Consider the following 57671-nt stretch of genomic DNA (forward strand, 5'->3'; position numbering starts at 1 on the left):
CCGATAGCTAACCTCCACCACCCCGCGGGCGTCGTACAGGCGGAAACTGACGTCCAGGCTCTGCGGGTCACGCTTGACGCTGCCGGGCTGAACGTAGCCGCCAATCCGCAGGCGCTGGCCGTGATGTGGCCGCTGATGGGTTTCCGTTTTGCCATACAGGATCTCCCCCGGGGTGTAGAAAAGATCGATATTGGCGCTGAGGGCATACAGCGTCAGGCCAATGGTCAGCCCGAGGCCGACCAGCACCGCCAGCGCGATCCCAAGCCGGGTTTTACGACGCGTTTGCATCGCTGCCCTCCGCTTCTGTACGGCGGCGAGCGGCGACGATACGCCGCTCCCGGGCCTGCTGACGGCTCAGCTCACGGAACAGCGCCCGTCGCTGCCAGCAGGTATGCAGCGTCAGAAAACCGAAAATCAGCAGCGTCGCCGCCACCGCCAGCCAGACATACAATGCGTAGCCGCCCATAGCCAGAAAGGCGGCGGCAGATGAAAAGGCGGGGGTCATTTCTCCGCTCCTTTTGGGGCAGTAACCAGCGCCTGGACCCAGGGTCGACGCCGCTCCTGTAACAGAATCAAGTTACGCAGGCGCATCAGCGTCAGCGTGGCCACCAGGCTAAGGAAGGCCAGAATGCAGATTCGCAATGGCAGACGCATACTGGGGTCAATCGACTGTTGCATGTTGGTCGACCCTTGATGCAGCGTGTTCCACCAGATGACCGAATAGTGAATGACAGGCAGATTGACCACCCCCACCAGCACCAGAATACCGACCGCCCTGCCCGCCAGACGGCGATCGTCGAAAGCGTGCCAGAGAGCGATAATCCCGGCATAGAGAAACAGCAAAACCAGCTCCGAGGTCAGGCGCGCGTCCCAGATCCACCACGTTCCCCACATCGGTTTCCCCCATGCCGCCCCGCTGACCAGGGCGATGGCCGTGCAGGCGGCGCCCACCGGCGCCAGCGCCGCCACCGTCAGATCGGCCATTTTCATCTGCCAGACCAGCCCCACAAAGGCGGCGACGGCCATTGCCAGATAGACGCCCATCGACCACATGGCCGCCGGGACATGAAGATACATAATCCGGTAGCTTTGCCCCTGCTGATAATCCGCCGGTGCGTAGACAAATCCCCACACCAGCCCCACCGCCAGCAGCAGCGCGCTCAAGGCCGTCAGCCAGGGAATACAGCGGCCGCACAGGCCGTACAGCCGTTCGGGTATCGCCAGTTGATGTAATGTTTTCCACATAACGTTTGCTCACACTACTGTTTTTATGGCTGCGGCAGCCTAGCCGCAGCGAATTATTGCACCGTCAGCCGTAATGCGGCGGCGGTGGCGAACGGACACAACGTGGCGCTGGCGGCTAAAAACGCCGCCAGAATCGCCAGATAACCATCCACCGGCAGCCCGGCGGCGCCAGCCTGAATGGCGCCGGTGGCAAAAATAAGCAGCGGAACCGACAGCGGCAGCACCAGCAGACTCAGCAGAACTCCGCCGCGCCGCAGCCCGACCGTCAGGCCAACCCCCACCGCACCGAAAAAACTTAGCGTCGGCGTCCCCAGCAGCAGGGTCAACGCCAGTATGCCGGCATCGTGGGGTGCCATCCCCAGCAGCAGCGCCGCCAGCGGGGATACCACCAGCAGCGGCAGGCCGGTCATGACCCAATGGGCGAGCACCTTGACCAGTACCACCACCACCAGCGGTGTCGGCAGCAGCAGCAGTTGCTCAAGCGAACCGTCCTGCCAGTCGTCGCGAAACAGGCGGTCCATCACCAGCAGCGCCGCCAGCAGCGCGGCTACCCAGATGATGCCGGGCGCGATTTGCGTCAGCAGCTGCGGGTCGGCGCCGACGCCAAACGGAAACAGGGTGATCACCACCAGGAAAAACCACAGCGGATTGAGAATCTCTGCCCCGTTGCGCCATGCCAGGCGCATTTCGCGGGCAAACAGCGTCCCTGTCATGCGTTTCCCTCCCTCCCGACGCCGAGCCTTAACGTACGCAGCGCGCAGGCCAGCGGACGCAGGGGCTGATGGGTGGTGAGAATCGCGCTGCCGCCCGCCAACACATGCTGCTCCAGTCGACGACTTAAGGTCTCAATCGCCGACGCGTCGAGCGCGGTAAACGGCTCGTCGAGGATCCACAGCGTCGCCGACGTCAACCACAGGCGGGTCAACGCCACCCGCCGCTGCTGTCCGGCCGACAGCTGGCTCAGCGGGACATCTTCATAACCCGCCAGCCCCATTTCGGCCAGCGCCGCTTCTCGCGTCTGCTGCCGGGAGTGCGGGAAGAAGAAATGCAAATTTTCGTCCGCGGTCAGCGCCGTTTTGACGCCGGGCTTATGCCCGAGCCACAGCAGCTGGCGATGAAACGCTTCGCGCACGCTCGCCAGCGGTTCGCCCTGCCAGCTCACCGTACCGCTTTCCGGACGTGCCAGGCCGCACAGCATCCGCAGCAGTGAGGTTTTCCCGGCGCCGTTATCGCCGGCCACCTGCAGGAGTTCACCTGGCCCGACCGTCAAGGTCAGCGCCTGGAACAGCACCCGGTCATCGAAGATGCCGCTCAGTCCTTGTGCATGCAGCATGAATGTACTCTCCTTGGTTCAGACCGCCGTTAGCGTCGACAATCCGTTCGGGATGCGCCACCCTGGCGGCGCATCCACGACGGTTACTGGCCGGAAACCGGCAGTTTCGAGATGTCGACGTTACCTGTCGCCTTCTCATCGCGCACGATCGACTTGTCCTTCCGCACTTTCGCCACATCGCTGGCGCTTACCGGCGGCGCGTTGTTCCCCCAGCTGGTGCGGATAAAGTTGACCACATCCGCCACCTGCTGGTCATCGAGACGCCAGCCGAACGAGGGCATGGTCAGATTAGAGACCGCATTTTTCACCGCCGGCGTGGTGCTGCCGGTGAGGATGATGTGGATGAGCGACGTCGCATCTTCGGTCTGCACAACCGGGTTGCCCTTCAGCGACGGGAAGGCGCGCTGGTAACCCACGCCATCGGTACGGTGGCAGGCCGCGCAGTTATCGACGTACAGCGCCGCGCCGGGCTTACTGTCATCGCCCTTCCACAGATCCTTCGCCACGCTGTCTTCTACCGGCGCGGGGGTCTGTTTTCCGCCACGCGGCGGCAGCGACTTCAGATAGCGGGCAATGGCGGTGATATCGTCATCAGAGAGATACTGCAGGCTGTGTTCCACAACATCGCTCATTCCCCCGAAGACCACGGACTTATCGTTACGCCCGGTTTTCAGGAACTCCGCCAGTTCGGCTTCGCTCCATGTGCCCAGGCCGTCGCGATTTTCGCCGCGCAGGCTGGAAGCGACCCAGCCGTCAATCGGCGCATTGCTGCCCGCCAGATAGTCGTCACCCTCGCTTTCGCTAAGCGCTTTTTCCTGCATCGTCAGGCTGCGCGGCGTGTGGCAGGCCCCACAGTGACCGAGCCCCTCGACCAGATAGCGCCCGCGTTCCAGCACCGGGTCGACCTGCGGATTAGCGACAAAATCAGCCGGCGTCGGAGCGAAGATCCCGCGCCAGAACGCCAGCGGCCAGCGCATTGACAGCGGCCACGGGATATCGCTATCGCGATTCGCCTCGGCCACCGGCGCCACCCCATGCATAAAGTAGGCGTACATCGCGCGCATATCCGCTTCGCTCACCCGAGCGAATGACGGGTACGGCATCGCCGGATAGAGGGTTGAGCCATCCTTGCGAACCCCTTTACGTACCGCATCGTCGAACTCCTCGAAGGTATAGCCGCCGATGCCGTGGACGCTGTCCGGGGTAATGTTAGTGGAGTAAATCGTGCCAATTGGCGTCTCCATCGCCAGGCCGCCGGCAAAAGGTTTCCCCTCTTTACCGTTGGTGTGACAGGCCACGCAGTCCCCGGCCCGCGCCAGATACTCGCCCTGCTGAATCAAATTGCTGTCCGCGGGAGCCTCTTCGGCAAACGCCGCACAGCTTAACGCACCGAGCACCAGTGCCGATAACCATTGCATTTTCATCATTTGCCTTCCTTTATGCCTGCACCAGTGGACCCGGGTTTTTCAGGTACCGTTCACGGATCGCTTTTGCTGACCAGTAGGCCAGCGCGGCCACCGTCCCGGTCGGGTTATAGCCCAGACCCTGCGGGAAGGCAGAGGCGCCGATAACGAAGACGTTGTGCACGTCCCAGCTTTGCAGGTAGCGGTTCACCGCGCTGGTTTTCGGGTCTTCGCCCATCACCGCGCCGCCGTTCATATGGGTGGTCTGGTAGCTGGTGGTGTCAAAGTGGCTGTTGGCATTTTTCGGGCTGCCGAGCAGATATTTCGGCTTCATCGCTTTGGCGATCGGCGCCATCTTATCGAACATGAACTGCGCCATCTTGATGTCGTTTTCCTGCCAGTCAAAGGTCATGCGCAGCAGCGGCTGGCCGAAGACGTTTTTGTAGTTCGGGTCGAGATCGAGATAGTTCTGGCGATAGGACTGGTGCGCGCCGTGGGCGTCCATCGACAGATGATGGGTGTAGGTATCGGCAACCGCCGATTTCCACTTGCTGCCCCATGCCGGCGTCCCCGGAGGAACCGGTAGTCCGGAGACAGGCTTGGTCCCGGCCTGGTTGACCCAGAACGGCGAGCCGCCGACAAAGCCGGCCTCGGCATGGTCGAAGTTATCGGCGTTAAAGTCATCCACCCCGACACCGTTACCACCGGCGCCGATAAACGGGTTGGTAAAGGTATCCTTATCAAAAATAGCCTTGATGGTGGTCATATTCTGGTAGGCGAAGTTGCGGCCCACCACCCCTTCACCGGTTTGCGGATCGTAGGGTTTACCGATGCCGGAGAGCAGCATCAGGTGAACATTGTGGAACTGGAAGGCGCCGACAATCACCAGATCTGCCGGCTGCTCCATTTCGCGCCCCTGGCCGTCGACGTAGGTCACGCCGGTGGCGCGCTGCTTATCGGCGGTCAGATTGACCTTCAGAACATTAGCGTTGGTGCGCAGCTCAAAGCGCTTTTCCTGGCGCAGCGCGGGCAGGATGTTGACGTTCGGCGAGGCTTTGGAATACATGTAGCAGGCGTAGCCGCTGCAGTAGCCGCAGAAGTTGCACGGTCCCATCTGCGCGCCGTAAGGGTTGGTGTAGGAGTCCGAGGTATTCGCCGACGGCAGATTGTAGGGGTGGTAACCCACTTCCCGCGCCGCTTTCTCAAACAGCTGCGCCGACCAGGTGTTTTTCTGTGCCGGCAGCGGGAAGTCGTCCGAACGATCCGGCGCAAAGGCGTTGCCGCCGCGCCCTTTGCCGACGACCTGCCCCTTCACCGACCAGGCGGTACCGGAGGTGCCAAAGACCTTTTCGGCCTTATCGAAGAAGGGCTCCAGCTCGTCGTAGGTGACGCCGAAATCCTGAATAATCATATCCTGCGGGATAAAACCTTTGCCGTAGCGCTCTTCATAGTGGCTGCGCATGCGCAGTTCTATCGGATCCACGCGGAAATGGACTCCGGACCAGTGCAGACCGGCGCCACCGACGCCGGTCCCCGGCAAAAAGGCCGCCAGCTGACGATACGGTACCGCCTGCTGGCTGGTGTTGTGACGAATAGTGACGGTGCTTTTCGACAGATCCTGGAACAACTTACGGCGAATATTGTAAGTCAGCTCGTCAACCACCTGCGGATAAGCACCGTCAGGCCAGGTATCGCGCATCGGGCCGCGCTCCAGCGCGACAACATTTAATCCGGCTTCGGTCAGCTCTTTGGCCATAATGGCGCCAACCCAGCCAAAGCCCACAATCGCGACGTCGGTTTTTTTCAGTACGGTGGCCATCGTTATGCCCTCTCCCCATTAATTGATACCGGCGGGAGGGGATAGCGTTCACCCCGTTCAACCCAATCCATAAAGTCGGCGCGTGCGCCGGGAAAATTAATCAGCGTCCAGCCAACCATGCCTTTGTTACCGCCATGAATCGGATCGCTGAAGAAACCTTCGCGGGTGTTTTGCAGCAGATACGAGAAGAACAGCGAAGACGGCAGCTGTTTAAAGGCGGCGCTACCGGCTTCAAACTGGCTTAAGGCGGCATCCTGTTGTTCCGGGGTCAACCCGGCGAACGGCTGGTGATACTGGCCCTGGCACCATTCATCGGCGTCGGCAATTCCGAGGTTGTAAATCTGTTTGGGGACCAGCGGCAGCTGATAACCCATCTCTTTTGGCACATCGGGGTTAAACGGCCCCTGCATATACCAGATGGAACCGGTGGCATACGGAGTATTCATCTGACGGTCGATAAACTCCGGTACGCCGGCTTCGCGTGCGCCCGGCCCCAGCTCATCGGCCGGAATGAGGCGCGCTACCGCGGCGTTGATAAATGCCCACTCGCGCTCGTTAAAAAACTGCGGTTTCCACTCGCCGGTGGTCGCGGAAGCGGATCCGACGGCAGGGGCACTCTCCGCCGCCTGCGCGGTAGCGGCGGCGGCAACCGCGCCGACGCTGCCGCTACCGATCACGACCGTTGGTATCAAAGCCATTGATTTTACTAAAAAATCACGCCTCGAATTATTGGTTTTTTCGCTCGACATTTTCACATTCCTGTCAATTAAGTTACTGATTTTGTTATTACAAGCCCAGCAAACGCCGCTTTGGAACCGATTCCAGAAAGGTACCGCTTTAGCGGACCTGCTGGCACGACGCCATTAAGTCGTACAAAAAATAAATCGCCACTGGCGATGATGTTTATAGAGTTATCGTTTGGATATTAGTCGATTCTCATACGCCGTCATGAAAAAAAGGAAAATATCCCTTTTCATTTGCTAATCAGAACGCGTATTCAATATCCAGAGTGCAGAAATTGGGGGTGGAATCAGTTCCGGCACGGATCTGACCATCGCCTCAAAAAGAGTGACATGTGTCACAAATGTTGCTTTTTTGTTTATGGTACATGGCTGTCTTGCAGCGTGCAAACGTAAGATTCCGTAAAAAGTAGACAATTTGAGCGGTTAAATTTATTAATAACGGATATTAACCATATTTCGCGCCACGCTTATTCGCTGAGGGACAAGCAGGAATGACGGCGGCGATGAATTATTCGCCGCGACGGTGAAAAGCGGCCGAATATAGAATTACCGCAGGGAAATGGTTTCTTAACGGAATATTTTCATGGCGCCAGTATCACGCTATTTATTGCGCGGACGGCGCTATCGCTATCGCCGTCCGCCACAGACGTTCCGGCTTACGCTCGCGGGAAAATCCACAGATCGTTGACCGGGAAGGTCAGGTGACAATGCTCCGTATTGCGCAGCGATGAACCATAGGCGCGAATGGCGAAATCATCTCCCCGGGTACGGAACAGGTACTCCCAGCGGTCGCCGAGATACATGCTGGTTAACAGCGGTAGCTCCAGCATATTATCCTGGGGCGTCGCCCCAAGGCACAGACGCTCTACGCGGATCACCGCCGTCGCATCCTGCCCGACGTTGACCCGTCCGTCCGCCATCCCCCAGAGCGCCCAGCTTGCCCCTTCAATCCGCGCCCGTCCGTCCACCACATCGGTAATCTTACCGTGCAGGCGGTTATTGCTGCCCATGAACTCGGCGGCAAACAGCGTCGCCGGATTGCCGTACATCTCCTGCGGCGTCCCCTGCTGTTCAATCACGCCATTGTTGAGCAGCAGGATACGCTCGGAAATCGCCATCGCTTCGTTCTGATCGTGCGTGACCATCAGCGCCGACAGCCCCAGTTTGATAATCAGCTCGCGTAGAAACACCCGCGCCTCTTCGCGTAATTTGGCGTCAAGGTTCGACAGAGGTTCATCAAGCAGGATAACCGGCGGGTTGTAGACCAGCGCCCGCCCAATCGCCACCCGCTGCTGCTGCCCTCCCGATAGCTGATGCGGATGGCGGTTGCCGAGGTGCCCCAGCCCCAGCTGATCGAGCACCGCCTGCACCCGCTGTTTCATTTCGCCAGAGGCGACTTTACGCAGCCTGAGCGGGTAGGCGACGTTCTCGAAAACCGTTTTGTGCGGCCACAGAGCATAGGACTGAAACACCAGACCAAGATTGCGCGCCTCGGCCGGAATTTCGCTGCGCGGATTGCCGTCATAGACCGTCTGCTTGCCGATAGCGATCCGCCCGCCGGTGGGCTTCTCCAGCCCGGCAACCGCGCGCAGCAAGGTGGTTTTCCCGCTGCCCGACGGCCCCAACAGCGACACCACTTCTCCCCGCTTCAGCGTCATCGACACCCCTTTCAGCACCGGATTGTCGCCATAGGTCAGATGCAAATTTTCTACTGATAATTCAATCATGTAATTTCACTCCAAAGCGCAGGGCGATACCCAACCCGACCACCACCAGCAGGATATTGATAAACGAGAGCGCGGCGACAATATCGATAGCTCCCGCAGCCCACAGCGAGACCAGCATCGAACCAATGGTCTCCGTTCCCGGCGAGAGCAGATAGACGCCGGTGGAATACTCACGCTCAAAGATCAGAAACATCAGCAGCCAGGAGCCAATCAGGCCGTAGCGCGACAGCGGCACCGTAACGTGGCGCGTGACCTGGCCCCGCGAGGCACCGTTGCTCCGGGCGGCTTCTTCCAGCTCCGGCGCCACCTGGAGCAGGGTTGAGGAGATTAACCGCAGCCCATAGGCCATCCACACGACGGTATAGGCCAGCCAGACGCTGAAAATGGTATTGCGCAACGCCCGCAGCTGCACAATCAAATGTTCGCGCAGCCAGTCGGCCACCGGCAGCGCGGAGAGCCAGCCATTTTTCAGCGACTGATCCAGCCACATCGGCAGGAACAAAAACACCCACAGGAACGCCAGTCCGGCCAGCAGGCCCGGCACCGCACGCGGAACCAGCACGCTGTAGTCGAGAAAACGCGTGACATTGTCCGCTTTGCGATGCATCGCAATCCCGACAAACAGATAGCAGATCACCGCCAGCGCGCCGCCGAAAATACCGATGGCCATGGAGTTGACGATGGCCCGCAGCAGGTTCGGCTGCTGCCAGATATTACGGAAGGTCGCCAGCGAGAGTTCATCCCAGAGAGAAACCCCCACTCCCCAGTTGGAGATAAACGCCCGCATGGCCACGCCAATCAGCGGCACGCCGATAGTCACGGTCAGCCAGAAAACCACCACCCCACCGGCAACCCAGCGCCACTTGCCGAGCGGTAGCGCTCGCGCCTGCGACGCTTTGCCTTTCATGGTCACAAACCGATTGGCCGTGCGCATCAGGCGACGCTGCAACATGACCAGTGGAATAGTGATACAGATAAGCACGACCGCCACCGCCGCCATCAGATGATAGGAGGGCGTACCGAGTTTATTGGTGAGTTTATACAGGTAGGTGGCCAGCACCATGTTGCCTTCCGGGTCTCCCAGCACCAGCATCAGACCAAACACCTCGAGGCCGAGGAAAAACAGCAGCACGCAGGCATAGAGAATGGACGGACGGACCATCGGCAGGCTGACCGAGGTCATCACCTGAAGCGGAGATGCCCCCACGGTCCGCGCCGCCTCTTCGACATCCGAACCGACGCTACGCAGCGCGGAGGAGATATAGAGATAGGCGTGCGGGACGTGGGTCAACCCGGCAATCACCACAATGCTGAACATGGAGTAGATATTCCACGGCACAAACCCCAGCAGTTGCTCTGCCCATTGCGAGAAAAACCCGACCGGTCCGGCCGCAACCACATAGCCAAAAGCCAGTACCATCGGAGAAACAAAAATCGGCACCAGAATCAGCGGTTCAATAAACCGACGCCCGGGCAAATCAGTACGCACCATTAAGAACGCGAGGATCCCGCCCAGCGGTATCGCAATCAGCACCAGCCCCACCGCCAGAATAAAACCGGACTTCAGCGCGAGATAAAAGTCAGGGTCGGTAAAAATAAACTCAAAGGCCCCGAGGCTGAATTCTTTGCTGCGGGCAAAAAACGGGGCGGAAAGAAAGCTCTGCACCACGATAAATAACAGCGGGATATAAATCACTAATGCCGTTATCACTACCACGATGCCGCGCGGTAGCCCCTGCCACTTTCTGCGTATTACATTCATAGCTTATCCCTTTGGTCAGGCGCGGAGTACAAACCAGACGGGTGTTGAAAACCGGGAATACCCGGCGCGAAAAGGAGGCGCATCCGATGATGCGCCTCCTGGCAGGTATTATTTTGCGGCGGCGGTACGCCATTGTTTGATAAATTCCAGACGTTTTTTCGGTTCCAGATATTCCAGTAACGTTTCATCAACCGGAATCGGCTTCAGCGCGTTACCCAACATTTTAGTCATTCCGTCGATATCATTTTTGCCTTCGATATCGTTACGAATAGAGGGAATATCCGCCTGATTAGCCAGAATACTCTGCCCTTTTTCCGACAGGACATAATCGAACCACAGTCTGGCGGCATTCGGGTGTGCGGATTCCTGGGTAATAAACGAGACCCGCGACAATACCAGCACGTAATCTTTTGGATATGAAATCCCCAATGACGGATCGGTTTTCGCCCGCGCCTCGGCGTAGGAGCCGAGAATGTTATAGCCCAGCAGGTTTTCACCCGAGGAGACCCTCTCCATCATGGTGCCGGTTGAGGACTGCACGGTCAGGCCGCCTTTCGCCATCCCGGCCAGATCGGCGAAATAGTTAGCGTCGGCTTTGCTGTCCTGTACCGCCAGCATGAAGCCCAGTCCCGATTTCTCAATATCGTAGGTGGTCACTTTGCCTTTGAATTTATCCGCCTGCGCGGTGACCAGTTTTGCCAGCGCGGTGTGTGAATCCGGGACATCCCCCTGCGGAATCAAGCGTTTGTTATAGATAAAGACCACCGGTTCATAGGTGGTTCCATAGGCTTTTTGCTGCCACACCGCCCATTTCGGCAGCTTGCTCAGTTCAGGAGAGGCGTACTTTTCGGCATAATCCGTCGCCAGTTTTAGCGCCGTATCCATCGATGAACTCCAGACGACATCGCCGCTCCCGCCGCCCGCCGCCTGCTCGCTGATATAGCGGTTATAGAGTTCGGTACTGTTCATATCGTTATATTCAACTTTGATCCCAGGGTACTGCGCCTCGAACCCTTTAATTAACGGGCCTGCGGCTTTGGTATCCGTCGTCGAATAGATGACGACCTTGCCCTCTTTCACCCCGGCATCAACCACTTTTTGATAATCAGCCGGGTAACCCTGGGGTAATTCTGCCAGAACGGAACAGGAGAAGACTGTCGTCAGTGAAACCACTAAACCACCAATTTTCCTATACATAAAACCAACCCTTAATTATCATTTATTAAACACAAATTTAACATATAGCGAGAGGTCAGGACCTTGCAATGACGGGGGGTGTTTTTTTCCGGCTTTTGTGACGCTGGCGTAATTTAAATAAACGGGCGCCAACGGCGGTCAAAAATTGAGGAATAAGGCGAAGAATATTTCCCCACGCCCGGAAACAAATATTAAGACAACCTTAAGAATCAGCTGAGATGTTGATAAAACGGGGGCAGTGCCTTCCCTGCAAGGAATGGCTGCAGGCCAGAATTGACCTGCAGAAGGGCAATTTTCCGCCACTAAATGGCGTTGCGGGAAATAATACGGGCGGTATGGCTAACAGCAGAAAAAGGGGGTCGGGAAAATTCAGGCCGGGAGGAGACGGCCCGGTGATGATTCAACATCACTCTCGCGGCCAGACCCGGGGAAACAGCGGAGAGACCAGCGCCTCGCCATCTTTCAGCGTCAGCTCCGGGAACGGCGGCGAGGTGACGCCGCCGCGATCGGCGAAGGTGGCGTCATCCCCGACCCAGCGAGCGGAAAAGACCCGTCGCGCGCGCGCGGTCGCATTGCCCCTCGCGCCGTGCAGCGTCCGGTAATGAAAGGCGACCGCATCTCCCGGCTCCAGCGCCCAGCTGACAATATCGTAATCATCCTGATGCGCATCAATATCCGGCAGCTCTTTAAAACGGCTGTGCGCGTAGAGCTTTGAGCCGTTAAAACGGGTTGGGCTGTACTCGTCGCCCCAGCGGTGGGAGCCGCGGATGCAGCGCAGCGAGATCGCTTCCGCCACCGGGTCCAGCGGGATCCAGAAGCTGACGTTTTGCTGCCCTTCGACGCAATAATAGGGCTGATCGTGATGCCAGGGCGTCACCGTGCTGCCGCCGGGCGGCTTCACCAGCGTATGTTCATGGAAAAACGTTGCCGTCTTCGATTGCATCAGCGCAGCGGCGATTTCCGCCGCCGGCGAATGCAGGACAAAGCGTTCAAAGTCAGGGATTCGCGACCAGTTACAATAATCCTGAAAAAACGGGGCGGAGCCATCTTTCGGCACCACCGTGCGGGCGTGGCCATACTCGCTGGGGTTGGCCATCAGCTCCGCGACGCCGGCGGCCAGGCTTTCAATCCACGGCCTGAACACCCCCTTCAGCAACACGACGCCATCCTGCTGATAGCTGTCGATGGTCTGCGAATCAATATGTGGGTCACGCTGATTTTGCATAGCTAACCTTCCTGTGTGGAGAGATGAGGTGGCAGGAGGTGACCCTGGCAGGGCCAGCTATTTAGCCACCGCGAATGGAACCCCTACAGGTTATTTAATCTGCCATCGCAGGTAAATTATTATAAAACGAGTCGCTGAATAGAAAATTACGAGCCTTAATGGCAGTGGAAAAATAAATAAGCCTGCGGTGATCGCAGGCTTATTTATTCAAAAATGTGCGGGGGTTAATTCAATACTGCGGCAATAGTCCATAAACAGTTGCGTCGGTCGGGTCGGTTCATTATTGGCAAGATGCGCCATAATTAATGTCGACGCGGGCATATCATCTTCAATATCTAATTGCACCAGTCTCTCGCCGTCATAGGTCATATCGCACAACGGCCGGGTGACTAATACCGAAAATCCCAGTCCCTGTCCCACCATACAGCGCACCATTTCGATGGAGGGTGAACTGTAGGCGACTTCAGGGTGATAGCCCTTCTCTTTAAATATGGTAATGAAATAATTCTTGCTGGGCACCGCATCGAGCAAAATCATCGGTTCATGGCTGAGCTCCTGCAAGGTGACGCTATTTTTCTGCGCTAATGGATGGCTGGCCGGCAGCAGCGCATAGGGTTTATGCGGCGCATTCAGCATCTCTTTATTAACCGAATGGCCTAATTCCAGATCGTAGACCAGCGCCAGGTCGAAGCGCCCGCGATGCAGACCGTGCATTAACTCATGCTGTTCGCCGTCATACAGCTGGAGGGTGATGTCGGGGTACATTTTTTTAAACCCGGCGACCAGCTTTGGCATGTACAGCGGCGCGACGGACTCAAAGCAGCCGACGGAAATCGTCCCGGAAACCAGCTCTTTATCGGCGCGGGAGTTTTGTTCAAACTCATAGGAGAGCCGCAGCAGCTCTTTTGCTTTCTCATAAAAGCGCCTTCCGCAGGAGGTCAGCGAGACGCCCTGGGCGTGATGACGAATAAACAGCTGCTGCTCAAAAGTGCTTTCAAGGTTTTTAATGGCAATCGAGATCGACGGCTGGGCAATATGGAGCTGCCGGGAGGCTTCAGCAATACTCTCGGTCTCTACAACGGTGACGAAGTATTTAAGTTGTTTGAGCGTGAATCGCGTCATAGCCTTACCCTTTACGAAATATTGTCACAAGCGGAAACGGGATAGTTTCCTGATATGCAATTTGCAAGCATCGTGCCATTTCGCTATAGATTCGTTTATTTCCTCGCTGAGCAAATGATTTATTTAGCGTCGCGGCGCAGTGAAAATCATGGCGACACCGCCGCATCCGTTTAATTGCACCAACCTGAATCACGCTGCACCAAATTAATTCTTCATGCGCCCCAATATGGTACAACTCGTGATTTAAAGGCCGGTTCCGTTATCCCCTCCGTGTAATTGTTTTTTTAATGTTTAGTTCTTGTTTCGCACTCATTGCTTTAAATTTATTGAAATTAATCCACCTGTATAGTTTTTTTAAACTTAAAGACCAAAAATTTACTAATTGCCTCGCAGCGAAAACTGCCAGCATAGTGTTATTGCAAGATAAACCCTGGCGATGCCCCATTTTTGATCATCGGTATCGCATTCATGTCCGTTAATTATGGCGAGTGAAATAGCCCATGACGTTTAACTGGAACTACATGTTAAGTCTGCTCAGCGATGCAGATTTTTGGCAGGCCACCTGGACCGTCATTAAATTAAGTCTGCTGACCTGGGGTTGCAGTATTGTGCTGGGATTTGTTCTCGCCCTGGCCAAGCAGTCGCCGCGCAAACTGTTTAATCTTCCGGCGCGGCTCTATATCTGGCTGTTTCGCAGCCTGCCGCTGCTGGTACTGCTGATATTCGTCTATAACCTGCCCCAGGCGGTGCCGTCGTCAGCGCCAGTGCTCAACGACCCGTTCTGGGCCGGTCTGCTGGCGATGGTGCTAAGTGAAGCCGCCTATGTCGCCGAAATCCACCGGGGTGGCCTGCTGTCGATACCTAAAGGCCAGAGCGAAGCCGCCCGGGCGCTGGGACTGCGCTATGCCGGTACCCAATGGCGGGTGATTATTCCCCAGGCGCTGCGCGTCGCCCTCCCCGCGCTGGCCAACGAATATATTGCCGTCGTGAAGCTCAGCTCGCTGGTGTCGGTTATCTCCCTGACCGAGATTTTAATGGTCGGCCAGCGCCTTTATTCACAAAACTTCCTGGTGATGGAAACCATGGCGGCGGTGGCGTTCTACTATGTGCTGATCGTGACCGTTTTCGACTTCCTGCTCAAACGCCTGGAGAGCTATCTCGACGTCACCCGGCGGAAAGTCACGCGCCCCATCGACAGCGAGATGCAGCGGCTGGCAACGCAAACACGCCCGGCAACCGTGCGCAGCGCGGTCGATAACTCGCAGCCGGCGCTGCAGGCGTCAAAACTGCACAAAGCCTATAACAACGTGGAAGTGCTCGGGGCCGTCAGCCTGCAAATTCAGCCGGGAGAGGTGGTCTCGGTGATTGGCCCCTCCGGCTCCGGAAAAACCACGCTGATCCGCCTGCTCAACGGACTTGAGCAGATCGACAACGGTGAAATTCGCATCAACGGCCAGCCGTTTATTCACCTCGATCGCCAGGGGGTGCAGAAACCGCGTTTTATGGAAAACGCGCAGTACCGCCTCAACATCGGCATGGTCTTCCAGAGTTTTAACCTGTTCCCCCATCTGACGGTTCTCGGCAATCTGCTGCTGGCGCCGCGCTACCATCGGCTGGCCCCGGAAGCCGAGCTGAAGCAGCAGGCCTGCGAATTACTGCATAAGGTCGGCATGCTGGAGCACGCGTGGAAATATCCGCACCAGCTTTCTGGCGGCCAGCAACAGCGCGTCGCCATTGCCCGGGCCCTGATGATGCGACCGCAAATCATGCTGTTCGATGAACCCACCTCGGCGCTTGACCCGGAAAAGGTCAATGAAGTGCTCCAGGTTATCGAATCGCTGGCCCATGAAGGCATCACCATGGTCATCGTGACCCACGAAATGAATTTTGCCTTCAAAGTCTCTGACCGGATTGTCTTTATGGAAAAAGGGCGCGTGGTATGCGACGACACGCCGCAGGCGATGCGCGACGGCAACCATCCGCGCGTTGACGCCTTCCTGAAAGATGTCTCCCTGGCTTAACTCTCCGCTTGTGAAAGGAAAAATTATGATCGCGCAGTGGCAAATCGAACAGTTTCATCAGCAGGGTTTTCTGGTGGTCGAAGGGGTGCTGTCCCCTGACGAAATCGCCGCCTTGCAGCAGGATTTTGACGGTTGGGTCGAAGAGAGCCGCCGCCATACCGAGGTGTGGGGCGAGACGCTGGACGGTCGCCCGCGTTTCGACCTTGAAGGGGATCACCGCGCCGATCACCCTTCTCTGCGCCGGGTCAGTTCGCCGACGGAGATTTCCGTCGCCTTCGAACATGCCGCCCTGCAATCGCGCATGGCGACCATCGCCGCCCAGCTGATCGGCGGCAGCGGCACCCGTTTTCATCACAGCAAAATCAACTCCAAGCTGCCGTTTACCGCGACGCAGGTGAAATGGCATCAGGATTTTCTGTTCACGCCGCACAGCAATGACGACATCATCACTGCCCTGCTGATGGTCAGCGACGTCACGCCGGAAAACGGCCCGCTGAACGTGGTGCCGGGGAGCCACAAGGGGCCGCTGTGGTCCCACTGGCAGGACGGGCGTTTTACCGGCTCGGTTGACGACGAGGTGGTATCCGAGCAGTGCCAGCAGCCCGAAGCCTGCTTTGGCCCGTCAGGCTCGGTGTGCTTTATGCATACCCGCCTGCTCCACGCCTCGAGCCCCAATGAAACCGAACAGCCGCGGACGCTGTTTATCAGCGTTTACGCCGCCGAGGACGCCCTGCCCTTTGGCGAAAACCCCTTGCCAAGCCTGCACGCGGGCCAGCTGGTGGCCGGCGTGGAGAGCGGCCTGGTACGCAGCGCCGCCAACCAGCTACGTTTGCCGCAGAAGCCGCGCGGCGCCTCATTCTTCGTTCAGCAAGCCGGCCACGATCTTGCCAGCATGTAATGTCATCCCTGGAGGTTTTTATGAAACGCTTTAATGTTCTGCTTCTTTGCACCGCTGGCGCCCTGACCTCGTTCAGCACTTTTGCGGCGTTCCTGCAGCCGGGGAAAATTACCGCCGGTTCGGATATGACCTTTTATCCTTATGAATATATGCAAAACAACCAACCGGCCGGTTTTGATATTGAGTTTCTCGCCGGTCTGGCTAAAACCATTGGCCGTGAGGCGGTGAATACCGATACCCGCTTTCCTAATCTGATCCCCGGTCTGCAGGGCGGGCGGTTCGACATTACCAACTCCTCGATGTATATCACCGCCGAACGCCTGAAGGTGATCGACATGGTGCCGTACCTGAAAAGCGGCGAATCGATCCTGGCGCTTAAAGGCGCCAGCTATCAGCCCAAAACTCCGGAAGCGTTCTGCGGCCATAAAATCGGCTCGATGGGAGCCACCTCCTGGCTGGCGCAGCTGCAAAAACTGTCGGCGGACTATTGCGTGAAGAAAGGCCTGCCGCCCATTGTGCTGAGCGAGTACAGCACCGACCCGCAAACCACCCAGGCGCTGCTGTCGCGGGCGGTGGAGGCGCAGATTACCGACGCGGCGGTCGCGCGTGGCGTCGTTGAGAAGCTGGGCGACCGGATCGTTATCTCTTCCGATACCTTAATTTACCCGGTGCTCAACGGCTTTGGCGTCAAAAAAGGCAACAGTGAAGTGAAAAGCGCCCTTGAGGAGGGGCTGAAGAAATTCAGCGCCACGCCGGAATACGCGGCGCTGCTGAAAAAATATCACTTCCAGCCGCCGACGGAAGACGACCTGAAAACCCTGATGCCAAAAGCGGAGTAAGGCGATGGCTTACTCTTTCGAAGAACAAACGCGGATCGATCTGGCGGCGACCTTTCGCATCATCGCGCATCTCGGCATGCATGAGGCCGTCGCCAACCACTTTAGCGCGGCCCTGTCGGCGGACGGCAAAAAGTTTCTGCTGAATCCGAAGTGGAAACACTTTTCGCGGATCCGCGCCAGCGACCTGCTGCTGCTCGATGCCGATGATGAAGCGACCGCGCTGCGGCCGGACGTGGACGCCACCGCATGGGCGATCCACGGCCAGATTCATCAGCGGCTGCCGCAGGCGCGGGCGGTGCTGCATCTGCACCCGATCTACACCACCAGCGTCGCCTGCCTGGCGAACCCGCAGATCCTGCCGATCGATCAGAATAGCGCGCGTTATTTTAATCGTGTGGCGGTGGATACGCTGTACGGCGGAATGGCGGATACCGTCGCCGAAGGGGCGAGACTGGCCGGGCTGTTGGCGGATAAGCGCCGCCTGCTGATGGGCAACCACGGGGTACTGGTTACCGCCGCGACCATCGGCGAGGCGTTTGACGATATCTGGACGCTGGAGCGGGCCTGTCAGATTCTGGTCACCGCGTGGTCAACCGGCCAGCCGCTGAAGGTGTTGTCGGCTGAGGTGGCGGAGAAAACCGCCCAGGACTGGGAGAACATTGCCGATTTTTCCCGCCAGCACTTCGCCGAGATGAAGCAGCTGATGATAGATGCCGATCCTTCGCTGCTGGACTGAGCGATGCCCCCTCTCCCGGGCCGACGCCCGGGATATCGCTATTAAGGCTGGGCCAGGCGGGTAAAAACCGCCTGGAGTTCTTCGGGTTTTCGCCACCCCTGATGCAGGTCGCGCACCCGCCCGCGTGCGTCAATCACTATCGATGTCGGCGTCCCGATCACCTGATAACGATCCTGAGTGATATGGAGCTGGTCGCGCAGCACCGGGTAGCTGATGCCATGCTTCGCCAGCAGCGGAGCGATATCCACCTGCTCCGGGTCGGTATTCACCCCCACCACTACCAGTTTATCCGGCCAGCGTTGGCTGAGCGCCTGCAGCGTATCCATTTCCGCGAGACAACCTCCGCAATTGGCCGACCAGAAATTGAGATACACCGCCTTCCCCTCCCAGCGTTCCAGGCCGGCAGGTTTGCCTTGCATATCAAAAGCCGCCAGCGCAGGTGTCGTCTCGCCACGGGCCAGCTTCTCTTCTTTACAGCCTGCCAGCAGCAGAAGCAGCAGTATCGTTATCATGACTTCAGGCATGCGCATCGGTATTAACCTCCTCGCCGAGATATTTGCCGTGCTGGAGCCGGACGATACGGTCAGCGAATTTTCCCAGTGCCGGGTTGTGGGTCACCATCACGATAGTGCGCCCCTGACGATGCAGGTCGGTCAGCAGGTCCAGCACCCGCTGTTCATTCTCTTCATCCAGGTTGCCGGTGGGCTCATCGGCAAAAATCACCGGGGGTTCATTGACCAGCGCCCGGGCAATACAGACACGCTGCTGCTCCCCGCCGGAGAGCTGGCTGGGTAAATGGGTCATGCGATGTTCAAGGCCAACCTGCGCCAGAACTGCCCTGGCCGCCGCCTCATCGACGACGCTGTGGTAATGCTGCGCCAGCATGATGTTTTCCAGCGCCGTCAGAAAAGGAATCAGATGGAACTGCTGAAACACCAGGCCTATCTTCTGCGCGCGAACGCGCCGCCGCCCTTCTTCATCCAGCGCCGCCGCATCGGTTCCGTCGAGGATAACCTGCCCCTCGCTGGCGGTGTCCAGACAGGTCAGGATATTCATCAGCGTCGTTTTCCCGGAACCTGATGCCCCCATAATGGCGACGAACTCACCGCGGGCGATGCGCAAATTTATGTCATCCAGCGCGCTAACATCGCCGAAGCGCTTAGATAAATGACGGGTTTCAATCGCCATCTGACGTAAAGGCGTGACGGTCATGGCGTTATTCTCCTTTCAACACTTTCGCCGGTTCAACGCTTACCGCGCGGCGTACCGGAACAATGGCCGCCAGCAAGGCGACCAGCAAAGACAGCGCCAGGGTTATCGGCAGCACCGGCAGGCGCAGCGAAATAGTGGCATTAAACACGGTCAGCCCCAGCAGTTGGGCGAGCAGATAGCCGAGCAGCCAGCCGCAGACCACCGCTGCCAGAGTGATAATGCTGGTTTCGAGCAGCATCTGGCGGATAATATCGCCATTGCTGGCGCCCAGCGCTTTTTGCAGCGCAAACTCACGGGCGCGTTCGCCCACAATCGCCATCAGGGTGGTGTTCACGCACAAGGACGACAGCGCCAGAATCACCAGAGAGACCAGCCCCATCAGCCCTTTGATTTTATCCAGTACCTGGCCTTCGGATGCCGAGACCTTACGGACCGGGCGGATCTCCAGAGCGGGATAGCGCTGCTGCAGCTGCCCGGCATAGCTTTCCACCTGGCCGAGATCGTTACTGACGCTCAGCAGACCGTGGCTGATAATCGCGGGCTTTTGCAGCCACGCCTGCGCCACGTTCAGGCTGACAATCAGCATGTTATCGGTCGCGTCACCGGCTTCGACGATCCCCTTGATCAGCAGTTTTTTGCGCCGCTGATGGTCCACCAGCGTGACGCTATCGCCAACGTTTAGCGCCAGCCGCTGAGCCAGCTTAACGCCCACCATCGCATTGCGATCGTCAAAACTGACGCCGATCCAGTTGCCGCTGACCTGCCAGTACGGCACCAGCTTTTGCAGCGACTCAAACCACACGCCGACGATCGCCACTTTTTCCAGCTCGGTACGCGCCGTGCCGTATAGCCAGGGGCTGGCGCCATGAATCAGTCCCTTCGGCGCATCGTCAATAATCGCCTGCAGTGTCGGCTGCGGCATACGGGTACCGTGCCCAGGCCCGATATAAAAATTTGCGCCGAAGGTCCGCAGCTCCTCGCTCATTTTGCTGTTGATATCAAACCACACGGCGGAAAGCGCCGTCACGATGGTCGCACCAACCGCCAGCGCGGTGAACACGACGCCGACCCGCTGCAGACGCAGACGCAGCGCCCGCCAGACCAATAGCCACAGCATGTCGCGCTTAGCGGCCATACAGCACCTCCACGGGATAAAGTCGGGCGATTCGACGCGCCGGGAACCAGGTGCCGATAAGCGCAATCAGCACTGCGATCACCAGCACACAGGGCACCACCACCCAGGCAAAGTCGAGCGGCGTGGCAAAGAGCATCAGGCCAATCATCTTCGCCAGCCCCCAGCCAGCAACACAGCCCAGCCCCCCACCTGCCAGCCCGCCCAGCGCTGCTTCAAGATAAAACAGCAGCAAAATTTGCCACTGTCGGGCGCCAAGCGCTTTCATCAGGCCGATCTCCCGGGCTCGCTCCATAATGGTACTGGTCATCAGCGAGGCAATCCCCATTGCCGCAGCGGCCAATGCCGCCAGGGTGACGACCGCCATCAGCAGCTGAATTTTATCGATAACTACGCCCTCCGAGGCCGCAACCTGCCAGACCGGGCGCACTTCTGCACCGGAAATGGCCTCCTCCAGCTGGTGAGCAATAGAAGAGACGTACGCCGTGCAATACCACAGGTCATACTCTTCGGCGTTCAGAGCCTCGAGATTCTCACGCGCCCGGCGCGACAGCTCATTTTCTGGTACCGTCAGGGCCGATACGCGAATTGCCTGTATTTTTCCCGTCAGGCCCAGCAGCCGCTGTACGATGCTAAGCGGCATCACCAGCTGGTTGTCTTCATCACCACCGCTGGAGAGAACGCCGCTGACCACCACATCCACGGTCTCGTTCACCACCTGTAGCCTGAGATGGTCACCGGGTTGCCAGCCGTAATTACGCGCCAGCGCATGCCCGACTAATGTTTGCGGCGTCTTGCCTACAGGTTCCTGCGGCCAGGTGCCGGTCACCTGCCAGAACGGGCTGACCGTGCGCTGCCCGGTCTCATAACCCTCTTCATCCGGTATCGCGACCGGCTGGCTAAAGAAGGTGCCGAGCAGACGGATTTCGTGCCCGTCAACGGTCGCCTCGCCGCTGAGCATTGGCGCAAAACCGACGATATTATTTCGCCAGAAGATATCTTTAATATTCGCCAGCTCGGACTCATCAAGGAAATCATCGCTGGCCAGCGGGTTGCTTTGCTCGCTGAACAACGCAGGTAGCGCTGCCTGCCCGGCCGGTTCAATTAAGATATTGGCACCGTAGGATTTCAGCTCGCGGGACATTTTGTCACCGATGTCGATAGAAATAGCCAGCAGCGCCGAGATCAGACTCGTGGCCAGGAAAACGGTTAACACCGCCAGCGCTTTGCGGCGCAGATTACGCCCCCATGACTGATAGATCATTCGCCACAGCATGGTTACTCCTCCTGCGCCGTGCCGGGAACAAACGTCTCTGGCGCGTTGCGGAAACGGTTGTAGTTTGCTTCAGAGGCAAAAAACCAGGTTCTGCCTGCATAGCTGTATTTATACTCAGCCGCCGTGTTGGTCAGGGCCGTCCCGTCCACCGGGTCGGTCACCTTGATAGTTAGCACGGTAGAGAAATAGTTGCCTCCGACGGCCAGGGCCGCACCGGGTATCGTCAACTCACGTTCGTCGTTATGCCAGCCATCGATCGGCACCGGATTACAGCCGCCGGGTTTACCAATCGAAGGAATAAATATGTGTACCCCGCAGGCGACACAAATCACCTGGTTACCTTCCATGACATATCCCTGATCGCCGCACAGCAGACAGGCGTCAAATACCACGCCAAAGCGTAATTTGTCGGGATAGCGGTTGATGACAAAAAAGCGCACCGCCTTACCGTCGTCTGCCACCCAGACGAAACGGTGCAGTTTGCCGTCGCGAACCTGTGTAAGCGGAATATGGACCAGACCATCAGCGGCAAGGCTGACCGGCTGAGCTTCCGATAGCCTCGGCGGCCGGGAGGCCACCAGATCCCACCACAGCTGGCCACCGGCAATCACCAACGCACAGCAGATCGTCGTTAACCAGAGGCGGACAGCGCTGCGGCGCTCGGCCAACGCCAGTCGGCGGGTAACCGGCTCCGCCGCCGCCTTCACCGCCCGGGCATAGCGACGAATAGTCGGGGTCCAGCACAGACACAGCAGCAGGAGCACGGCGGCTGCAAGCCAGCTGTACCCGGCGGCATTGTTGGTCACTTTGGCCACAAAACTCAGCAGCGGCTTCAGTAAGGGGATGATTTGCAGCTTCATCAACAGCAGCAGCAGATTGCCGAACATCGGTAGCCAAAGCAGGATCATCAGCAGAATCGCCAGCGGCCAGTACGGCCAGCTCATCCGGCGCAGCAGCAGAGCGCACAGCACCGCGGCCAGACACAGCAGCGCAACGGCCAGCGCCAGCGCGGTCAGGTTCAGCAGCAGGTCGGTGTTCAGCACGTGGGTGGAGGTTAATCCGCCAAGATTGGGGTCCAGAGCCCAGTGACGGGCGGCGCCAAATACGAGGATCCATTGCCACACGTAGCGCAGACGCGGCGAGGCCCACCAGAAGCTCAGTAAAAACAGCACGGAAAGGAGGATTTCTCCGCTCACCAGCATCAGCTGTAGCGTCTGGCTCCCGCGAATAAACAGTCCGGCCAGTAGCCCACTGGCCAGCGCCGTGAGCAGCGTCCACGTGAGGGGGCGCAGTGAAGGAGACACGCCGCGGCCCCAGAGAACCGAGGACAGCAGCGTAATACAGAAAAAAACCTGCAGCGTGGTGACGAAAAAATAACTCATAACTTCGACCCGGTTCGGCGGATAAGGTGCAATCCGCATGCGGTAATACACCGCAGGACGGCATGCTGGCCATCCTGCGCGACGAACGTTTAGTTCAGGCCGACGTATTTGAATTCATAGCTGACATCGAACGGTTTCCACCAGCGGCCCACCCCGGTTTCGCTGTCGGTATGACGGTGCATCCCGGCTTTTGATGGCGGTTCAATGTGGTACGTCACTTTATAATTGCCGACGCCCATCATTTTAATATTGGCGCCATAGTGCGGACCGTCGCTTGCGACCATCGGCATAAAAGTCCCCTCCTGCTTTTCACCGGTATCGCTATTGACCAGGGTATAGGCAATGGTCAAATAGGGAATCCATTCACCGGCGCCAAAACCATTCTTTCCCCCTTCAACCGCATGAATATCGGCCTCCAGATGGATATCTGATTTCGCTGCCGGCAGACCCATTCCGCGCGGTTCCATATCAATCGGCTGAAGATAGACGGCGGCGATCTCCATCTCATTCATGGTGACCGGTTCACCTGCCGGATACTCTTTAAAGGCCAGCGCCGCGGGCGCGGTAAAAATAGCGGCCACGGTGGCGCCGATAATCAGGCTCTTTTTGATGGTCATTTGACAAATCCTCGCGTCTTATAATGTTGAAATATTATTTTTTATCTGTGCTGTGGGTAGGTGATTGCGGCGGAGCGTAATCCACAGGGCAACCAGGGCAGCAATCAGTAAAATCACCTGTGGCGTCAGGGTTTCCAGATAGGGATAAATGCCCAGCCAGCTGATTTCAGGCACGCCGCCAACCAGCGTAGGCTGAAACAGTTTGCCTTCTATCAGTTCAAGGACCCCTTTGCCGGCAAAAACAAATGCCATCAGGTACATAAAGCCGCCGGTGAAGATAAAGAAAGGTTTGAGCGGCAGGCGCACCACCGAGTAGCGCATGATGAGCCATGCGGCCAGCAGCAGCACGCAGCCAATAACAAACCCGGCGCCGATGGCCAGATGCCCGGAAACACTCTGCGCGTCGCCAACCAGGGCGTAGTAAAACAGGACCGTTTCGGCGCCTTCCCGATAGACGGCAAGAAAGCTGGTCAGCCATAGCCCGACCAGCGAGCCGCGAGAGAGCGAATGCGTCAGCTTACCCTCCAGCCAGGCTTTCCAGCGGCGGGATTCAACCTTCGACAGCAGCCAGTAGCTCATAAAGAACAGCATCACCACGGCGATCAGCATGGTAATCCCTTCCAGCAGCTCCCGACTGGCGCCGGAGCGGGTAAACACCAGTTGGAAAACGACCGCCGTCGCCACGCTGGCAACCAGCGCGACGACCACCGACTGACGAATCAGCGGCAGCTTGTCGTGATGGTCATTTTTCACCAGCCAGGCCACGATGGCCGCCACAATCAGCAGCGCCTCCAGCCCTTCACGTACAATAATCATCAGGCTGTATAGCAGCAGGCTCCACTGCGTCTCTTCACCCTCGCCCAGCATCGCCGCCGCCTGATGCAGATCCGCTCGTAGCGCAGCGGCTTCAGCCACCAGTTTGTCCTGCGGCTGTCCGGCCTTCATCAGGCTGACCAGACGGGTGAAGTGGGCCTCAAGGCGGGTTTTAAACGCGGCATCGCGGGAGCCGATTTTGTTCTCCATCCCGGTGGCTTCAAAACGATCGAAGTAGGTGTCCTGAATATCCAGAAGGGCATCAGACGCCTCGCCGCGCTGATAGCGCGCCAGCGCCGCATCGATACTCTGGTTAATCCCCGTGGCAACGTTGGCCCAGTCAGCGCCCGGCGCGCCTGCGGCGAGCGGGGCGCTCTCTTCGTCTGCCGTCGGGGCATTCACCGGCTGGTCATCGCGGGTCGTCGGCAGCCCCGGCAATATGTCTTCGAGCTCCTGCAACAGCGTCGTCACCTGATAAGCCACATCGTTCAGACGATCCGGCTGGGACGTCAGCGCAATCAGGGCGGTAAACTGCTGATTAATGGCCGCCGCGTTTTTTGCCGAGCGGTTTTGCCGCACCGACATTTCCATCTCTGAGTTTTTAAATCCCTGATAGTGCGCCTGCTGCACCTGCTGACTGGCGAGGGGGTAATTTCCCGCCTGATAGGCGCTCACCGCCTGCGCCAGCAGATCGTCGATGGTGCGGAAGCTGTTCTGCCAGTGCAAGGCGATATCGCCCCGGGTCAACGCGGTATGCTGCTCTTCCGCCACCAGCCGATGGCCGCCATCCAGCACAGGCTCAACGTCACGCAGCGCTTTCTTGAGCCCGTCCACCCGGGCCTGAACCTCTTGCAGCGGCTTACCGTCTGCAATCATGCGACGGATGTCACCGAAAGTGCTCTCCATTTCGTAGCTTTTACGCGCCGAAAAATTGATGCGGATAGGGCCTTCGAGGTTTTCAAACACTTCGAAATAGGCGGCCTGTACTTCCCGACGCGCCTCGTTGTTTTTTTGCTGCTGGTAGAGCTCGGTTGTTTTATCCAGCCGGTGCTCAATATCCTCGATCAGCGGCGCGTAGCGGGTTTGCGCCATCGCGCACGCGCAGAACAGGACGCTGAGCAACGTGAGCAGCAGAAAAGAGCGAGGAGCTGACATGACGGGTTCCATTAACGGTAATGATAATAGTTATCATTGTCATTTTTCCTTGCCGTGCACATGACCCAGATCATGAAAATGTCAAATGGTGACAATTTGTGTAAAAAACCGCAAAGAACAACACGTTTTGTGTCGGCTGCGGGCGCGTCCGTTTTTGACGCCCCCCGCCCGCAAGATAAAAAAACGACGCCGGAAGTGGCGTCGTGGCGGGGATGCAAACGACTGAAGGCTATTGGGTTAATATCGCGGGATCATCCTGCAGATGGCGGAGAAAATTGCCGTACCCTTGCTCCCCCATCCAGAAATTGATGCTTTTCTCCACGCCGGTTGAGGTCAGGGTCGCACCGCTGATGCCGTCAACGGTATAGGCGTCATGCTGGCCGACACTGTCCTGAACGACCTGCAACGCGGGCCGCCCCTGGTCATCGCGGATTTTTTTCCCTGCCCACTGTCTGCGCCACTGCGGGTCTTCCACCCTCGCCCCCAGCAGCGGCGTCTCATTCTGCTGGTAATAGATCAGGTCATTTACCGTGCGGCCATCCGTGCTGAGAGCAACCAGCGCATACATCATTGATTTGGCGCCCTTACCGTAGACCGGCAGAATAATTTGCTGAATATGCTGGTCGGTATCACGGACCAGGTAAATATCCACCAGCGCACAGCGACGCCGGATCTGCGCCGGGTCCCGGGTCGGTGGCAGGTCTGCACAGCGCTGTTGTTCTGCGCCAGTGTGCCCGGCAGGTACCAGCTCGCCGCGATCGAGATTCAGCTGGCGAGTCACGATGCGTGTCTGGAACAGCGCTCTCAATTTTTGTTCGTCGCGATGCCCGCTGTTTGCGAATCCGGCGACGTCCAGGACCGCAGCTTCCGTCTCTTCATTGACGGGCTCCGCAGCGTCATCCTTGAGCAATAAAAAATAAACAGCAACAATTGCAAAACATAAAACACAAACAACCATCAAAGATAAAACAATTATTTTACTCTTGCGCATCCGCGTATTTTCCCCGTTGCGAAATGAATGCCTCTTTTTAGATTGCGATGATTTTCATCCTGCTGTCCACTCTCTTTTTTTGCTGTCGCGCGAGCGCCCGGCAGACAGAAAATAACCAAACCGAGATTGATTTATTTTGTTAAAATATAAATATAACAACTCAAAACACCCACTTTAAATAAAAAATAATAATTAAAATTAATTGATTTTATATTTTCAGTGCCGCAAAAAAGTCAAGTGAAAATAGATTTCCGCTGATTGATGCGGCCAGGCTGTCACCGCGATGCGCTACGTATTGATAGTTTCCCACGCAATACTGAACAATTTCCCCCCAGGCCAATGTAAAAAACCGTCCACCCGCTGGCTTTAATGAAGATTAATCTTATAATCAGAAGGATAAAAAAGAACTACCTGCCAACGTCAACCCGGGATAAGAGACAAGCATGTCCAGACCTTCGACGCTGTACGTTCCACATGTTTTAAGCGCGGCGGATATTGCGCCGGAAGAGCGCTATCAGCGAATATCGCAGAACCTCAGCTGCTATGGCATTGAGGTCGTAAATAACCGCCGTCCGGCAGAAATTGTGGCCCACCATAAAACCATATCTGCTATTTCCGGCGATTATTGTAGTGCCATGGGTTCTAAAAACGAGACAATCTTCGACCCGCATCAGGTGGCTGAGTCTTCAACCTATATTTCTCTGCTGGTACAGGGGCATCAGCTGATCGGCGGCAGGAAAAAATCCGCCGTCGCCCAGGTTAATCCGGGACAACTCATCGTTCATCAGCGCAATGATTATTACAATTATCAATGTGATGATGTCAAACAGCTGTATATCATTCCGCATAGTGCGAAAATCAAAACGCTATTTAGCGGTCAACTGACCAGCCCAATCATCTCCCTGGATAATCACCCTTTAGCGCTATTTTTAAAATCGCATATGCTGCTACTGGACGCGCAATCGGCAAGTTTATCTACCCAGGAAACTGCGGTGATCGTCGATGGCTTACATCATATCGCGTTACAGGTTCTGGCCGATGTGGCGCAGGAGAAAGGGCTGCGCTCGTCAGGAAAACTCGCGCATCTGGTGAACAGCGCGAAATCGTTTATTGCGCTTAATTATCATCAACATAATCTCTCTCCCGACCTGCTTTGCCGAATGCTGCGCTGCTCAAGATCCAGCCTCGACCGGGCTTTTCAGCAACAGGGGAGTTCGGTGATGGCGGAGATTAAAGAGATACGCCTGGAGGCGGCCCGGCAACTGCTGGAATCCGATCCCCGACTGCGGGTTGAGCTGGTATCCTGGCGCTGCGGTTTTGTCAGCCACCCGTCATTCAGCAAGAGTTTTCGTGAAAAATACCACGCCACGCCGAAAGCCTGGCGCGACAACCATTATAAATAAAGCCTATGCCCGGGCCCTCGGCGGGTATTAGCGATGACGGAAAGATTTAAAGCGCATCGCTTTGCGTTCTTTTATATAGCTCAATAAACAATAGATCGATAATCCCAGCAGCGAAATCGCGACGATAATTAAAAGCAGCGTACTGACGTTCATTTTAGTCTTCTCTTTATCATTTATTAGTTGGTTTTATCATAATGATTCTCAGGGCCGCGAACAGCACGCCGGGCCTCAAGCCTGTTCTCTGCCCCTCAATTCTCTCCGGTGCGCAAAGTATTGATCTTCTTCGCCCAGGAGCGCAGCATGGAAGGGCAAACTTAACAAAACAACAACACAATCAAATAAGTCACAGGAGCGTATCAGTGCAAACCGGATATCGTTTTCAGGCGACGGATCTGCATCAGTTCGTCAACACTCTCTTCATTCAGCTTGGCAGTTCTCCCACCGAAGCCTCCCTTGTCGCCGACCATCTGGTGGCCGCTAATCTCGCCGGCCACGACTCACACGGGGTGGGGATGATCCCGAGCTACCTGCGTTCCCATGCTCAGGGTCATCTGCAGCTTAACCGCCATGCCAGCGTGATGAAGGACGCCGGCGCGGTAGTGACACTCGACGGCAACGCAGGCTTTGGTCAGGTAGTTGCCCATGAAGCGATGCAGAAAGGAATTGAGAAAGCCCGGCAACACGGTATGGCGGCTATCGCCCTGCGCAACGCGCATCACATCGGACGCATCGGCTACTGGGCCGAGCAGTGCGCGGCGGCAGGTTTTATTTCGATTCACTTCGTCAGCGTCGTAGGCGATCCGATGGTTGCCCCGTTTCGCGGCAAAGACAGCCGCTTTGGCACCAATCCGCTGTGCGTTATCTTCCCGCGAGAAGGCCAGCCTCCGCTACTGCTTGACTACGCCACCAGCGCGATTGCCTTTGGCAAAACGCGCGTCGCCTGGCATAAAGGCGAAGCCGTTCCGCCCGGTTCGTTGATTGACGCCCGAGGCGAACCGACCACCGACCCGGCGGTCATGCAGACCTCGCCGCTGGGCGCCCTGCTGACCTTTGCCCAGCATAAAGGCTACGCCCTCGCCACGCTGTGCGAAATCCTCGGCGGCGCCGTCTCCGGCGGCCAGACCACCCACCAGCAGAGCCTGCAGACCTGCGTCGACGCCATCTTCAACTGCATGACCACCATTATTCTCGACCCGCAAGCCTTCGACGCGCCGGACATGCAGCGCGAGACGGAAGCCTTCATCGACTGGTGTAAACAGTCGCCTCACGAGGCGCACGCGCCGATTCTGGTGCCGGGCGAATGGGAAGAGGCCAATCGTCAGGCGCGCCTGGCACAGGGCATTCCACTGGATGCCGGCAGCTGGCAGGCCATCTGCCAAGCGGCGCTGGAAGCCGGATTCCCGCCGCAGAAACTGGCGCAGTTTCAGCCCAAAATAGGCTAGCCTCTGAGAGAACGCCCTCCCCGGGCGTTCTGTTACGTCATCGTCATTAGTGACGACATCACGACGACACCTCAGCACCACGAATTAATCTCCTTACATATCAATAAATTAATTTTGGCACAACTTCTGCATACCGCTCCTGCCTTCCGCTTGCATCGCGGCGAAAGGATTCCATGACGATGGCGGGCCTGGCCCGGCCTGACCATTGATCTTCATTCACTGTTAACAGGTCTGTTACTGATGAAAAAAATCACAAGCGTTTGCCCTTATTGCGGGGCGGGTTGCAAACTCAAGCTGGTTGTCGATAACAATAAAATTATCCGTGCGGAAGCCGCCGATGGGGTAACCAATCAGAATCAGCTGTGCCTCAAAGGGTATTACGGATGGGATTTTCTTAATGATACTCAGCTGCTCACCCCGCGCCTGAAGCAGCCGATGATTCGCTACCAGAAAGGGGGGAAACTCACCCCGGTCAGCTGGGACGAGGCGATTCGCTACACGGCAAAAAAACTCCGGGAGATTAAAGAACAGTACGGCTCGCGCGCGATTATGACCACCGGTTCGTCTCGCGGCACCGGGAATGAAACCAACTATGTGATGCAGAAATTCGCCCGGGCGGTGTTAAACACCAACAACGTCGACTGCTGCGCCCGCGTGTGTCACGGTCCGTCGGTGGCGGGTCTGCAGGAGGCGCTGGGTAACGGCGCGATGAGCAACTCCATCAGCGATATTGAACACTCAAAATGTCTGCTGGTCTTTGGCTACAACTGCGCCGACTCCCACCCTATCGTCGCCCGCCGGGTGATTAAAGCGCGCGAAAACGGGGCGAAAATCATCGTCTGCGATCCGCGACGAATTGAAACCGCCCGCATTGCCGATCGCCACCTGCAGCTCAATAACGGCAGCAATATGGCGCTGGTCAACGCCTTCGGCCACGTTCTGCTGGAAGAAGATCTCTATAACCATGATTACGTCAAACGCTTTACCGAAGGGCTGGACGCCTACCGTGAGGCGGTGAAAGCCTACTCGCCTGAAGCGGTGGAAGCGATCACCGGCGTCCCGGCGCAAGAGATACGTCAGGCGGTGAGAATGTTTGCCGCCGCGCCGTCGGCCACGATCATGTGGGGCATGGGCGTCACGCAGTTCGGCCAGGCGGTCGATGTGGTGAAAGGCCTGGCCAGCCTGGCTCTGCTGACCGGTAACCTCGGCCGGGAACATGTCGGCGTCGGCCCGGTGCGCGGGCAGAACAACGTCCAGGGGGCCTGCGACATGGGCGTGCTGCCGAATCTGTTCCCCGGCTATCAGGAGGTGACCGATCCCAGCGTCCGCGCCAAATTTGCCGAGGCCTGGGGAATCGACCCGGCCATAATGGATGACAAAGTCGGCACCCGTATTACCGAAGTTCCGCATAAAGCGCTGAGCGGGGAGATCAAAGCCTACTACATCATGGGGGAAGACCCGCTGCAGACCGAAGCCGATCTGGGGCTGGTGCGTAAGGGCATCGAAGCGCTGGATTTTGTGGTGGTGCAGGATATCTTCATGACCAAAACCGCCGAAATAGCCGACGTGCTGCTGCCGGCAACCTCCTGGGGCGAACACGGCGGCGTCTTCACCTGCGCCGATCGCGGTTTTCAGCGCTTCGAAAAAGCCATCCCGGTCCCGGGCAACGTAAAACGCGACTGGGAGATCATTAGCCTGCTGGCCCGAGAAATGGGCTATCCGATGCACTACGACGACAACCAGCAAATCTGGGACGAAATGCGCGACCTGTGCCCGCTGTTCTACGGCGTCACCTATGAAAAAATGGGCGATATGAACCACGTGCAGTGGCCGTGTCCGACGCTCGAACACCCCGGCACGCCATGGCTGTATAAAGGAAACCGCTTTGATACCCCGTCGGGGAAAGGTCAACTGTTTGCCGCACCGTGGCGTGCGCCGGCGGAGACCCCGGATGCCGACTATCCGCTGGTGCTCTGTACCGTGCGCGAAGTCGGCCACTATTCGTGCCGCTCGATGACCGGCAACTGCGCGGCGTTGCAATCCCTTGCCGATGAGCCCGGTCGCGTGCAGATAAGCCGCGCCGACGCCGACCGGCTGGGGATCGCCGATCGGCAGCTGGTGTGGGTAAGCTCGCGTCGCGGCAAAGTGATTACCCGCGCGGATATCAGCGACCGTATCAACCACGGCGCCGTCTATATGACCTACCAGTGGTGGGTCGGTGCCTGCAATGAGCTTACTCAGGACAACCTCGACCCGGTCTCGAAAACGCCAGAAACCAAATATTGCGCGGTGAAGATAGAAGCCATCAAGGACCAGCTCTGGGCAGAGCAGTTTGCCTGGCGGGCCTACAGTGACATGAAAGCGCGCCTGAAGGCGGCAGTGGACGCCTGAATACCAGGGGAGAGGCATCGCCTCTCCCCTTCACGTTGATAGCAGCAGGTTCCGCCGTCGGCGTCAGCCCACCGGCAGCAGTTTTTCCACCAGCGCCGTCCACAGCGTGACGCCATGTTCAATCAGATCGTCGTTAAAATCATAGCCGGCATTATGCAGCGGTTTCGACGGCGTTTCGCCATCGGTACCGATCCAGAAATAGGCGCCTGGGCAGGCCTCCAGCATGCAGGCAAAATCCTCCGACGCCATCGACGGCGCGATCTGCCCGCTCACCGCCGCCTCGCCCAGTACCGCCACCGCCGCCTCGCGCACCTTTATCGCCTCCGCGCGATGGTTTTTGGTCACCGGATAGCCGGGATACCAGGCAATGCTCCCCTGCACGTCGGAGACCTGCGGCTGCGTACTGACATAGTGCGCAATCAGCGCTTTTACCCGTTCACGCACCCGGTTGCTCAGGCAGCGGAAGGTCCCGCGCAGCACCACCTTGTCCGGTAAAACGTTAATCGCTTCGCCGCCGTTAATCTGGGTAATGCTGACAACCGCCGACTCCTGCGGCGACAGGCGGCGCGAGGGGATCGTCTGCAGGGCCATAATCAGCTGCGCGGCGGCGACAATCGGATCGGCGCCGCTTTCCGGCATCGCCGCGTGGCAGCTTTTGCCGGTCAGGGTGATTTCAAACGCGTCCAGCGAGGCCATCATCGGCCCCTCGTTAACCGCCACGTGCCCCAGCGGCAGCCCAGGCCAATTGTGCAGCGCGTAGATACCGTCCATCGGGAAACGTTCAAATAGCCCCTCTTCCACCATCTTGCGCGCGCCGCCGAGGTTCTCCTCGGCCGGTTGAAAAACAAAATGCACCGTCCCGCGAAAGCGGCGGGTCTGGGTCAGATGCGCGGCGGCGGCCAGCAGCATCGCGGTGTGGCCATCGTGGCCGCAGGCGTGCATTACGCCCGGATTACGGGACTTATAGCTGACGTCACCCCGTTCGGTAATGGGCAGCGCGTCCATATCGGCGCGCAGGCCGATAACCGGCCCGGGGCCGTTCTCCAGGGTCGCCACCACGCCGGTCCCTGCCAGCCCGCAATGCACCTGCAGACCAAAGGATGTCAATAATTCAGCGACGCGACGCGAGGTTTTCTGTTCCTGATAGCCCAGCTCCGGGCAGGCATGAAAATCACGACGCCAGCGGATGGCCTCGGCGATCGATGAAGGCGATACTGCCATGTGTTACTCCTTTCCTGCACAGCATCAACGCTGAACGAGTATGAAATCGGGATACATTTTATGCATGCGCCCGTCGCTGGCGGAATGCCCTCTTCGTTATATCCTTTCGCCAGCGCGCTGACAACACTCCCCGGGGCCCGAACGGCGCGTTTTGCCGGGCGCCCGAGCCCGCGTATCAATATTAGTAGTCATTTCAACGGTGACAGCGCGCATGCGTTTAATTAATATTCAGGGTCGTCGGCACTTTGCCGGATTATCCACCTGTTGACTTCCGTTATCGGGAATAAAATGTTTAACCCAGACCAGAATCGCCTTGCCCCCACGCTGGCGATGATTATGGCCGCGTCATTAGTGGGATTTATCACCGGTTATACGGTGCCTTTAATCAGCCTTGAACTTGCCCAGCAGCAGACAGACACCGTCTACGTCGGCCTGCTGGCCGCGCTGCCGCCGGCGGGGATGATGCTCTCGTCGTTCCTCTCGCCCGCGCTGTGCCGTCGTTTTGAGATAGGCACCTTGCTTACGGCCAACCTGATCCTGCTGGCGCTCGCCACCATCGCCTCCTGTCTGACCGTCGATCTGCAGCAGCTGCTGCTGCCGCGCTTTCTGACCGGGATAGCCTCCGGGGTGATCATCGTGCTTGGCGAAAGCTGGATAACCGGCGGCGCGGCGGGTAAAAACCGCGCCACCCTGACCGGTATTTACGCCTCGGCATTCACCGGCTGCCAGTTGGCCGGGCCGCTGCTGATCTCTGCCGGCGCCGATTATCAAATCTGGGTGCTGCTGGCCGTCGTCGGCCTGACCGCGGCGTGTCTGCTGATGCTACGCCATCTGCCGGGCGGAAGCCGCGAAAGCCTCGCTGAACGCGCCAGCTGGCGCAGCCTGGGCGCGTTTTTACCGGTCCTGGCGTCCGGCGTCTTCTGCTTTGCCTTCTTTGACGCCAGCATTCTTGCGCTGCTGCCGCTCTACGGGATGGATAAAGGGCTGAACGAGGCGATGGCGGTTCTGCTGGTGACCATTGTGTTAACCGGCGATGCCTTCTTCCAGGCGCCGCTGGGCTGGGTTGCCGATAAATTTGGCATCCGCCGCGTACACCTGAGCTGCGCGGTGGTGTTTTGCCTCGCCCTGGCGGCGCTCCCTTTCCTGCTGGCGTCGCCTGTACAGCTCATCGTCGGGTGTCTGATCCTCGGCGCGGCGGCGGGGGCGCTGTATACGCTCTCGCTGGTGCGCGCCGGTAAAACCTTCAGCGGGCAGAAGCTTATTATGATCAACGCGCTGCTGGGCTTTTTCTGGTCGGCGGGCAGCGTTGCCGGCCCGGTTGTCAGTAGCCTGCTGATCAGCGTATCCGGCTATGATGGCCTGCTGGTCACCCTACTGGCCTGCGGAGTGCTGTTCCTGCTGATTCAGTGCCTGGGGAAAACGGAGAAAGCGCTGCTGGCGAATGCACGCCAGGACCGCGATGACGACGATGCTCAGACTGAAACCGCCTGAGATGCAACCTTAACTGAGCGGCTAACGGCAAGCGCCACCGGGGGATATTCCCTGATGGCGCGCCGTCGTACGGTATTATAATACCTTGCTTAAGAAGGCCGCGGTGCGCGGATTAACCGGAGCAGTAAAGATCTGCTCTGGTTTCCCCTCTTCCTGAATAATGCCCTGATCGATAAAGATAACCCGGTCAGCCACTTCGCGGGCAAAGCCCATCTCGTGCGTGACGATAACCATCGTCATCCCTTCGCTGGCGAGATTTTTCATCACTTCCAGCACGTCACCCACCAGCTCGGGGTCCAGCGCAGAAGTCGGTTCATCAAACAGCATAATGGAAGGCTTCATCGCCAGCGCGCGGGCGATAGCCACCCGCTGCTGCTGGCCGCCGGAGAGACTGGAGGGCCAGGCGTCACGTTTATCGCTTAATCCTACCTTCGCCAGCAGCTCTTCCGCCAGCTGCACCGCCTGCGAACGGCTCACGCCGTGCAGGTTGATCGGCGCCATGATCAGATTTTCCAGCACCGTCATATGGGGGAAGAGATTAAAGCGCTGAAAAACCATGCCAACGCTTTCCCGCATCTTGTTCAGATCGGTGCTGCGGTCGTGGGCGGCAAAGCCGTTGACTTCGACGATGCCTTCGCTGACGCTTTCCAGCGCATTCATACAGCGCAGGAACGTGCTTTTTCCGGAACCCGACGGCCCGATAATACAGACGACCTCCTGCGGTTTAATATCGCAGCTGATGCCCCGCAGTACGTGGCTGTCGCCGAAACGTTTGTGCAGATTATTAATGTGAATCACTTTTGCCAAACCTCTTTTCCAGACGGTTAACCAGCTGCGCCAGCAGGAAGGTAATGACCCAGTAGACCAGAGAAATGGTCAGGTAGGGCTCCCAGTAGGTGGCATAGGCGCCGGAAACGGTACGCGCGGCATAGGCCAGATCGGCAAGACCAATCGCCGAAGCCAGCGAAGAGTCTTTGACGATGGCAATCGCATTGTTCCCCAGCGGCGGCAGGATCCGCCGAAAGGCCTGCGGCAGAATCACCTGGCGCATGGTTTTCCACCACGGCATCCCCAGCGCGCGTGAAGCTTCCATCTGCCCTTTATCAATCGACTGAATCCCGGCGCGGAAGATTTCCGAAACATAGGCCCCGGCATTGAGGGTAATGGCCACGATACAGGAGAGAAACGCGCCGTAGTTAGAACGCAGTTCGCGGGCAAAATCGGCGCTCATCAGCCCATGGCTGACCAGCAGACCGTCACGCGGGTTGATAAACAGCGGCACCAGCGCGAAGTGCACCACCATAATCTGCACAAACAGCGGCGTGCCGCGAAACGCGCTGACGTAAACGCGCACCGGAAACTGCACCAGATAGCGCAGCACATATTTCCACGCTCCGTGTTCCGCTTTCGCCATCCGCCCAAGGCCCAGCGTCAGGCCCCACAGGGTACCGAGGATCACGCAGATAATGGTACATTTAATGGTCATCAAGGCGCCGTCCATAAACAGCGGACCGTACTCCTCGATGATCTCCCAACGGAATCCCGTCATAGTGCTTCCCTAAAAAATACGGCTATCGCACGCGTCGATAGCCGTCATGAAAACCAAAAGATGAATTATTGCGCAGGCAGCGTCGGGACGTTGTCGTCAAACCAGGTTTTATAGATTTTGGCGTAGGTGCCGTCGGCGACGATTTTCTTCAGACCGGCGTTGATTTTCGCCTGCAGTTCAGCGTTGCCTTTGGCCACCGCGATACCGAAATACTGGCGTTCAAACCTGGCGTCCGGCACCAGCTTAAACTGCTTCTCCGGATGCTGTTTGATGTAGTATTTCACCACGCCCACGTCGCCCACCGCCGCGCTGACGCCGTCTTCAAACAGCTCCTGCAGCATCAGCGGGGTATTATCAAAACGCTTAATAGAGGTGCTGTTTTTACCCAGCACATCCGAGACCACGATATCGCCGGTGCTTGAGTTCACCACCCCGACCTTCTCACTCTTCAGCGCTGCCAGAGAGGTCACTTTGGAATCTGCCGGCACCACGATGGACTGCTCAGCCGGGAAGTAAGGGGCGGAAAAATCAACCATCTGCTTGCGCTTATCGGTGATGGTTATCCCGGAGATAATGATGTCGCGGTCGCCGGAGCCGAGGGTGGCGAAGATCCCTTCCCACGGCGTATTCACCAGCTTGATAGTAAAGTTCTCCGCTTTAGCGATCGCTTTAATGATATCAATATCAAAACCTTCCAGCTGCTTCTGGCTGTTTTCATATTCAAACGGGCGGTAGGTCCCACCGGAACCGACAACGTAGGTTTCCTGTGCCGCCTGCGCGCTCCCGGCGAGAGCCGCCAGCAGACAACACGCTTTCATCCATTTCCCCATTATGACAACCTCTTTTTATGCATTAATTTTGCATAAAAATACACATCATCACGATTACTTGCAACAGTAAACCTTTCAGCCAGTGAATTATCGTGTACTTAGCTGCGTTTACCGCCGGATTTACCAATCGCTTTATGCAGTTCGTTAATGCGCTTCATTGATTTCATGGTCCGCTGCGGCGTGGTCGTCGCCACCGACAGCACCAGCATTTCTAGACAGACCAGCACCGTACCGTGAAGCGGTACCCGGCCGTTATCGCCGCCGCGCGGGACGTCGATCACCACCTGCGCCTCCTGGCTAAAACGTGAGTCCACCGCCTGGGTCAACAAAATCGTCGGGATCCCCAGCCGCCGGGCTTCGCGCAGCGCGGTCATCCCTTCACGATGCGGCGATTTCTGTCCCATCATAATCATCACATCGCCACGCTGCAGGCTAATCAGCTGCTCGGCAAGGCTGAAGCCGGTACGGTTGAGCACGCAGGACGGTAACCCGATACGGCTGAACAGCCTGCCGGTGTACTCTGCCAGAATCCCCGATGCCCCGATGCCGAAAATCGCCACCTGCCGCGCCTCGCTGAGTAGCGCCACCGCCTGAGCGACGGCGGCACGGTTGGCGGGACGAGAGAGCACTTCACAGGCGCGCTGATGGCCCTCCAGCACAAAATCAATGCTCGAATTCACATCGCAGGAGAGCGCATTCACCGTTGACAGCATCTTCTCCGATGAGGTGATGGAGGGGCCGAACCAGCGCTCCATGGTCTGCTTCAGTTCGCGCAGCCCGGCAAAACCCAGCGCCTGAATGGCCCGCACAACCGTGGCATCCGAAGTCTGCGTCGCCGCGGCGATCTCCATCGCCGTGCGCTCCAGCACCACTTCACGGTTGTCGTTGATATAGCTGACGACCGCCAGCAGACGCGGCGAGAGCTGGTGCGCCCGGGCGCGAAAGCGTTCGCCGAACAGGTCGACCCGCCCTTTCTCTCTTTTCACCGGCGTTTTCATTTCAGCTCCGCCGGCAGCGGACGACCGGCAATGTGCGACTGCACCTGCGCCACCATCAGGGTCAGGGCGGCAAAGGAGTTAGAGATAACCTCCTCGCGCGGCAGCAGGATATAGCGGCCGGTGCGGCAGGCACGCATAAAGTCGCACCAGCCGGGCATCACCCCTTCCATCGCCTGCAGCTCCTCCTGCGGTTTACCGCCGGTATCCGAGCGCCAGGTAGCAAAAACAAAATCCGCATCCAGCTCCGGCAGCTGTTCGGCGCTGACGTCAATTCGCTGTCCGTCGGGGATCTTGTCGATCAACGGCGGAAAACGAAACCCGGCGTCGCGCAGTACCCGTCCCAGCGCGTGATAGGAGTGGTGAACGGTGACTTTGCCATTGTTGGCCTGAATAACCGACACCGTGATGTTGCGGGTATCCACCATCGCTTTGAGCTGGGCGATCTGCGCCTGATAGCGGCGCTCAAGAATTGCCAGCCGCGCCTGGCTGCCGGTGAGCTGCGCCAGCTTGCTGTAAATTCGCGGCGCGCTGCCCTGCAGATGGTCAATGCTGACCGTCGGCGCAATCTTCTCCAGCTGTTCCACAGAGACGTGGCGGCTCGGTTCGGTAATAATCAGATCCGGTTTCGCCGCTGCAACGGCTTCGAGGTCAATATCCGCGGTGCCGATAAACTGGATCGCGCTGTTATCAAAATCGACCCCGGTCAGCTGGGCGCTGGAGCGCAGATAGTGGCTACCGTCGGGGCGGGTGCGTCCGTGGCTGGCCACCGGCGGCACGCCAAGCTCAATGAGCGGAATCGTGATATCCAGGTCGTGCATCGAGACGATACGCTGCGGATGCAGCGGCACCGTCACCACCCGCCCTAAATCATCAGTAAACGTTTGTGTTTGACGCTCGGCGGCGCCGGTAACGCCCGCCGCTAACAACAGCAAAGAAATAAGCCAACGCATAGCAACCCTTCTACATTACAGGACGTCACGACGACGCCACAGCAGCAAGATAAAAAACGGACACCCCACCAGCGCAATAACAATTCCGGCCGGAATTTGCAGCGGCGCGAAGGCCAGACGGCCGAGAGTATCGGTAAACAGCACCAGCAGCGCGCCAATCAAAGCGCTGCCGCACAGCAGCGACACCTGGCCACCGCGCAGCAGAAAGCGCGCCATGTGCGGCGCCATCAGCCCGACAAAGCCAAGGCTGCCGACGCAGGAGACGCTGGCGGAGGTGAGCAGCACCGGCGCAAAAAAGCGCAGCAGGGTCAGCTGCTGCAGGCGCACGCCGAGTCCCACGGCGGTACGGTCGCCAAGCTGCGCCACATCCGCCGCCCGGGCGGTCAAAAACAGAATCAATGTCCCCGGCAGCGCCCACAAAAAGGCCACCATCAACAGCGACCAGGTTGCCGCGTGCAGACTGCCGGCAAGCCAGATCATCGCCGTTTGCACATCGCGCACATCGGCGGTAGTCATAAAAATGCCGACCGCCGCCGCCAGCGTCCAGGAGACGCCGATACCGATCAGAATGAAGCGCGGCCGCGAGCAATCCCGGGCCAGTACCAGCACCAGCAGCGCCACCAGTGCCCCGCCCAGAATGCCGGCCAGCGGGCGCCAGACCAGCCCGACGGCGGGAAAGAACAGAATCAACGCCAGCACGACCACGCTGGCTCCCTCTTTGACGCCAATCAGCCCCGGGTCCGCCAGCCCGTTTCGGGTGATGCTCTGCATCGCCGCCCCCGCCAGCCCGAGCATAGCGCCGCACAGCAGCGCCATCAGCAGCCTGGGAAGGCGAATATCAAACAGGATAAAGCGCGGCTGGTCGCCGACATTTTCTGGGGCAAAGAGCGCTCGCGCCAGAGTACCGGCAGGCAGCGGGAAGCTGCCGCGCGTCAGGCCAAAGCTTGCCAGCAGCAGAATGGCGATAATCAGCACCGCAGCGATGTTCAGCGCCGCGGGGCGCAGAAGCAGATGGCAGCTCCCCGCGCGAAGGGGCCGGAAACCGGCACGGCGCGCCGCGTTTTTCATTTAAAAAACCTCGCCGCAATAAAGATAAATACCGGAGCGCCAACCAGCGCAGTCATCGCCCCGGTCGCCAGCTCCTGCGGCGCCACCAGGGTGCGGGCGGCGATATCCGCGAACAGCAGCACCAGCGCCCCGACCGGCGCCGCCAGCGGCAGCGCCAGACGAATATCTTCGCTGACCAGGCGACGAATAACGTGTGGCACCACCAGTCCGACAAAACCGATCGGCCCGGCAACCGCCACTGCCGCCCCGCACAGCAGCGCAATGGCGCCCAGCCCCAGCAGTCGGGTCTGAATAATGCTCACCCCCAGCCCCAGCGCCACCTTATCGCCCAGCGCCAGAACGTTCAGACGTGGCGCGATAAGCAGCGCGAGCAGGCCACCGGCCAGCGCCGGAAGCGTCGCCGAGCGTAAAATTTGCCAGTTGAGTCCGGCCAGATCGCCCGCCAGCCACGTGCGCATCGCCAGCAGCGTTTGTTCATCCAGAATCAGGATCGCGGCGGTGACCGCCGAGGCAAAGGCGGAGAGCGCCACACCGCAGAGCGTGATGCGTAGCGGCGTCGCCCCGCCGCGTCCGGCGGTCGCCAGCAGCATCACGCCGCCGAACAGCAGCGCCGCGCCGCCGGCGGCAATCAGCGGGCGACCTGGCGTCATGCCGCTCAGACCCAGCGCCGATGTGCCGACTACCGCCAGTGAGGCGCCGGCGTTAAGCCCGAGAATATGCGGTTCCCCCAGCGGGTTACGAATCACCGTCTGCAGCAGCACTCCGGCGACGCCCAGCGCCGCGCCGGTCAACAGCGCCGCCGCGAGACGAACCAGTCGCAGCTCGACAATAATCCGCTGGTCAAAATTACGCGGGTCATAGTGAAACAGCGCCTGAAGCACCGTCTCCGGCGCAATCCAGCGCGCCCCCAGTCCAAGATGCACCACCGAACCGACAATCAGCAGCAGCGTCAGTAGCGCGAGCGCTCGTTTTGGCCGCGCCTGGCGGCGGCGGTGCAACAGCAGCGCGGAGGCGCTCATTGGGCTTGCTCCTGTCGCGCGCGGAAAGGCATAAAAAAGGGTTTCCCGGTCTGCGGGTTGAGCGACATCTGTACCTCAACATCAAACACGGTTTTGATAAGCTCCGGGGTGCAACTGGCGTTTTCGTCCACGACCCCGGCAATACGCCCTTTCTTGAGGAACACCAGGATATCGGCATAGTTCACCGCAAAGTTAAGGTCGTGCAGCACGGTGACCACCGTGCGTCCATGTTCGCGGGTCAGGGTTTGCAGCAGTTCGAGGATATCGACCTGATAGCGCAAATCGAGCCAGGTGGTCGGCTCGTCCAGCAGGATCGTCGGCGTTTCCTGGGCCAGCGCCATCGCAATCCAGCAGCGCTGGCGCTGGCCACCGGAGAGGCTGTCTACCGGCAGATGGGCGAATTCGGCGGTGCCGGTCAACGCCATGGCCTCTTCTACCGCCCGTTCGTCGGCATCAGACCACTGGCGCATCAATCCCTGCCAGGGGTAGCGACCGCGGGAAACCAGCTCAAAGACCGTTAATCCTTCGGGAGTGAGCGGTGACTGAGGCAGAATCCCCAGCTGGCGTGCAACCGCCCGGGTCGGCATGGTGTGAATCGTCTGACCATCCAGACGCACGCTGCCGCCAAGCGGTTTCAGCATGCGGGCAATCGTCGACAGCAGGGTGGATTTACCGGAGCCGTTGGCCCCGGCCAGTACCGTCATTTTACCGTGAGGGATCGTCAAATGAATGTCATCGACAATCAGGGTCTGGCCGTATCCGGCCGACAGGGAATCCAGTACGATTCCCTGCTCTGCAGGCATCACCCGCTGTGGCATAACTCGCTCCTGCGCCGCAACGGCGTGGCATCAGCCAGCACGTTCTGCACTCAAACAAAAATAAATCTCATTCTCTTTTGATCATGCTGCGGATGAATGTAGTAGTCAATACTCTGTTTTAACGGGCATAAATTGCCTGCACTACCCGGATAACCCCGGGAAGAGGATTACATTTTAAATATATAAAACAGATAATTAACTCAAAAATACGGGTAAGGAATAGCGCCAGAAACGCCGATCCGGCAACTGCTGATTTTTTATCTTACATAACATTTACTACTACATCCCCTCGTGATTGAATGATTCTCAATTACATGCCTGAACGCAAATCATCACAGTTAACAGGCAGATAATATTTTTAAGGGCAATGATTTAATTGGCTTTTTCTGTCTGCAAAGGACAGATTCGTTCACGAGAAACAGACAAATGACGCGATCAACGATCCCTTTCACGACGCTGAAAGGGCGAGCTCTTTTTTCACTGATATTTTTGGGTTCTTTTACCTCACCGGGATTAATTGCAGCAGAAAACAGCGCCAGCAAAGAGAAAACGGCTGGCGACGAAACCATGACGGTGGTCGCCGAGGGTGCGCAGAATGACACCAACGGCTATCAGCCGGTTGCCAGCTCAACGGCAACCCTCACGTCGATGCCGCTGCTGGATATCCCGCAGGTGGTGAATACCGTCAGCGACAAGGTGCTGGAAGATCAGCACGCCACCACTCTTGACGAGGCGCTGTATAACGTCGCCAACGTCGTCCAGACCAACACCCTCGGCGGGACCCAGGATGCCTTTACCCGCCGCGGTTTTGGCGCCAACCGCGACGGTTCCATCATGACCAACGGTCTGCGTACCGTTTTGCCGCGCAGCTTTAATGCCGCCACCGAACGCGTAGAGGTGTTGAAAGGCCCGGCCTCCACACTGTACGGCATTCTCGACCCCGGCGGATTGATTAACGTCGTCACGAAGCGCCCGGAGAGAACCTTTGGCGGCTCGATTTCCGCCACCTCCAGCAGCTTTGGCGGCGGCACCGGCCAGTTTGACGTCACCGGCCCCATCGAAGGTACGCGGCTGGCCTACCGGATCATCGGCGAGTACCAACACGAAGATTACTGGCGCAACTTTGGTAAAGAGAAAAGTAGCTTTATCGCCCCTTCCCTGACCTGGTTTGGCGACCGGGCGACGGTGAACGTGTCGTACTCCCATCGCGACTACAATACGCCGTTCGATCGCGGGACGATCTTCGATCTCAATACCGGCCACGCGGTCAACGTCGATCGGAAAACGCGCTTTGACGAGCCGTTTAACGTTACCGATGGTTATTCCGATCTGGCGCAGCTGAACGCCGAATATCGCCTGAACGATGCCTGGACCGCCCGCTTTGACTACAGCTACAGCCAGGATCACTACAACGATAACCAGGCCCGCGTGACCGCCTACGATTCGGCCACCGGCGATCTGACCCGCCGCGTTGACGCCACCCACGGCTCAACGCAGAAGATGCACACAACCCGCGCCGATTTACAGGGCAACGTGGTCGTCGGCGGGTTTTATAACGAAGTCCTCACCGGCATCGCCTATGAGAATTACGATCTGCTGCGCACCGACATGATCCGCTGTAAGAATGTGAAAGGGTTCAATATTTACAATCCGGTCTACGGCACTGTCGGCACATGCAGCACCGTTTCGGACTCCGATAGCGATCAGCGTATTCAGCAGGAGAGCTACGCCGCCTACGTTCAGGACGCGCTCTATCTGACCGACAAGTGGATTGCCGTTGCCGGGATGCGTTATCAGTACTATACCCAGTACGCCGGCAAAGGGCGTCCGTTCAATGTCAACACCGACAGCAGCGACCAGAAATGGACGCCGAAATTGGGCCTGGTGTATAAGCTGACGCCAACCGTCTCGCTGTTCGGTAACGTGGCGCAGTCGTTTATGCCGCAGTCATCGATCGCCAGCTATATCGGCAATCTGCCGCCCGAAGAGTCCACATCCTACGAAGTGGGCGCGAAGTTTGATCTGTTAAGCGGTATCACCGCCAACATCGCGCTGTTTGATATTCATAAACGCAACGTGCTGTACACCGAAGCCGTCGGCGACGAGACCGTCGCCAAGACCGCCGGGAAAGTGCGTTCACGCGGCGTCGAGGTGGATCTGGCCGGTTCGATTACCGATAACCTGAGCGTGATCGCCAGCTACGGCTATACCGACGCGAAAGTGCTCGACGATCCTGACTATGCCGGCAAGCCGCTGCCCAACGTACCGAAACACACCGGATCGTTGTTCCTCAGCTACGACATCCATAACGTCTACGACAGCAATACGCTGACCGTCGGCGGCGGCGGTCGCGCGGTGAGCAAACGCTCCGGCACCAACGGCGCGGACTATTATCTGCAGGGCTACGCGGTCGCCGATGTCTTCGCCGCCTATAAGATGAAGCTGCAATATCCGGTGACGCTGCAGGTTAACGTGAAGAACCTGTTTGATAAGACCTACTACACCTCATCCATCGCCACAAACAACCTGGGCAACCAGATTGGCGATCCGCGAGAAGTGCAGTTTACGGTGAAAATGGACTTCTGATTGCATCACCACGCCCGGACAGCGCCGTCGCGGCCTGTCCGGGCACCTCCGTTGCGCCCTCGCCAGACTACCAGTCCTCGGCCTGCCCCAACATGCGTAAAATATCCTGTCGGTGCTGCAACAGCTGCGGGTTATCCCGATGCCGGGGAAAGGCCAGCGGTAGCGTAAATTCGCCAATGATCCGCCCCGGTCGCGGCGACATCACCAGCACGCGTTCGCACAGCAGCAGCGCTTCTTCAATATCATGGGTCACCAGCAGGCTGGTGTAGCCCTGCTGCTGCCAGAGCGTAATCAGCTCGCGCTGCATGCCGATACGGGTCAGAGAGTCCAGTTTGCCGAGGGGCTCATCGAGCAGCAGTAAACGCGGCTCGTTGAGCAGCGCGCGCGCCAGCGCGGCCCGCTGGGCCATCCCGCCCGAAAGCTGCCGGGGCCACGCCTGGCTGAATCCCTGCAGACCGATACGCGTTATCAGCGCATCGGCCTGCGCTTCACGCCCTTTTTTGCCCTGCGCCTGCGGCCCCAACAGCACATTTTGCCGCACCGTCAGCCACGGATAGAGCGTCGGATCCTGAAACACCAGAATGCGGTCGGGCCCCGGACCGCCCATCGCCGCGTTATCTATCCGGATCTGCCCGCCCTGCATTGGCTCCAGTCCCGCCAGCAGCCGCAGCAGCGTCGACTTGCCGCAGCCCGAGGGCCCCAGTAGCGCCACGCTCTCGCCCGGACGCAGCTGCAGACTGATATTCTCCAGCACCGGCACCGTTTCCCTGCCGAGGGAAAAAGCATGGTGCAAATGGTGAATCTCGATGCCCGCGCCGACCCGGGCGGTGTTTTGGGGTGTCGCTGTTGCTACCATGTCATCCCTCCTCGCTGCCACTTCAGCAGCCGATCGCGCACCATAAACAGCCCGCTTATCAGGCCGGAACAGAGAAAGGCCATTACCAGCAGCGCGGCATACATATTGGGGTAAGCCGCCCAGCCCTGCGCCCACTGCAGATAAAAACCGATGCCCGATTTCACGCCAACCATCTCAGCGACGATCAGCACTGAGAACGACGCGCCCAGCCCCATAAACAAGCCGACAAACACATTCGGCAGCGAGGCGGGAATCGCCACCCGTAAAATCAGAAAGCGCTGGCTGGCCCCCAACGTGCGGGCAACGTCATACCAGGCTTTATCGATACTCATGACCCCGGACCAGGTCAGCACGGTGACCGGAAACCAGGTGCTCAGCGCAATCAGAAACACGCTTGCCCCAAAGCTGGAGGGAAAAATAAACAGGCATAGCGGCAAGAGCGCCGTTGAGGGCACCGGGCCAAGCAGACGCAGGACCGGATGCAGCCAGTAGCCGATACGCTGCGACCAGCCAATCGCCAGCCCGCTGATAAAACCGCAGGAGGTCCCGAGCAGCACCCCGAGCCCGAGCAGCCCCAGAGAGTGCAGCAGACTATCCAGCAGACGCGGCCAGTCATCGACCAGCACTTCGATCAGCGCCTGCGGCGGGGCAAAAAACGGCACCGGCAGGATCGCCGTTTTTGCCGTCAGCCACTCCCATAACGCAAACAGCAACGGCAGCAGCGCCAGCCACTTGCCAGCCGCGAGCAAACGACCGCCCCGCGGATACCAGTAGCGGCCACTCAGCGCCAGCGCCAGCAGTCCACCGGCGATGACAAACTGGCTCATCGCCCACCCCGCGCTATAGGGCCAGCGTCGTCCGACATCCGGCCACGCTAGCGTAAACATCCCGCCCGCCAGCCACAGCGCGGCGGCCAGCAGCCCTTCAGACCACAACGGATAGCGCCCCCCGGCGCGTGACAGCGCACGTTCAGGCGAATACGTTGGCATAAATACTCTCCGCAAACTGGTGGGGGTTGGTCCCCGGTTTGATCACCTGCACCCGCTGCAGATCGCTCACGTACTGGGTCAGTTCATTCACAAAGGCCTCTCCCACGGCGTGGTGTCCATGCCCCTGGCCATGAAGGATCCCCGAGACTTCAGCCTCATCGGTGTTTAATGCATGGGCCATGAACGATTGCGCCACGCTTTCAGGGTGGGCCGATGCATAGCTGTGCGCCTCGAGAATCGCCTGGGTCAGCGCGGCGGCAACCGGTTTGTGATCCCGGGCCAGCGCCCCGCTCACGCCCAGCACGCAGCAGCTCAGGTTGGCGTAATCGCCGCTCATATTGCTGGCGATCAGCTGATATTTCCCGCTTTGCAGCAGGCGGAAGCTGAAGGGCTCGCTGCCGCTGATAGCCGCAATCTCCCGCTTATCCAGCGCGATACTGAGCAGATCCGCCGGGTAAACTTTCCACTGCACATCGCTTATCGGATCGATGCCATGTCGTTTGAGCAAAATAGCGAAGAAGTTTTTGTCCGGACCGGCCATATCGGTGACGCCAATCGTCTGCCCTTTCAGACTCTCCAGGCCGCCAAACGGCGAATTTTTCGCCGTCAGCAGATTGAGACAGCCGCCGTGCGTTCCGGCCGTCAACTTGACGTCAAAACCCTGCTCCAGCGCCTTCAGCCAGCGTAGCGCCATCCCGACGCCGGCATCGGCCTTGCCGGTCGCGATAGCCTCCAGCAGCACATCGGTCGAGTTGCCGAAGTTAACGAACTCAACCTCAAGGTTGTATTTGCTGAAAAACTTCTGCTGCTCAGCGACCGCCACCGGCGCGAGGCAAACCGCGCTCTTGTTGATGGCCAGCTTCAGCTTGTAGGGTTCCGCCAGCCGCAGCGCCAGGTTTTCACCGTTTCCGCCCCCCTCCGGCATCGTGGTCATCGTGTGCGCCCACAGCGGCCAGGCGGCCGCCGCCAGCATGGTTCCACCGCTGAGCTGTAAAAAGCGGCGGCGTGAGAAAGCGGACTGATTCATGGTCTCTTCTCCTGGGCGGCCGGGACGTCAGGCAGCGTAAATCGGGTATCAAAGGTCGGCGTGACGTCCAGCTTCGCGCGAATCAGACCATTGGCCTGATAGAAGTCGGCGGTGGCCTGCTGCTGTTCAATGGTGCGCGAGTCCAGACGCTGCCACTGCGACTGACGGTTAGCAAACTGCGCCCGGGCAATGTCCGGCGGGAAACGGATGATGTCGCCGAGGGTTTTGCCATAGCTCTCGAGATTGGCGTAAGCCCAGCGCTCCGCCCCTGCCAGACGGATGAGATAATCCTGTAGCGCCGCGCGCTTAGCCGGATCCTTTAAGCTTTCATCCGTTGCCGCCAGAAATGTATTCCCCGGCAGCAGCCCTTTACCGCTCACCAGAATCTGACCTTCGGCGGTTTTCACCAGCTGCGTGGTGTAGGGTTCCCAGGTCGCCCAGGCATCGACCGAGCCGTTGAGTAAAGCCACTTTGGCATCGACCGGGCCAAGAAATACCCACTGCACCTCTGCGGGCGATATCCCCGCCTGCTGCAGGGCTTTCAGCGCCACGAAATGACCGATCGAACCTTTGCCGGTGGCGATCCGCTTACCTTTTAAATCCGCGGCGCTCTTGAGCGAACTTCCCGGCGGAACCAGCACGGCCGTACCCGCCGGGTTGCTTTTATCGACGGCAATAGCCTTAACCGGCGCGCCGTTGGCCAGCGCAAATAACAGCGGCGCATCGCCAATAATCCCCGCGTCTACCGCGCCGGCGTTCAGCGCTTCCGCCAGCGGTGCGGCGGCCGGAAACTCAGCCCACTTGATCTCATAACCCAGGTTTTGCAGCGCGTTGGCCGCTTCGAGCTGCGAGCGCATGCCCCCTTTCTGATCGGCAATTCGCAGGGTGATACGCTCCTGCGCCGTCGCCAAAGCACTCAGCGCCAGCAGCGAGAGTCCCGCGGCCAATCTTGTCATTTTTCGTTCGCGCATAAACATTATCCTTATGATTGAAAAGCGTGTTGACCCGCCGCCTGCCACGCGCTGTCGCTCTGCGGCGTATGCACGCGCCCGCAGAGCACGTTGCGATAGTGGCGTTCCAGAGGATGTTGTCGGCTCAGGCCATGATTGCCGGTAAGTTCCAGCGCCAGAGCCACGACCTGCACCGCGTTGTCGGTAATAGTCACCTTGGCCAGATTGGCCTCGGTGGCGGTCAATTCCAGCCCGGCGGCCTGTTGCAGCAGGCAGCGGTTCGTCAGCAGCCAGCCTTCTATCTGGCCGGTTTTTTCCTGCACGCGCGGCAGACGGGAGAGCGGGTGCCCGAGGTTGGCCGGCGCCCGCGTACTGAGCCAGCCCAGTAGCCAGTCCCGCGCCGCGCGGGCCACGCCGTCATAGATCGCGGCTAACAGCGCGGTCTGTCGATTGGCGAAGAGACGGAAACGTTCGGCATCCGCGGCGGGAGGCGCAGATGCCGGCCAGATATCTACCGCATTTTGCCCGGGGATCGGCACGTTTTTCAGGATCACTTCATGGCTGCCGGTCGCGCGCATTCCGGCATGGTCCCAGCTTTTAATAATAGTGACACCGTCACTTGCCCGGGGAACCAGCCAGGTGCCGACCTGCGGGTCGAGATCGTCGCTTCGTGCCCAGATAGCCAGCCAGCTCAGCCCTTCAACTCCGGTGGTATAGAGTTTGTGTCCGTTAAGGCGCCAGCCGTCGGCGGTACGGGTGGCAACCGTCTGCGGCAGTCCCCCACGCGCCGGCGAGCCGAGTTCAGGTTCAACTCTCAGGCTGTTGATCAGTCCACCCCGCTCGACGGCATCACGATAGACCTGCCGACGCAGCGGTTCCGCCCAGCCGTCGCTATCCGCCAGACGCAGATGATGCAGATACTGCATACAGACGATCAGCGCCGTCGCCGGTTCTCCCCACGCAATGGCGGTAATCGCCTGCTGCAGCCGGGCCAAATCCGCCCCCGCCCCGCCATACTGCGCCGGCGTGGCGAGGCTCAGAAAACCGCGCTGATGCAGGTGCGCGAGATTGTGGTGGGGAAAGTCGCCGCTGCGATCAAGCTCTGCCGCCTGTTCGGCCATCAGTTGACGAATGTCGGTTAACTGCTGTAGCCAGTCGGCCTGCGGACGTACGGGCTGTTGACCGGAAAACGTCACGATGCGCGCTCCTGAATCGCACGCTGAGCCGCTTTTTCGCGGGCAATCGGCAGCAGAGCCTTGCCGTATTCCCGCGCATCATTTAAGGGATCAAAGCCGCGAATCAGGAAGTTGCGCACTCCGAGGTCGTAATAATCCAGCAGCGCATCGGCAACCTGTTCCGCCGTTCCGACCAGCGCGGTGGAGTTATGGCCGCCGCCGACCAGTTTCGCAATGCCGGTCCACAGACGTTTATCCACCACATTTCCCTGTTCTGCCGTGGCCCGCAGGCGCCGCGCGCCTTCGCTATCGGGCTTCGCTTTGAACCCCTGACCCGCCTGCGCCGCCCGTTCGGAAGCGACATGCAAAATATGCTCGGCCTTCTCCCAGGCCTGCGCTTCGCTGTCGGCAATAATCGGCCGGAATGAGACGCTAAAATCAATGTGGCGCTGATGCTTCGCTGCTTCGGCGCGCACCCGACGGATGGTCTCCTCCGTCTGCCCTAACGATTCGCCCCACAGGGCAAAAACGTCAGCATGTTTACCGGCCACCGCAATGGCAGCCTCGGAGGAGCCGCCGAAGTAGATCGGAATGTGCGGTTGTTGCAGCGGACGAATCGCCGACCACGCCTGTTCGGCCTGATAAAAATCATTGTCGATATCAACGGGTTGTTCCGCAGTCCAGACTTTTCGCACCGTATCAAGGAAGGCATCGGTACGCGCGTAGCGCTGGTCATGATTGAGGTAGTCACCATCCCGACGCTGTTCGGCGTCGTTGCCGCCGCTGATGATATGTACCGCCAGACGCCCGCCGAGCAGATGCTCCAGGGTGGCAAACTTACGTGCCGCCAGCGTTGGCGAGACGAATCCGGGGCGATGGGCCAGCAGGAAACTGATTTTCTCTGTCGATAATCCGGCCAGCGCGGTAACCAGAAAGCCATCCGGCTGATCGGACCAATGCCCCACCAGCAGGCGATCGAAGCCGGCCGCTTCGTGAGTTTGCGCAAAGCGCACGATATAGTCGCGGTCAAAAACCGGTCCTGCCGGGGCGATGGTTTCGGATGAGAGGCGATGGCCGATCATCCCGAGAAACTGAATGCTCATAACATAACTCCTTGCGTCGGGTAACGGTGGCCGCAGCGGCGGCGCCTGTCGTTACCCTATACATCGGCAGTTAATGAGCAAAATGCATTTTTATCATATCTTAATATGCAAAATCAGCATTTAGATAATTTAGTATACTCTTCAATCAGATAGAGTCAGCTGCTGCGCAATTTTCCCGGCAAAAAAAGTGAACGGCTGCTGCAGATTCGCCAGATTCTGTGCGCTCACCTGCCACAAGCAGACCGCCGGCTGGAAATCGGCTAACGTCAGAACGGTCACCTCATCGCGCCACGGGCTGGCGGCCAGCGCCGCACGCGGTACCAGACCCAGCCCTTGCCCCTGAGCAACCAGGCCAATTTGCAGGTGAGCCCCCGCGGTTTCGACATTCAGCTGAAGCCGCAGCCCCTGAGCCTGGAGTTCACGAATTAACCCCGCCCGCAGCCCGCAGCCGTCAGGGTTAAGCACCCAGCCCTTAGACGCGCAGTCCCGCAGTTCAGCGGCCTGCAGGCGCAGGCTTTTCGCCGCAATCACCACTATATCCAGCGAACACAGCAACCGGCCGACATAGCCATCGGCAAAGACCTGCTGTGCCGGCCCCATTGCCAGCATGCCATCCAGCTCGACGCTCTCGAGTCGCTTTTGCAGCAGCCCGCTCCAGCCGCAGGTCACCTGCGGCTGGAGCTGCGGAAACTGCTGGCGTAGCGCCAGCAGCGCCGGCTGGAGCGCAATTTCCGCCACGCTCTGCGGTACGCCGAGGCGCAAAATACCGTGCGGTTCCGCCTGCGGATCCAGCAGCCCGTACAGCTTTTTCGTCTCCCGCTTGATGCTCAGGCACTGCTCATAAACCCGGTGCCCGGCGGCGGTCAGGGTCAGCGGTCGGGTCTGGCGCTCCAGCAGGGTCACGCCGAGAGTTTGCTCCAGACGCTGCAGCCGTCGGGTAATCGCCGATTGGGTAATTCCCAGATATTCCGCCGCCTGATTGAGGGAAGAAAACTGTACCGTCGCCAGCAGGGCGTCAATGTCGTCGATGCGCATAGAATCCTTAATGTGAATTTTGCATATTAATATATGCGTAAATTGCATTTAAATAATATTAACGCCTTTGTTAGCGTAATGACCAGTCCCTCTGACAGGAACCGTTCATGACCGCACCACGACTGGAAAAACTACGCCATTTTATTCAAGAGGTTGACGCCCTTCATCGGGAGTTCAGCGACGAATCGCAGCTGCTGGAGGCGGTTGCGCAGCGCCTGGCGCGGCTGGTCAGGCAGGATGACTGGCTGCCTGACGAGTACGCTTTGCCGCATCCCCACCACTACCAGCAATACCTGCTGCACGCCGACTCCGGACAACGCTTTTCGATCGTCAGCTTTGTCTGGGGCCCCGGGCAGGCCACGCCGATTCACGACCATCGCGTGTGGGGCGTCATCGGCATGCTGCGCGGCGCGGAAGAGAATCAGCGCTATCGTCTCGATGCTGCAGGTCTTCCGGTGGCCGACGGTATTGCCGGACGGCTCTCGCCGGGCGAGGTCGAAAAGGTCTCCTCCCGCGATGGCGATATTCACCGCGTCAGTAACGCGCTGGCGGAGAGCGTGTCGATCAGTATCCATGTCTACGGCGGCAATATTGGCGCCGTTAAACGTGCCGTCTATACCCCGGAAGGTCTCATCAAACCCTTTATTTCCGGCTACTCCAATCGCCACTTACCCAATCTCTGGGATTTCCCGAAGGATAATTAATATGCCCATCCACACTTATCGCCAGCCAGCGCAAGTGCGCCAGGCGCTGCTCGACCACGCCGAACTGGCGCTGATTGACGTGCGTGAAGAAGCGGATTTTGCCACCGCTCACCCGCTGTTTGCAGCTAATCTTCCGCTGAGCAAGCTCGAGCTGGAAATCCACCGTCGGGTGCCGCGGCTGACGACGCCGATCACCGTTTACGATAACGGCGAGGGTCTGGCCGCCCAGGCCGTCGATCGCCTGCGCGGCTGGGGATATCAAGATGTAGCGCTGCTGGAAGGCGGCCTGAAGGGCTGGCAGCGCAGCGGCGGCGAGCTCTTCCAGGACGTTAACTCCCCCAGCAAAGCGTTCGGCGAACTGGTGGAGAGCCAACGACAGACCCCCTCTCTGAACGCAGAAGAGGTGCAGGCGCTGATCGACAGCCGTCAGCCGGTGCTGATTGTCGACGCCCGACGGTTCGATGAGTACCAGACCATGAGTATTCCAGGCGGCATCAGCGTCCCCGGCGGTGAGCTGGCGCTGCGTATTGACGGACTGGTCGACTCGCCGCAGACGCCAATCGTCGTCAACTGCGCGGGACGTACCCGCAGCATTATCGGCGCCCAGTCGTTGATCAATGCCGGCGTGAGCAACCCGGTCTACGCCTTACGTAACGGCACCATTGGCTGGACGCTGGCCGGTCTGACCCTCGATCGCGACCAGCAGCGCCGCTATGCCGATGAATCGCTGGCTTCGACGGCGCGTCTTCAGCAGGTCAGCCAGCTGGCGGCAAAAGCCGGGGTGGCGGTTATCGACCAGGCCACGCTCCGGCGCTGGCAGCAGCAGAACGACCGCACCACCTATCTTTTTGACGTCCGCAGCCCGGAGGAGTACGCCGCAGGTCACCTGCCGGGAAGCCTCAGCGCACCGGGCGGCCAGCTGGTCCAGGAGACCGATCACCACGCCAGCGTGCGCGGAGCACGTATCGTCTTAGTGGATGATGACGGTATTCGCGCGGCGATAACCGCCTCGTGGCTGGCGCAAATGGGATGGGAAACGGCCATCCTGCGCGGTCTGAGCGCAGCGAACTTTAGCGAACGCGGCGTGCCGCCCGCCCGCCTGCCCGCGGCGCCTGAGGCAGAGGAGATCGACGCATCGCAGCTGGCGGCACTGCTGCGCGAACCGGGAACGGTGGTCCTGGATTTCACCACCAGCGCCAACTATGTGGCGCGGCACATTCCCGGGGCATACTGGCTGATACGCTCGCGGCTGAAACAGGCGCTGGCGCTGATTCCCTCTGCCAGCCGCTACGTACTGACCTGCGGCAGCAGCCTGCTGGCGCGCTACGCCGTCGCCGAAGTGGCGGCGCTGACCGGCAAACCGGTGCAGGTGTTGAGCGGAGGCACCGCCGGGTGGATCGCCTCAGGTCTGCCGCTGGAGCATGGCGCAACCCATCTGACCAGCGCGCGTAGCGATCGCTATCGTCGTCCCTATGAAGGGACCGATAATTCCCGCGAAGCGATGCAGGCCTATCTGGAGTGGGAGTATGGCCTCGTGGCCCAGCTGGCAAACGACGGGACGCACGGGTTTACGGTACTGTAGCGCGGCCGCGCGATGCCGGACGATATCAGGCCTCGCGCATAATCCACGAATACTGGAACGTTTTCTCTGCCGGGAAGTGCGTGCGCCGCCGGAACGATCCCAGCGACTGCGGCGTACAGTAGGTACAGCTGCCCAGCCATTCAATATGATTTTCCGCCACCCCGGCGCGGCGTAACAGCAGCTGGCCAAAAGCCCGCAGATCGAACCACATCGTGTCGTCTCCCGTCGCCGGCGCTTTTTCCGCCTCAGGCTCAGGGCCACGACGGTGCAGAAACAGCCGATCGCGGTGCTGTTTGACCAGCCCGGCCACCGGCATCGCCAGCAGCGCCTGATAAAATGCCGCCGAGACCTCATAGCAGCAGGCCTGAATATGCGGCCCAATCGCTACCACCACCTCGTCCGGCGGTATGCCATGTCGGGCAAAGAGATCGAGACTATTAGCAATAATTCCGGTCGCCGCGCCGCGCCAGCCCGCATGCACGCTGCAGACAAAAGCGCCGTCACGGGAGGCCATCAGCATCGGCAGGCAATCGGCAGTCACCACCCCCACCTTTTGCCCGCCCAGTGCGGTAAAAACCGCGTCGGCATGCGGGCGTTCCGCCAGCGGCTGCTGAAAATGATGAACCATATTGCCGTGCACCAGCTTCACCGGAGCCAATTCAGCGTAAGGAAAGGCGGCCGTTTCGTGTACATCGAGAAAGGCATAGCGAATGCCGGGAATATCGCTCAGTAACCGGGATTGAAAAGACATGGCGGCAGAGATAAGCAATGGGTGATGATTTACCGTATGCCAAAGTCTGCCGTTGCGCAAGGTGGCGCGCTGCCGGGCCCTGAAGCATAACCCGGCGCCGACGTCAGGCTATTGATTGCCGTCTCTGGCGATTCATCAGCCAGAACACCGCCACGCCAGCCAGCAGAATCCCGGGCGCGGAGGCGGCCATCACCCCAACGGTACCGGCCCCCAGCGCCAGCATTTTTCCCGCCAGCAGCGGACCGCTCATCGCCCCCAGCCGCCCGACGGCCACCGCCGTCCCCACCCCGGTGGCGCGAATTTCCGTGCGGTAGAACAGCGGCGCCAGCGCGTACAGCACGCTTTGCCCGCCGGTGGCGAACAGCCCGGCCACAAAGCCGGAGAACAGCATCGCGGGAAAGGAGGTGGCGCAGCCCAGCGCCAGCAGCGACGCCAGCATACCGCTATAGATCAGCAGCGACATCAGCAGCGGACTTAGTTTATCCAGCAATGCCCCCAGCAGCAGCGTGCCGCAGGCGGCTCCCAGCTGCAAAACAAACATTACGCCTGCCGCCTGACCGGCGCGAAATCCCTGACCTATCAGCAGCATGGGCAGCCAGTTGATCAGCATATAGACCACCAGCAGCGTAAAGAAATAGCACAGCCACAGCAGCAGCGTGGCGGTGGCATTTTCCGGCGCCAGCAGCGTCCGCAGCGGCGCGCTCTGCGTCTCGGCGCGAAAGACGGCGGATTCAGGCAGCCAGCGCAGCAGCATCGGCACCAGCAGCAGCGGCACCACGCCGCCGACCCAGAATACCGTCTGCCAGGCAGAGGTCTCCCCCCACCATCCCAGCGCCGCGGCCAGCGCGGCGCCCACCGGCACCCCGCAGTACATCAGGCTGACGGCGGTACCGCGAAATCGCGGGCCGGCCGCTTCGGAGGTTAATGCGATCAGATTCGGCAGCGCCGCCCCCAGCCCCACTCCGGTCATCAGGCGCGCCAGCAGCAGCAGCGGAAAGCTCCCTGCCAGCGCGGTCGCGATGGAAAACAGACCGAACAGCATGACCGACGCGATCAGCACCCGCTTGCGGCCATGGCGGTCAGCAAGAATTCCCCCCACCAACGCGCCGGGAAGCAGCCCGAGGATACCGGCGCTGAAGATCCAGCCCATCTGCATATTGTCGAGCGCGAAGGCGTGAGCCATCCCGGCGGCGGCGATCCCGGCCGCCTGAAGATCCAGCCCTTCCATCAGGGCCACCATAAAACAGAGCCCGATGGTTAACATCAGGCGTGAAGCCGATCCAGAGGTTGTCGTGGTCATAGGGTACCTGTGCGATAGCGAAAACGGTGCAGGTGAAAGGCGGCTGATACGTTGCCAGCCGCCCGTTTTTATTTCGTGCGCTTGAGCAGGTCCAGCGCCACATCGACGATCATATCTTCCTGGCCGCCCACCATCCGCCGCTTGCCCAGCTCGACGAGAATATCGACCGCGCTCAGACCGTAGCGCGCGGCCGCCACTTCGCTGTGGCGCAGAAAGCTGGAGTAAACCCCGGCATAGCCCAGCGCCAGGGTTTCGCGATCGACGCGTACCGGACGATCCTGCAGCGGCCGCACCAGCTCATCAGCGGCGTTCATCAGCGCATACAGATCGGTGCCGTGGTTCCAGCCAAGCTTGTCCGCCGCCGCAATAAAGACCTCCAGCGGCGCATTCCCCGCCCCGGCGCCCATGCCGGCAAGGCTGGCATCGATGCGGTCGCAGCCCTCTTCCACCGCGGCGATAGAGTTGGCGACGCCGAGGCTCAGGTTATGGTGCGCATGCATCCCGGTGGCGGTTTCCGGCTTGAGCACCGCCCTGAGGGCGCGGAAACGATCGCGAATATCGTGCATATTCATCGCCCCGCCGGAATCGACCACGTAGATGCAGGTCGCGCCGTAGGATTCCATCTTCAGCGCCTGCTGCGCCAGCTGCTCCGGGGTAGTCATATGGCTCATCATCAGGAAGCCAACGGTATCCATCCCCAGCTCGCGGGCGAAGGCGATATGCTGGGCGGAAACATCCGCTTCCGTGCAGTGGGTTGCCACGCGCACCACCCGCGCCCCGGCCTGATACGCATTTTTCAGGTCGTGCAGGGTGCCGATGCCAGGTAGCAGTAAAGTGGCGATTTTCGCCCGGCTGACCGAAGACGCCGCCGCTTCAATCCACTGCAGGTCGCTGTGCGCGCCGAAGCCGTAGTTAAAGCTCGACCCCTGCAGGCCGTCGCCGTGGGCCACCTCTATCGAATCCACTCCCGCGCTATCCAGCGCCCGGGCAATCTGGCGCACATTGTCGAGCGAGTATTGATGGCGAATCGCGTGCATCCCGTCGCGCAGGGTCACGTCTGAGATATAGAGTTTTTTGCCGTTCATGCTGCGTCTCCTGCCGTACCGTTCATCGCCTGAGCCATTTTTTCCGCCGTCGCCAGCGCCGCCGAGGTCATAATGTCGAGGTTGCCGGCGTAGGCTGGCAGATAGTGCGCCGCCCCTTCGACCTCGAGGTAAACCGCCGTTTTCAGGCCACAGAAGCGGCCAACGCCCGGTAGGTTCACCGGCTTATCTTCCGGGATCACCTCAAACTGCACCTGCTGTTTCAGGCGGTAGCCCGGCACATAGGCCTGCACCGCAGCCGCCATCTCGGCGATCGACGCGGCAATCTCCTGCTGCGACGCCGCTTCGCTCAGGACATAAACGGTATCGCGCATCATCAGCGGCGGCTCCGCCGGGTTCAGTACGATAATCGCTTTACCTTTTGCCGCGCCGCCGACTTTCTCTATGGCCTGCGAGGTGGTTTCGGTGAATTCGTCGATGTTAGCGCGCGTTCCCGGGCCGGCGGATTGGCTGGCAATCGAGGCGACGATTTCCGCATAGTGCACTTTTGCCACCCGCGATACCGCCGCCACCATCGGGATGGTCGCCTGACCACCGCAAGTCACCATATTGACGTTGCCCTCGGCAAGATTGGCCTCAAGATTGACCACCGGCACGCAGTACGGGCCGATCGCCGCCGGGGTCAGGTCGATCACCCGGATCCCCGGTTTGGCTTCCCGCAGCGCGGCGTCGTTTTTCACGT

General features: G+C 59.1%; 52 protein-coding genes and 1 pseudogene (2 of these 53 cut by a window edge). 11 read left to right on the forward strand and 42 right to left on the reverse strand.

Annotation, left to right across the window (positions count from 1 at the left end; all coding sequences use genetic code 11):
* The 13 genes from ccmE to AC007G_RS20775 all read right to left on the reverse strand — a co-directional run.
* Positions 1-288 carry the 5' portion of a cytochrome c maturation protein CcmE gene (ccmE, locus tag AC007G_RS20715; protein WP_032697323.1) on the reverse strand. The gene continues 171 nt to the left of window position 1, outside the view, so the window shows 288 of its 459 coding nt (coding positions 1-288); it begins with the start codon at positions 286-288; its stop codon lies beyond the left edge, outside the window.
* Positions 272-505 (reverse strand): heme exporter protein CcmD, encoded by a 234-nt coding sequence (gene ccmD / locus AC007G_RS20720; RefSeq protein ID WP_064385223.1) that lies wholly within the window; start codon positions 503-505, stop codon positions 272-274. Before ccmD ends, ccmE begins: the two co-directional genes overlap by 17 nt.
* Positions 502-1245: a heme ABC transporter permease gene (locus AC007G_RS20725; protein ID WP_032687219.1), complete on the reverse strand. Its 744-nt coding sequence runs from the start codon at positions 1243-1245 to the stop codon at positions 502-504. Before AC007G_RS20725 ends, ccmD begins: the two co-directional genes overlap by 4 nt.
* Positions 1246-1298: 53 nt before the next feature.
* Positions 1299-1958 (reverse strand): heme exporter protein CcmB, encoded by a 660-nt coding sequence (gene ccmB / locus AC007G_RS20730; RefSeq protein WP_032699596.1) that lies wholly within the window; start codon positions 1956-1958, stop codon positions 1299-1301.
* Complete coding sequence (gene ccmA / locus AC007G_RS20735) at positions 1955-2578, reverse strand: cytochrome c biogenesis heme-transporting ATPase CcmA (protein WP_047665050.1); 624 nt, start codon at positions 2576-2578, stop codon at positions 1955-1957. Before ccmA ends, ccmB begins: the two co-directional genes overlap by 4 nt.
* Positions 2579-2661: 83 nt before the next feature.
* Positions 2662-4005, reverse strand: a complete 1344-nt coding sequence (locus AC007G_RS20740) for a cytochrome c (RefSeq protein ID WP_162180089.1) — start codon at positions 4003-4005, stop codon at positions 2662-2664.
* Positions 4006-4015: 10 nt separating this feature from the next.
* Entirely contained in the window at positions 4016-5800 is a 1785-nt protein-coding gene (locus AC007G_RS20745) for a GMC family oxidoreductase (protein ID WP_032697326.1), read from the reverse strand.
* A 2-nt stretch (positions 5801-5802) separates the two neighbouring features.
* On the reverse strand, positions 5803-6549 hold the full coding sequence (locus AC007G_RS20750; protein ID WP_128320173.1) for a gluconate 2-dehydrogenase subunit 3 family protein: 747 nt from the start codon (positions 6547-6549) through the stop codon (positions 5803-5805).
* Positions 6550-7199: 650 nt separating this feature from the next.
* Positions 7200-8270 carry an ABC transporter ATP-binding protein gene (locus AC007G_RS20755; RefSeq protein WP_142630672.1) on the reverse strand — a complete coding sequence of 357 codons (1071 nt, stop codon included), beginning with the start codon at positions 8268-8270 and terminating at the stop codon, positions 7200-7202.
* On the reverse strand, positions 8263-10032 hold the full coding sequence (locus tag AC007G_RS20760) for an ABC transporter permease (RefSeq protein WP_032687214.1): 1770 nt from the start codon (positions 10030-10032) through the stop codon (positions 8263-8265). The genes AC007G_RS20755 and AC007G_RS20760 overlap by 8 nt, the downstream gene beginning before the upstream one ends.
* 108 nt (positions 10033-10140) lie before the next feature.
* Positions 10141-11229 carry an ABC transporter substrate-binding protein gene (locus AC007G_RS20765; protein ID WP_032697329.1) on the reverse strand — a complete coding sequence of 363 codons (1089 nt, stop codon included), beginning with the start codon at positions 11227-11229 and terminating at the stop codon, positions 10141-10143.
* Between the two features lie 406 nt (positions 11230-11635).
* Positions 11636-12454, reverse strand: a complete 819-nt coding sequence (locus AC007G_RS20770; RefSeq protein ID WP_047665052.1) for a phytanoyl-CoA dioxygenase family protein — start codon at positions 12452-12454, stop codon at positions 11636-11638.
* Positions 12455-12661: 207 nt separating this feature from the next.
* Entirely contained in the window at positions 12662-13576 is a 915-nt protein-coding gene (locus AC007G_RS20775) for a LysR family transcriptional regulator (RefSeq protein WP_032687211.1), read from the reverse strand.
* A gap of 500 nt (positions 13577-14076) precedes the next feature.
* Between AC007G_RS20775 and AC007G_RS20780 the strand changes: the two genes are divergently transcribed.
* The 4 genes from AC007G_RS20780 to AC007G_RS20795 are packed head-to-tail and all read left to right on the forward strand — an operon-like array spanning position 14077 to position 18070.
* Positions 14077-15597, forward strand: a complete 1521-nt coding sequence (locus AC007G_RS20780; RefSeq protein WP_032687209.1) for an amino acid ABC transporter permease/ATP-binding protein — start codon at positions 14077-14079, stop codon at positions 15595-15597.
* Between the two features lie 25 nt (positions 15598-15622).
* On the forward strand, positions 15623-16495 hold the full coding sequence (locus tag AC007G_RS20785; RefSeq protein WP_032687208.1) for a phytanoyl-CoA dioxygenase family protein: 873 nt from the start codon (positions 15623-15625) through the stop codon (positions 16493-16495).
* Positions 16496-16515: 20 nt separating this feature from the next.
* Positions 16516-17334 carry a transporter substrate-binding domain-containing protein gene (locus tag AC007G_RS20790; protein ID WP_032697339.1) on the forward strand — a complete coding sequence of 273 codons (819 nt, stop codon included), beginning with the start codon at positions 16516-16518 and terminating at the stop codon, positions 17332-17334.
* A gap of 4 nt (positions 17335-17338) precedes the next feature.
* Complete coding sequence (locus AC007G_RS20795; RefSeq protein WP_142630671.1) at positions 17339-18070, forward strand: class II aldolase and adducin N-terminal domain-containing protein; 732 nt, start codon at positions 17339-17341, stop codon at positions 18068-18070.
* A 41-nt stretch (positions 18071-18111) separates the two neighbouring features.
* Here the strand turns inward: AC007G_RS20795 and AC007G_RS20800 are convergent, their stop codons facing one another.
* The 8 genes from AC007G_RS20800 to nqrC form a co-directional block, all read right to left on the reverse strand.
* Entirely contained in the window at positions 18112-18600 is a 489-nt protein-coding gene (locus AC007G_RS20800) for a TlpA family protein disulfide reductase (protein ID WP_479466659.1), read from the reverse strand.
* Positions 18587-19282, reverse strand: coding sequence for an ABC transporter ATP-binding protein (locus tag AC007G_RS20805; protein ID WP_032699588.1), 696 nt, complete (start codon positions 19280-19282; stop codon positions 18587-18589). The genes AC007G_RS20800 and AC007G_RS20805 overlap by 14 nt, the downstream gene beginning before the upstream one ends.
* Positions 19283-19286: 4 nt before the next feature.
* On the reverse strand, positions 19287-20417 hold the full coding sequence (locus AC007G_RS20810; protein ID WP_032699586.1) for an ABC transporter permease: 1131 nt from the start codon (positions 20415-20417) through the stop codon (positions 19287-19289).
* Positions 20407-21690, reverse strand: coding sequence for an ABC transporter permease (locus AC007G_RS20815; RefSeq protein WP_142630670.1), 1284 nt, complete (start codon positions 21688-21690; stop codon positions 20407-20409). The genes AC007G_RS20810 and AC007G_RS20815 overlap by 11 nt, the downstream gene beginning before the upstream one ends.
* 2 nt (positions 21691-21692) lie before the next feature.
* Positions 21693-23072, reverse strand: coding sequence for a Fe-S-containing protein (locus AC007G_RS20820; RefSeq protein ID WP_047665651.1), 1380 nt, complete (start codon positions 23070-23072; stop codon positions 21693-21695).
* An 89-nt stretch (positions 23073-23161) separates the two neighbouring features.
* Positions 23162-23689, reverse strand: a complete 528-nt coding sequence (locus tag AC007G_RS20825; protein ID WP_032687199.1) for an iron transporter — start codon at positions 23687-23689, stop codon at positions 23162-23164.
* An 18-nt stretch (positions 23690-23707) separates the two neighbouring features.
* Positions 23708-25657, reverse strand: coding sequence for an FTR1 family iron permease (locus tag AC007G_RS20830; RefSeq protein WP_142630669.1), 1950 nt, complete (start codon positions 25655-25657; stop codon positions 23708-23710).
* A gap of 229 nt (positions 25658-25886) precedes the next feature.
* Positions 25887-26648 carry an NADH:ubiquinone reductase (Na(+)-transporting) subunit C gene (nqrC, locus tag AC007G_RS20835; protein ID WP_032699583.1) on the reverse strand — a complete coding sequence of 254 codons (762 nt, stop codon included), beginning with the start codon at positions 26646-26648 and terminating at the stop codon, positions 25887-25889.
* Between the two features lie 443 nt (positions 26649-27091).
* Between nqrC and AC007G_RS20840 the strand changes: the two genes are divergently transcribed.
* Complete coding sequence (locus tag AC007G_RS20840; protein ID WP_032687196.1) at positions 27092-28051, forward strand: helix-turn-helix domain-containing protein; 960 nt, start codon at positions 27092-27094, stop codon at positions 28049-28051.
* A 27-nt stretch (positions 28052-28078) separates the two neighbouring features.
* On the opposite strand, the gene AC007G_RS20845 is transcribed toward AC007G_RS20840, so the two are convergent.
* Positions 28079-28204, reverse strand: coding sequence for a small membrane protein (locus tag AC007G_RS20845; protein WP_138223600.1), 126 nt, complete (start codon positions 28202-28204; stop codon positions 28079-28081).
* Positions 28205-28410: 206 nt separating this feature from the next.
* On the opposite strand from AC007G_RS20845, the gene AC007G_RS20850 reads away from it, so the two are divergent.
* Together AC007G_RS20850 and fdhF are read left to right on the forward strand one after the other, a co-directional pair.
* Positions 28411-29493: a malate/lactate/ureidoglycolate dehydrogenase gene (locus AC007G_RS20850; RefSeq protein WP_046852310.1), complete on the forward strand. Its 1083-nt coding sequence runs from the start codon at positions 28411-28413 to the stop codon at positions 29491-29493.
* Between the two features lie 240 nt (positions 29494-29733).
* Positions 29734-31884, forward strand: a complete 2151-nt coding sequence (gene fdhF, locus AC007G_RS20855) for a formate dehydrogenase subunit alpha (RefSeq protein WP_133960111.1) — start codon at positions 29734-29736, stop codon at positions 31882-31884.
* Positions 31885-31947: 63 nt separating this feature from the next.
* Here the strand turns inward: fdhF and AC007G_RS20860 are convergent, their stop codons facing one another.
* The gene (locus AC007G_RS20860; protein ID WP_032687193.1) at positions 31948-33105 is read right to left on the reverse strand and encodes a M20 aminoacylase family protein; all 1158 of its coding nucleotides are present in this window, start codon (positions 33103-33105) and stop codon (positions 31948-31950) included.
* A gap of 288 nt (positions 33106-33393) precedes the next feature.
* Between AC007G_RS20860 and AC007G_RS20865 the strand changes: the two genes are divergently transcribed.
* Positions 33394-34596, forward strand: a complete 1203-nt coding sequence (locus AC007G_RS20865; RefSeq protein ID WP_032687192.1) for an MFS transporter — start codon at positions 33394-33396, stop codon at positions 34594-34596.
* A gap of 75 nt (positions 34597-34671) precedes the next feature.
* On the opposite strand, the gene AC007G_RS20870 is transcribed toward AC007G_RS20865, so the two are convergent.
* From AC007G_RS20870 to AC007G_RS20905, 8 genes are all read right to left on the reverse strand, one after another.
* Entirely contained in the window at positions 34672-35394 is a 723-nt protein-coding gene (locus AC007G_RS20870; protein ID WP_032687354.1) for an amino acid ABC transporter ATP-binding protein, read from the reverse strand.
* Entirely contained in the window at positions 35381-36145 is a 765-nt protein-coding gene (locus tag AC007G_RS20875; RefSeq protein WP_032687191.1) for an amino acid ABC transporter permease, read from the reverse strand. Before AC007G_RS20875 ends, AC007G_RS20870 begins: the two co-directional genes overlap by 14 nt.
* Positions 36146-36210: 65 nt before the next feature.
* Entirely contained in the window at positions 36211-36975 is a 765-nt protein-coding gene (locus AC007G_RS20880) for a basic amino acid ABC transporter substrate-binding protein (RefSeq protein ID WP_371315426.1), read from the reverse strand.
* Positions 36976-37073: 98 nt separating this feature from the next.
* Positions 37074-37973, reverse strand: a complete 900-nt coding sequence (locus tag AC007G_RS20885) for a MurR/RpiR family transcriptional regulator (RefSeq protein ID WP_032687189.1) — start codon at positions 37971-37973, stop codon at positions 37074-37076.
* Positions 37970-38923 carry an iron-siderophore ABC transporter substrate-binding protein gene (locus AC007G_RS20890; protein WP_032697351.1) on the reverse strand — a complete coding sequence of 318 codons (954 nt, stop codon included), beginning with the start codon at positions 38921-38923 and terminating at the stop codon, positions 37970-37972. Before AC007G_RS20890 ends, AC007G_RS20885 begins: the two co-directional genes overlap by 4 nt.
* A gap of 15 nt (positions 38924-38938) precedes the next feature.
* Positions 38939-39991 carry a FecCD family ABC transporter permease gene (locus tag AC007G_RS20895; RefSeq protein WP_032687187.1) on the reverse strand — a complete coding sequence of 351 codons (1053 nt, stop codon included), beginning with the start codon at positions 39989-39991 and terminating at the stop codon, positions 38939-38941.
* The gene (locus AC007G_RS20900) at positions 39988-41010 is read right to left on the reverse strand and encodes a FecCD family ABC transporter permease (protein ID WP_032687184.1); all 1023 of its coding nucleotides are present in this window, start codon (positions 41008-41010) and stop codon (positions 39988-39990) included. The genes AC007G_RS20895 and AC007G_RS20900 overlap by 4 nt, the downstream gene beginning before the upstream one ends.
* On the reverse strand, positions 41007-41828 hold the full coding sequence (locus tag AC007G_RS20905; protein ID WP_032697353.1) for an ABC transporter ATP-binding protein: 822 nt from the start codon (positions 41826-41828) through the stop codon (positions 41007-41009). The genes AC007G_RS20900 and AC007G_RS20905 overlap by 4 nt, the downstream gene beginning before the upstream one ends.
* A gap of 516 nt (positions 41829-42344) precedes the next feature.
* Between AC007G_RS20905 and AC007G_RS20910 the strand changes: the two genes are divergently transcribed.
* The gene (locus tag AC007G_RS20910; protein ID WP_094898152.1) at positions 42345-44414 is read left to right on the forward strand and encodes a TonB-dependent siderophore receptor; all 2070 of its coding nucleotides are present in this window, start codon (positions 42345-42347) and stop codon (positions 44412-44414) included.
* A 67-nt stretch (positions 44415-44481) separates the two neighbouring features.
* Here the strand turns inward: AC007G_RS20910 and AC007G_RS20915 are convergent, their stop codons facing one another.
* The 7 genes and pseudogenes from AC007G_RS20915 to AC007G_RS20945 all read right to left on the reverse strand — a co-directional run bounded on the left by AC007G_RS20915 (position 44482) and on the right by AC007G_RS20945 (position 51549).
* Positions 44482-45270: an ABC transporter ATP-binding protein gene (locus AC007G_RS20915; protein ID WP_032687179.1), complete on the reverse strand. Its 789-nt coding sequence runs from the start codon at positions 45268-45270 to the stop codon at positions 44482-44484.
* Positions 45264-46259 (reverse strand): ABC transporter permease, encoded by a 996-nt coding sequence (locus tag AC007G_RS20920; RefSeq protein WP_085397037.1) that lies wholly within the window; start codon positions 46257-46259, stop codon positions 45264-45266. Before AC007G_RS20920 ends, AC007G_RS20915 begins: the two co-directional genes overlap by 7 nt.
* On the reverse strand, positions 46240-47286 hold the full coding sequence (locus tag AC007G_RS20925) for an ABC transporter substrate-binding protein (RefSeq protein WP_046852306.1): 1047 nt from the start codon (positions 47284-47286) through the stop codon (positions 46240-46242). The genes AC007G_RS20920 and AC007G_RS20925 overlap by 20 nt, the downstream gene beginning before the upstream one ends.
* Positions 47283-48257: an ABC transporter substrate-binding protein gene (locus AC007G_RS20930; RefSeq protein ID WP_032687176.1), complete on the reverse strand. Its 975-nt coding sequence runs from the start codon at positions 48255-48257 to the stop codon at positions 47283-47285. Before AC007G_RS20930 ends, AC007G_RS20925 begins: the two co-directional genes overlap by 4 nt.
* Positions 48258-48268: 11 nt before the next feature.
* Positions 48269-49357 carry an acyl-CoA dehydrogenase family protein gene (locus AC007G_RS20935; protein ID WP_049267832.1) on the reverse strand — a complete coding sequence of 363 codons (1089 nt, stop codon included), beginning with the start codon at positions 49355-49357 and terminating at the stop codon, positions 48269-48271.
* A 70-nt stretch (positions 49358-49427) separates the two neighbouring features.
* A pseudogene (locus AC007G_RS20940) lies at positions 49428-50514 on the reverse strand (LLM class flavin-dependent oxidoreductase); the annotation flags it as partial.
* Positions 50515-50655: 141 nt separating this feature from the next.
* Complete coding sequence (locus AC007G_RS20945; protein WP_479466661.1) at positions 50656-51549, reverse strand: LysR family transcriptional regulator; 894 nt, start codon at positions 51547-51549, stop codon at positions 50656-50658.
* A gap of 107 nt (positions 51550-51656) precedes the next feature.
* Here AC007G_RS20945 and AC007G_RS20950 point away from each other — a divergent pair, with 107 nt between their 5' ends.
* Both AC007G_RS20950 and AC007G_RS20955 read left to right on the forward strand, forming a co-directional pair.
* Positions 51657-52253 (forward strand): cysteine dioxygenase family protein, encoded by a 597-nt coding sequence (locus tag AC007G_RS20950; RefSeq protein ID WP_046852305.1) that lies wholly within the window; start codon positions 51657-51659, stop codon positions 52251-52253.
* Between the two features lies 1 nt (position 52254).
* The gene (locus AC007G_RS20955; protein ID WP_032697357.1) at positions 52255-53835 is read left to right on the forward strand and encodes a rhodanese homology domain-containing protein; all 1581 of its coding nucleotides are present in this window, start codon (positions 52255-52257) and stop codon (positions 53833-53835) included.
* A 25-nt stretch (positions 53836-53860) separates the two neighbouring features.
* Here AC007G_RS20955 and AC007G_RS20960 read toward each other — a convergent pair whose 3' ends face one another.
* From AC007G_RS20960 to mhpF, 4 genes are all read right to left on the reverse strand, one after another.
* Positions 53861-54586 carry a purine nucleoside phosphorylase YfiH/LACC1 family protein gene (locus AC007G_RS20960; RefSeq protein WP_032697358.1) on the reverse strand — a complete coding sequence of 242 codons (726 nt, stop codon included), beginning with the start codon at positions 54584-54586 and terminating at the stop codon, positions 53861-53863.
* Between the two features lie 103 nt (positions 54587-54689).
* Positions 54690-55886, reverse strand: a complete 1197-nt coding sequence (mhpT, locus tag AC007G_RS20965) for a 3-(3-hydroxy-phenyl)propionate transporter MhpT (protein WP_142630668.1) — start codon at positions 55884-55886, stop codon at positions 54690-54692.
* Positions 55887-55954: 68 nt separating this feature from the next.
* On the reverse strand, positions 55955-56971 hold the full coding sequence (gene mhpE / locus AC007G_RS20970; RefSeq protein WP_142630667.1) for a 4-hydroxy-2-oxovalerate aldolase: 1017 nt from the start codon (positions 56969-56971) through the stop codon (positions 55955-55957).
* On the reverse strand, positions 56968-57671 hold the 3' portion of the coding sequence (gene mhpF, locus AC007G_RS20975) for an acetaldehyde dehydrogenase (RefSeq protein ID WP_046852302.1). It continues 247 nt past the right edge of the window; only the last 704 of its 951 coding nucleotides appear in the window; the start codon falls outside the window, past its right edge; its stop codon occupies positions 56968-56970. Before mhpF ends, mhpE begins: the two co-directional genes overlap by 4 nt.

This window comes from Klebsiella sp. CSG-1 (genome assembly GCF_056521145.1).

Bases quoted from the DNA above. Each gene is read 5' to 3' on its own strand.
- ccmD (WP_064385223.1), bottom strand. From the start codon at position 505: ATGACCCCCGCCTTTTCATCTGCCGCCGCCTTTCTGGCTATGGGCGGC.
- AC007G_RS20725 (WP_032687219.1), bottom strand. From the start codon at position 1,245: ATGTGGAAAACATTACATCAACTGGCGATACCCGAACGGCTGTACGGC.
- ccmB (WP_032699596.1), bottom strand. From the start codon at position 1,958: ATGACAGGGACGCTGTTTGCCCGCGAAATGCGCCTGGCATGGCGCAAC.
- ccmA (WP_047665050.1), bottom strand. From the start codon at position 2,578: ATGCTGCATGCACAAGGACTGAGCGGCATCTTCGATGACCGGGTGCTG.
- AC007G_RS20740 (WP_162180089.1), bottom strand. From the start codon at position 4,005: ATGATGAAAATGCAATGGTTATCGGCACTGGTGCTCGGTGCGTTAAGC.
- AC007G_RS20745 (WP_032697326.1), bottom strand. From the start codon at position 5,800: ATGGCCACCGTACTGAAAAAAACCGACGTCGCGATTGTGGGCTTTGGC.
- AC007G_RS20750 (WP_128320173.1), bottom strand. From the start codon at position 6,549: ATGTCGAGCGAAAAAACCAATAATTCGAGGCGTGATTTTTTAGTAAAA.
- AC007G_RS20755 (WP_142630672.1), bottom strand. From the start codon at position 8,270: ATGATTGAATTATCAGTAGAAAATTTGCATCTGACCTATGGCGACAAT.
- AC007G_RS20760 (WP_032687214.1), bottom strand. From the start codon at position 10,032: ATGAATGTAATACGCAGAAAGTGGCAGGGGCTACCGCGCGGCATCGTG.
- AC007G_RS20765 (WP_032697329.1), bottom strand. From the start codon at position 11,229: ATGTATAGGAAAATTGGTGGTTTAGTGGTTTCACTGACGACAGTCTTC.
- AC007G_RS20770 (WP_047665052.1), bottom strand. From the start codon at position 12,454: ATGCAAAATCAGCGTGACCCACATATTGATTCGCAGACCATCGACAGC.
- AC007G_RS20775 (WP_032687211.1), bottom strand. From the start codon at position 13,576: ATGACGCGATTCACGCTCAAACAACTTAAATACTTCGTCACCGTTGTA.
- AC007G_RS20780 (WP_032687209.1), top strand. From the start codon at position 14,077: ATGACGTTTAACTGGAACTACATGTTAAGTCTGCTCAGCGATGCAGAT.
- AC007G_RS20785 (WP_032687208.1), top strand. From the start codon at position 15,623: ATGATCGCGCAGTGGCAAATCGAACAGTTTCATCAGCAGGGTTTTCTG.
- AC007G_RS20790 (WP_032697339.1), top strand. From the start codon at position 16,516: ATGAAACGCTTTAATGTTCTGCTTCTTTGCACCGCTGGCGCCCTGACC.
- AC007G_RS20795 (WP_142630671.1), top strand. From the start codon at position 17,339: ATGGCTTACTCTTTCGAAGAACAAACGCGGATCGATCTGGCGGCGACC.
- AC007G_RS20800 (WP_479466659.1), bottom strand. From the start codon at position 18,600: ATGCGCATGCCTGAAGTCATGATAACGATACTGCTGCTTCTGCTGCTG.
- AC007G_RS20805 (WP_032699588.1), bottom strand. From the start codon at position 19,282: ATGACCGTCACGCCTTTACGTCAGATGGCGATTGAAACCCGTCATTTA.
- AC007G_RS20810 (WP_032699586.1), bottom strand. From the start codon at position 20,417: ATGGCCGCTAAGCGCGACATGCTGTGGCTATTGGTCTGGCGGGCGCTG.
- AC007G_RS20815 (WP_142630670.1), bottom strand. From the start codon at position 21,690: ATGCTGTGGCGAATGATCTATCAGTCATGGGGGCGTAATCTGCGCCGC.
- AC007G_RS20820 (WP_047665651.1), bottom strand. From the start codon at position 23,072: ATGAGTTATTTTTTCGTCACCACGCTGCAGGTTTTTTTCTGTATTACG.
- AC007G_RS20825 (WP_032687199.1), bottom strand. From the start codon at position 23,689: ATGACCATCAAAAAGAGCCTGATTATCGGCGCCACCGTGGCCGCTATT.
- AC007G_RS20830 (WP_142630669.1), bottom strand. From the start codon at position 25,657: ATGTCAGCTCCTCGCTCTTTTCTGCTGCTCACGTTGCTCAGCGTCCTG.
- nqrC (WP_032699583.1), bottom strand. From the start codon at position 26,648: ATGCGCAAGAGTAAAATAATTGTTTTATCTTTGATGGTTGTTTGTGTT.
- AC007G_RS20840 (WP_032687196.1), top strand. From the start codon at position 27,092: ATGTCCAGACCTTCGACGCTGTACGTTCCACATGTTTTAAGCGCGGCG.
- AC007G_RS20845 (WP_138223600.1), bottom strand. From the start codon at position 28,204: ATGAACGTCAGTACGCTGCTTTTAATTATCGTCGCGATTTCGCTGCTG.
- fdhF (WP_133960111.1), top strand. From the start codon at position 29,734: ATGAAAAAAATCACAAGCGTTTGCCCTTATTGCGGGGCGGGTTGCAAA.
- AC007G_RS20860 (WP_032687193.1), bottom strand. From the start codon at position 33,105: ATGGCAGTATCGCCTTCATCGATCGCCGAGGCCATCCGCTGGCGTCGT.
- AC007G_RS20865 (WP_032687192.1), top strand. From the start codon at position 33,394: ATGTTTAACCCAGACCAGAATCGCCTTGCCCCCACGCTGGCGATGATT.
- AC007G_RS20875 (WP_032687191.1), bottom strand. From the start codon at position 36,145: ATGACGGGATTCCGTTGGGAGATCATCGAGGAGTACGGTCCGCTGTTT.
- AC007G_RS20880 (WP_371315426.1), bottom strand. From the start codon at position 36,975: ATGGGGAAATGGATGAAAGCGTGTTGTCTGCTGGCGGCTCTCGCCGGG.
- AC007G_RS20885 (WP_032687189.1), bottom strand. From the start codon at position 37,973: ATGAAAACGCCGGTGAAAAGAGAGAAAGGGCGGGTCGACCTGTTCGGC.
- AC007G_RS20890 (WP_032697351.1), bottom strand. From the start codon at position 38,923: ATGCGTTGGCTTATTTCTTTGCTGTTGTTAGCGGCGGGCGTTACCGGC.
- AC007G_RS20895 (WP_032687187.1), bottom strand. From the start codon at position 39,991: ATGAAAAACGCGGCGCGCCGTGCCGGTTTCCGGCCCCTTCGCGCGGGG.
- AC007G_RS20900 (WP_032687184.1), bottom strand. From the start codon at position 41,010: ATGAGCGCCTCCGCGCTGCTGTTGCACCGCCGCCGCCAGGCGCGGCCA.
- AC007G_RS20905 (WP_032697353.1), bottom strand. From the start codon at position 41,828: ATGCCACAGCGGGTGATGCCTGCAGAGCAGGGAATCGTACTGGATTCC.
- AC007G_RS20915 (WP_032687179.1), bottom strand. From the start codon at position 45,270: ATGGTAGCAACAGCGACACCCCAAAACACCGCCCGGGTCGGCGCGGGC.
- AC007G_RS20920 (WP_085397037.1), bottom strand. From the start codon at position 46,259: ATGCCAACGTATTCGCCTGAACGTGCGCTGTCACGCGCCGGGGGGCGC.
- AC007G_RS20925 (WP_046852306.1), bottom strand. From the start codon at position 47,286: ATGAATCAGTCCGCTTTCTCACGCCGCCGCTTTTTACAGCTCAGCGGT.
- AC007G_RS20930 (WP_032687176.1), bottom strand. From the start codon at position 48,257: ATGCGCGAACGAAAAATGACAAGATTGGCCGCGGGACTCTCGCTGCTG.
- AC007G_RS20935 (WP_049267832.1), bottom strand. From the start codon at position 49,357: ATGGCCGAACAGGCGGCAGAGCTTGATCGCAGCGGCGACTTTCCCCAC.
- AC007G_RS20945 (WP_479466661.1), bottom strand. From the start codon at position 51,549: ATGCGCATCGACGACATTGACGCCCTGCTGGCGACGGTACAGTTTTCT.
- AC007G_RS20950 (WP_046852305.1), top strand. From the start codon at position 51,657: ATGACCGCACCACGACTGGAAAAACTACGCCATTTTATTCAAGAGGTT.
- AC007G_RS20955 (WP_032697357.1), top strand. From the start codon at position 52,255: ATGCCCATCCACACTTATCGCCAGCCAGCGCAAGTGCGCCAGGCGCTG.
- AC007G_RS20960 (WP_032697358.1), bottom strand. From the start codon at position 54,586: ATGTCTTTTCAATCCCGGTTACTGAGCGATATTCCCGGCATTCGCTAT.
- mhpT (WP_142630668.1), bottom strand. From the start codon at position 55,886: ATGACCACGACAACCTCTGGATCGGCTTCACGCCTGATGTTAACCATC.
- mhpE (WP_142630667.1), bottom strand. From the start codon at position 56,971: ATGAACGGCAAAAAACTCTATATCTCAGACGTGACCCTGCGCGACGGG.